Origin of the sequence: Paenibacillus sp. RU5M (genome assembly GCF_900221055.1) — a bacterium.
In the GTDB taxonomy this organism is placed as follows: domain Bacteria; phylum Bacillota; class Bacilli; order Paenibacillales; family Paenibacillaceae; genus Paenibacillus; species Paenibacillus marchantiae.
Window position 1 is genome coordinate 1 of the sequence record NZ_OBQM01000025.1, and the last position, 50068, is coordinate 50068.

The following is a 50068-nucleotide window of genomic DNA, read 5'->3' on the forward strand; positions in this document are numbered from 1 at the left end:
CCACACGTACCCATCCCGAACACGACCGTTAAGCCCTCTAGCGCCGATGGTACTTGGACCGCAGGGTCCTGGGAGAGTAGGACGCCGCCAAGCAAAGAACCACTGCCGATGTTATTCGGTGGTGGTTTTTATTTGTTTATAAGCAAAAATTAGCATTAACTATTAGTTTAGAAATAGTACACTAAATGACTTAACATAGATAAACGCCACTCATAACGAGTGGCATTTTATATATATAAAATTAACCTGTCCGTATGACAAATACAGTTGTATGCATCAGGCAATACACCTAATATAACCAGGGAGTTTCCCTTGACAGTCTAAATAACGCTTTGCTAAGATGGCAATAATAAATTTTTCAGAAAACGTATTTTCGGCATAAAATACAGCCTGAGATCTTCGGGTTTTGGACCGTAAAGCTGAGCAAACATAAGGAGGAACGCCCGCGTGTGGGAAGATAAATTTGGTAAGGAAGGTTTCACCTTCGACGATGTACTGCTGGTGCCCCGGAAATCCGAGACACTGCCTAAAGAAGTGGACGTATCTGTTCGTTTGAGTGACAGCGTTAAACTGAATATTCCTTTGATTAGTGCTGGTATGGATACTGTTACGGAAGCGACATTGGCTATTGCCATTGCCCGTGAAGGCGGTATTGGTATCATCCATAAAAATATGTCTGTTGAGCAGCAAGCGGAGGAAGTGGATCGGGTTAAGCGCTCGGAGAGTGGTGTTATTACCAACCCGTTCTCATTGACAGCGGAACATCTGGTTTCTGATGCAGAATCGGTTATGGCAAAATATCGCATTTCCGGTGTACCGATTGTTGAAGGAGATCAAAAGCTTGTTGGTATCCTGACAAACCGTGACTTGCGTTTCATCCACGACTTCTCCATTAAAATCAGCGAAGTCATGACTCGTGAGAATTTGGTTACTGCGCCTGTAGGTACTACACTGCAAGAAGCAGAAGGCATTCTCCAGAAGCATAAAATCGAGAAACTTCCATTAGTAGATGAGTCCAACACACTGAAAGGTCTCATTACTATTAAAGATATTGAAAAAGCAATTCAATTCCCTAACGCAGCTAAAGATGCACAAGGACGTTTGCTGGTTGGAGCAGCGATTGGGATTTCCAAAGATACCTTTGAACGTGCTGATGCATTGGTTCAAGCCGGTGTGGACCTGATTACGGTAGACTCGGCACATGGACATCACATTAACATCATTGATGCGGTTCGTCAGCTGCGCGAACGTTTCCCGAACCTGACCATTGTTGCAGGTAACGTTGCTACAGGCGATGCAACTCGTGAATTGATCGAAGCTGGGGCGTCGGTTGTCAAAGTGGGAATTGGTCCAGGTTCCATCTGTACAACTCGTGTAATTGCTGGTATTGGTGTTCCTCAAGTTACAGCAGTATACGATTGTGCAAATGTAGCACGTGAATATGGCGTACCAATCATTGCTGACGGTGGTATCAAGTACTCTGGTGAAATTACTAAGGCTCTTGCTGCAGGTGCTCATGCAGTTATGCTGGGAAGCTTGTTTGCAGGTACGGCAGAAAGCCCGGGAGAAACAGAAATCTTCCAAGGACGTAGCTACAAAGTTTACCGCGGTATGGGTTCAATGGCTGCGATGAAACAAGGAAGTAAAGATCGTTACTTCCAAGATGATGACAAGAAACTGGTTCCGGAAGGAATTGAGGGACGTGTTGCTTACAAAGGTCCATTATCTGATACGATTCATCAGTTGATTGGTGGTCTACGCTCAGGTATGGGATACTGTGGTACAAGCAGTTTGGAACAGCTTCGTAACAACACTCAGTTTATTCGTATTACAGGTGCGGGGCTTCGTGAAAGCCATCCGCATGATGTACAGATTACGAAAGAAGCCCCTAACTACTCGTTGTAATCTGAATTGTGTTAATCATTTCCAGGACAGGCTTGGCGATTTTCGCCGGGCCTGTCTTTTTTTGCGGATACCCCTGTGATAGAATAGAACAAGCGGTAATGATTCTTTAATGGATTAGGGCATTGCGGCGGTTTTTTGACGTGAGTCTATGAAACTGCTTCTGACAATGAATTTTGAGTGATTGAAAAAGGTTGAAGGTAGCCCAGCGAAAAAAGAAGCGCGGACGTCCTTTTACATAAGCATTTCATTTAATGCTAACTAAGTGACAATCGATTCGAACTTTAGGAGCAATGACAATGCTCTTTCGATACAGCGCATATACGACACACCTCACACATCATCTCCACTTGTTAGGGAATAAGAAAATATTGCAGCTCAAGCTGTACTGAAGCACACAATAAAAAGCTTCGGACCGAAGGGAGTATTCATCATTGAAAACCAAACAAATGAATAAGAAAAAACGTCAAATGCTCAAAAAAAGCGTAGCCTCGGTTATGCTGATTAATATGCTCTGCATGTCTGCGGTAATGCCTGTTATGGCTGCTGCAAACGATTCAGGGCAGGTATTGACCGCGGCAGCTACAACAACGAAGACTGAAAAAGCTGTGGACATTCCTTCGGCAGACTCACTGGGACTCGATGTTAAATCAGCCATACTGATGGAGGCTTCAACGGGCCAAATTCTGCTCAATGTGAATGCTGATAAAGCTATGCCGCCAGCCAGCATGACCAAAATGATGACCGAGTACATTGTGGCTGAACAGGTTAAACAGGGAAAGTTTAGTTGGGATGATGTTGTTACAATCAAAAAGAACGCTGCAGAAAGTACTGGCTCACGCATTTTCCTCGCAGAAGGTGATCAGCATACTATTAAGGAACTATATATTGCCATGGCTGTGGGATCAGCCAACGATGCTACAGTGGCTTTGGCTGAACACATCGCTGGTTCCGAGCAAGCTTTTGTGAAAATGATGAATGATGAAGCGAAGCGTATGGGAATGAAAGATAGCTATTTCATCAACTCCACAGGACTGGATCGTGCAGATATGCCTGCGGACTTCCGCCCGACTGAGGATAAAGAAATCGTCATGTCGGCACGGGATGCGGCAATTCTGTGCAGATACATCATCATGGATCACCCGGACTACAAAGATTTTACAACCATTCAATCTTATAAATTCCGTCCTAATGACAAAGATCCAATTGTTAACTATAACTGGATGCTGGAAGCGAATAAAAATATAACCAACTTCAAAAGCTATGCCTATGAGGGTCTGGACGGGATGAAAACGGGCCATACCACGAACGCCGGGAATAACTTTACGGGTACGGCTGAGCGTAATGGCATGCGTCTGATCAGTGTGGTTATGGGTACCGATTCGGAGCCAGCGCGTTTCAGAGAAACAAAGAAAGTATTGGACTTCGGATTTAACAATTTTGAAGTGAAACAGGCGGTTGCTGCCAAAACTAAAGTCACAGGCTGGGAAGCTGTACCTTTGAAAAAAGGGAAGGAAACAACAGTACCTGTTGTGACGGATAATGCAGTAAGTTTCGTTGTACCTAAAGGTACTCAAAACCTGGACGTGACATTTAAAGCGAATGTAACTGAAGCTGATAAGCTGGTTGCTCCAATTAAGGCCGGAACCAAGGTTGGGACGGTTACTTATACGTACAAAGCTGAAGGAATTGAGCCACAAGAGAAGACAGTGAACCTCATCACCGCAGAAGAAGCCGAAAAAGGCGGTTGGTTCCGTCTCTTCTTCCGTGCAGTGAAAGATTTCTTCGTTGATCTGTTTGATGGCATCAAAAACCTGTTCTAATAGATAAGGTGAAAGAAGACGGGATAATATGACATTTTCAATATAGTGTCGTTAGACCATTGACAAAATACAAGTAATTCCGACCGGATGGATTGTATATTTACAATTTTTCCGGTAAAATATCAAGTTAGAATTCTACGTATAAATCAGTTTAAAAGTCTATTGTTCTTCTAACTGACAATGCATATTTCACATCCTGTTTATGGTGAAGAACGACACATCCATTACGGTAGATTGGGGTATGGAAACGGGAATAGCACGCGTTAAATGAGGGGCCAAATCGCGGATCGGACATTATGTGGCGCCAAGGACTTGGGTGAAGCGTTAAGCCGGATTGGCGAAGGTGCTTCCATGATCGGTACCAATTTCAAACTTGCACCTTCCGAGCCTATGCAGGATCGCGGCTGGTAAGAGAAAGGTGGATTTTAAATGAAGATCGGCGTTTTAGCACTTCAAGGGGCAGTCACCGAGCATATTCGTAGTATTGAACGGGCCGGAGCAGAAGGATTGGCTATCAAACAGGTTCAGCAACTCGATGAGCTGGATGGGTTGATTCTTCCTGGCGGTGAGAGTACCACGATTGGCAAACTGATGCGCAAATATGGTTTCATGGAGGCCATCCGGGCATTCGCTGCTGAGGGTAAACCGGTATTCGGCACCTGTGCTGGTTTGATTGTTATGGCCAAACATATTGAAGGACAAGAGGAAGCTCATCTGGAGCTAATGGATATGACCGTCTCCAGAAATGCATTTGGACGGCAGAGGGAAAGCTTCGAAACGGATCTTTCAGTAAAAGGCATTGAGGAGACGGTAAGGGCAGTGTTTATACGGGCACCCCTGATTGAGAGTGTAGGAGAAGAGGTAGAGGTTCTTTCCACTTACAAGGATGAGATTGTCACTGCTCGCCAGGGGCATCTGCTGGCTTGTTCCTATCACCCTGAACTGACAGATGATTATCGACTGCATGCTTACTTTGTGGACATGGCTAGGTCGTATAAACAGCCTTTACAGAACCAATAGTGATTGATATACAACCTATGATCTGCCGGTGAACCGGATCAGCCCTCCAGAGGCTCCCAAAGCTTGCTGGCTTGGTGCTGTCTGGTCAGATACCTGATGTTGCCTGTATCTGCTTCCAAAGCGGGAATCGCAGCGTAGGGTAGTACCGGATGTCATAGGTTGTTTTACCATTGAGGAATGATGAAGTTATAAGGCTGCAAAGTTTTAACAGGAGTTAATAAGTAAGGTTTCTACTTTGTTGTGTTATTTAGGAGGGGTATATAGTGCTTGATGTGAAAATATTGCGGAATGAGTACGCACGTGTTGAAGAAGCATTGACGAAACGTGGCAAATCGCTGGATCTAATCGCTGGGTTCACGGACATGGATGCTAAGCGTCGCGAGTTGCTGCAAGAGAGTGAAAACCTGAAAAGTCGCCGGAATACAGTATCCGGAGAAGTTGCCAAGCTTAAAAAGAGTGGTGAAAATGCGGATGAGTTGATCCTTGAGATGCGCGAAGTCTCCGATCGAATCAAAGCAATGGATGAAGAAGTGCGTGAGTTGGAAGTGAAGATCAACGATCTGACTATGGCGATTCCGAACATCCCTAACGAGAGTGTGCCTGTTGGTGCGTCCGAAGATGATAATGTGGAAATTCGTCGTTGGGAAGAGCCGAAGTCATTTTCATTTACACCAAAAGCACACTGGGAAATCGCACAGGACCTTGACATCCTTGATTTTGAAGCAGCTGCCAAAGTAACAGGCTCCCGTTTTACCTTTTATAAAGGGCTGGGTGCACGTTTGGAACGCGCTTTGATCAACTTTATGATGGATCTGCACAGCGATCAGCATGGGTATGAAGAGATTCTGCCTCCATACATCGTTAACCGTGACAGCTTGTTTGGGACAGGTCAACTGCCAAAATTCGAGGAAGATTTGTTCAAGCTGAAAGATACCGAGTATTATTTGATCCCTACCGCTGAAGTTCCGGTAACGAACTATCATCGCGAAGAGATTTTGAATGCAGACCAACTGCCTAAACACTTTGTGGCATACAGCTCATGTTTCCGATCCGAAGCAGGTTCTGCTGGACGGGATACACGTGGCTTGATTCGTCAGCATCAGTTTAATAAAGTTGAGTTGTTGAAACTGTCTTCTCCTGAGACCTCTTATGAGGAATTGGAGAACATGACTCAAAATGCGGAACGTGTGCTTCAATTATTGGGGCTGCCTTACCGTGTTCTGACGTTGTGTACAGCAGATATGGGCTTCACGTCTGCCAAAACATATGACATTGAGGTTTGGTTGCCGGAAGGCAATACGTATCGTGAAATCTCGTCTTGCTCCAACTGTGAAGACTTCCAAGCACGTCGAGCTAATATCCGTTTCCGTAGAGAGCCAAAAGCGAAACCGGAATTTGTTCATACGTTAAATGGATCAGGACTGGCAGTGGGGCGTACTGTAGCTGCTATTCTGGAGAACTACCAACAAGAAGATGGAACAGTGGTTATTCCTGAAGCACTGCGTCCTTACATGGGCGGAGTCAGCGTGATTACCCGTCGTTCTTAGGATGTTCAACTAAATGAATGAAATAAAAAACCGTCTCCTGACAAATGGAAGTTTAGAACGATCCATTTACACAGGGAGACGGTTTTTTTAGTATACAGAAAAGGCTGAAAAGATTCTGAACAACAACCATTTCAATCGTCAGGTAGTGCTGGTTACCGTTACTTAACAGGTGTTAACTCCCTATTTTGATGTATTGAATATAAATAATATAAAAAGGTTGCTTTCTGTCATGCAATTATGGTATGATCTATTTCGTGGCAAGTTTATAAAAGTTAATGTCCTGGAGAGGTACCGAAGCGGTCATAACGGGGCGGTCTTGAAAACCGTTAGGGGGCAACTCCACGTGGGTTCGAATCCCACCCTCTCCGCCATACTACAATAATGATAAGGATTCGAGCGATAAGCTCGGGTCCTTTTTTGCATTTATTTATCCATTTGGCGCAGCGGCATACACGTTGTACTTACAGAGCATGTTTACGCCAGAAAATCAGTTGGTTTCAATATCTGTGAGATGCATAAAAACATCCGAATCGCCGCACTTTATATAAGAGTGGAGGTGGTAAGATGAACCGCGAATTAAACATAGATCAGACAGAGCTTGTTGGTGCTTGGCAGGAAAGATTGCCTGAAGTTCTTAATGTCGGAGATCGGGCTCAGGTTATGGCTGACGAGGCTGATCAACAGGCTATTCGAATTCACATCGCAACAGCGGGACACCAGATGTACTCATTTGATTTCAAGTGTGCCTATGTGGATTCTCGTGAAGTCAGTGTGCAGCTGATTGATGTGGAGCGTGATGGAAGGACGACGGATGAGCGTACAGAGCCCATTCAGGAATTGGCTCAGGATTACACGCGTCATATTCATGAATGTGCCCAGTCGTTGCAAACCAAAACCAGACATTAGGTAGACGTCAAAGGAGTGGTAATACGTGAGCAAAGCCAAAGCTGGAACAGATAAAAACCTGCAAAATGTAGTCGCAGATCTGGATCAGACACCTGTGAATAGTCACCATGCCCAGCAAATTCAACAGGACTCGAATGACCGTCGGCATCAGGATTCCATAAATCATGATAAAACGGAAGATATGGACCCATCCCATTCCTAATCCAATGAAGAGGGGGGAACAACATGAGTAAACCCAAAACAACACCTGTGCCTGAAGCTCAGGCTAATGTGCAGCACCGAAAACCTGAAAAGCATTCTTCCATGCAGGAACCGTTGTCCGGCTCCAAAAAAGTGAAAAACCAGAATCATGTAGATCATCACAATCCTCAAGGCTAAGTTAAAGGAAGATGCATTCCTTTCTTTAGCACATATTAATGCATAACTATAACCTATAACTCCGGTTAACAAACCGGGGTTTTTGCGTGTTCATACATGATTTAGAGGAGCACACCATTGATATCTAAAGCTTACATAGGTCTTTGTAGCCAATTTAGAGAGTAAAGCTCACAAATTTCCCAAATCGTGTTTCCGTTTCAGAATAAATGGTATATCATTGATATTGAATTATTTTTTTTGGGGTTATCACGAGAGGAGAGAAACAAATGACTAAACGTATTGGGGCGCTTCTTCTTACGTTGCTGTTAACCGTATCCATGGCACTGACAGCATGTAGCAGCAAGCAAGAACCAAAAGAGGCATTGAAGACGGCGGCAGCCAATGCTTCCAAACTGACTTCGTATGAGATGAGTTCTAACTTCACTATTAATGAATTGAGCTATAAAGCTGCAGACGAGTCACAACAGGATCCAACGATGTCTCAGTTTATGAGCATGCTGAAGGATGCTCAGTTGAATGTAACTGGCGTATACCAAAGCGAGCCAATGCAGACCGAAATGACGGTAGGTATTGAGCTTAAAGGCGATATGGGTATGACATTTACGATTCCGATGGTTATGACCGCTGAGAAGTTATATGTTAAGGTACCAAGTATTCCGTTCTTCCCGATTCCGGAAACGGTTGTTGGTAAATTCCTGGAGCTGGATTTGAAAGAACTGGCTGAGCAAGAAGGAACGGAATGGAATCCGGATGCTATGGATGCAGCGAAAACACAAAAGCTGAGCAATGAAGTTATGGATGCGGTCCTGAGCGAGTACGATCAGGATAAATTCTTTAAAAACCTGGACGTGAAGGATGCGCAGCTTCCTGAAGGTTTGGATGCCAAGCAAGTTGTTCAATTTTCGGTCAACAATGACAATGTGAAAGAAGCTGTTACTGTCCTGGTAACCAAAGCATTGCCAAAAGTACTGGATATCATCTCTAAAGAAGAGTATCGTGACATGTTGCAAATGAGTCAGGAAGATATCGACAAAGCTAAAGAGGATCTGAAAATTACTGAAGCAGATCAAGCTGAAATGGCTAAAGATCTGGACCAGTTGAAAGATACACTGACCATTAACCAGTTCCACATTGATTTTGCTTTGGACAAAAAAGATTTCCCGGTATATCAAAAGTTGGTTGCTGATCTGTTGATTAAACAACCTGATACCAAGGATGAAGTTAAACTTGCTTTCACTGGTTCGAACACGTACACCAAAATTAACGAGAAGCCAGCATTCAAAATCAATATTCCTACTGGCGAAGACGTCATTACAATGGATCAGTTTGAAGAATTAATGAACGCATCTTACGGATACTAAGTTCTCAGTTTCATGTTAAAGCAAAGAGCCGCTCGACCTTAGGGTTGAGCGGCTCTTTGTATGTTGTTACATGGTATATTCAATTACTGTAAAGATTCACCCAAGTCCTCGGCCAGCACAGCGTAGATCTGATGATCCTGATACTCTCCGTTAATCTTGAGATATTTACGAGCAATGCCCTCAGCCTGAAAGCCGTTCTTCTCGAGAACACGTTTGGAACCCGTATTGGACAACAGAATGGCTGCCTGAACACGATTTAACTTCAGGGCACGGAAGGCGTAGGATACAGCGAGTTTCACTGCTGCGGTCATTCGTCCGCCGCCTTGGTAATCTGGATGGATGAAGTATCCCATGTCTGCATAATTGGCAACGCCCTGAACGACATTGTTCAAGCTAACCTGACCGATCAGAATACCATCGTCGATTGTAAAAATTCCGAATTGATAACCTGTTCCTTCTTCGGCCGCCTGTATTCTATCCTGAATGCGTCTGGTTTGCGCCTGCAGCGTATAGAATTCATCATCCCGGATCGGCTCTACAGCTTGGTAGGGATGACGTGTAATTTGAATAAGAGCAAGATACGCCTCTGTATCTTGTGGAGTAAGTAAACGGAGACTTATTCCTTTTGGTGTGTCGTATAGTGTAAGCGGCATGGAATGCACTTCCTTTCCAGATGGGTGTAAGATTCTATTTTTTGCGTAAACGCCGGAAAAATTGAGTAAGCATGGTGGAGCACTCTGGTTGCAGAATGTCAGCAACCAATTCGGTTCGATGATTAAAACGAGGTTCCTGCAGCAGATTCATCAGCGTTCCTGCACATCCGGCCTTGGGGTCAGCGGTACCATATATGACTCGAGGCACTCTGGATTGCACAATGGCACCTGCACACATGGGACATGGTTCCAGTGTGACGTACAGACTGCAATCCAGCAGTCGCCATGCACCGATGGCTTCACTGGCCTGCCGGATGGCTACCATCTCCGCATGTGCTGTGGAATCAAGTGTCGTCTCACGCAGGTTATATCCACGACCAATAATACGGTTATGTTGAACAATTACAGCCCCGATCGGCACTTCCCCGAGTGCTTCAGCTTTGTACGCTTCAGCAATGGCTTCACGCATCCAGTGCTCGTGCTGAGCCTCCTCGGAGAGATGCGTAAGATCAGGTTGGAGAACGTCATCCTTCATTAAAATGTAAAACTCCTTCCAAAGAGCATTTTGTGCGGCGAACAAACATTCGTTTGTTAACATGTTGTGTATAAGTCTGTGGATAACCAACGAGTTGCTCACATAGTTATTAACATACTATCCACATGCCTGTGGATTTGTGTATAAGTTTTAGTGGTTATTCCCATTGTAGGCATGAAAAAGACAAAATACAATTGATTTCGCGTTTTTCAGCCAAGCGGTAACTTTTGGACAAGGGTCAATTATCCTTTTCAAATAGACATACAACAGTTATGATGGATATAGGTTTTGCCATATATCGCCAGAGGGTACAAGCCGAGAGGTGAACGAAAAAGTTGTCTATTAAAACGAAATTATCCATGATTATGTCGTGCTCAGTGCTCGTCATTTTAGTTTTAAATATAGCACTGAGTTATTATACTACAGAAGAGAATTTAAGGCAGGACAGCGAAACCAAGATGGTGCTTACGGCCAAACAGATTGCAATCGCTGTCGAACAGAGTCAGTCCAGTTCAGAATATGTAAAACGACAAATTGGGAACAATCTATGGCTGGCCTCAGTAATGGCAGCGGAAGAACTGGACCCGAATATTAATAATATCACAAATGAAGACCTGGTTCGCATGAGCGAAAAAGTCGGTGTCTCCCACATTTCATTGATGGAGCAAACGGCTGATGATATTGTGGTTACCCGGTCTTCCGATCCAAAGGAGATTGGATTGTCTACCAAATCCATGACGTACTGGTATCAGGCATTTAAACAGCTGTTCGAAAACCATCAGGTTACGATTTCACAGGGACAAAAATTGGACCATTTTTGGTCGGATGGATTCGAATACTCTACATCCAATCCGTCAGATGTTGATATCTGGGGTTACTATCATGATGGGAAGAGGAATTACATAATCAATCCCTTCTATAATAATGCCGCTGTTGACGACTATGTGAAGATCTCTGGTCCAGACGAGATTTTGAATAAGATTCGTGAAGTGAATTCATCGATTCTGGAGATTACAGGTATCAATCCATTGACCTTCGGTAACTCAAGCATGAGCAATGACGGAAGGGATACGAACCACAACAAGTTGAATAACAGGCCTATTCGTTTCGGTACATATCAATATGGTGCCGCAGAAGAGGATCACAAGGCGGTTGTACGGGCAATTCGTACTGGGCAGAATGTATCTTTTGTGAGTGAAACTCATGAACAGAAGGTGCTCAAAAGTTTCATTCCGATATTCACCCCCAATGAATCATCTTATGTGATTAGTATTGTCATGGACTATAAGCAAATATCCTCCATGGTATCGGAACAACTGGTTAGCCATGCCTCGATTTCGCTTGTGTTACTGGAGATTGTGATCTTTGGAAGCTATTTGCTTGCGGGATACATTACGCGTCCAATTCAATCTATTCTGGGCAAAGTGAATGATGTGGCTGATGGCCATTTTGATTTCCGTCTAAAAGTGAGAAGGAAAGACGAACTGGGCCAATTAGCGAATCGCATTAATGCGATGATTCGTAATTTGGGCCATTATACGAATCGTCTGAAACAGATGTATGAAGAAAATCGTGCGGTAAAAGAGCATTTGGAATCGATCATTAACCAAACGGCAGATGCCATTCATATTACGGATCTGGATGGAAATGTACTGCGGGTAAACCGTGCCTTTGAGCAGTTGTATGGCTGGCGCAGTCGTGAAGTTGAAGGACGCAAATTGAAAATTATCCCTCCTGGTACTGAAGAGGAGATGGAAGAGCAGCATGCCCAGTTGATTGAGGGCATGTCAATTACGTCCAATGAAACGACATGGATGAAGAAGGATGGTAGCCGTGTTGAAGTCAGCGTGAGTACAGCACCAGTCCGGGATGAAGCAGGAGAGATTACAGCACTGATCAGCGTATCAAGAGATATTACCAGCCGTAATCGTATGGAGGAACTGCTCAGACGTTCCGAGAAACTGACGACGGTTGGTCAGCTGGCAGCCGGGGTTGCGCATGAGATTCGTAATCCGCTTACGACCTTGCGTGGGTTTCTTCAGCTCCAACAAGAGACGAACAAGCTCAATCATCGTCACCTGGATTTGATGCTGTCAGAGTTGGATCGAATTAATCTCATTGTGGGTGAGTTTCTGATACTGGCCAAACCACAAGCGGTTCATTTTCAAGAACGGGATATTCGCTTCATTCTGGGAGATGTTATATCATTGCTGGATAGTCAGGCGCATCTGCATGGTGTGGAATTTGTATTGAATGCTTCATCGGATTCAGCTATGGTACACTGTGAAGAGAACCAGTTGAAGCAGGTCTTCATTAACTTGCTGAAGAACGGCATGGAGGCCATGCCAGACGGAGGTAATATTCGAATTAAACTCAATCATGACGAAGAGAATAGTCGGGTTCGGATTGAAATTAAGGATGAAGGCACTGGAATTCCAGAAGAACTGATGCCTAAGCTGGGGGAACCATTCTTCACAAGCAAGGAATCGGGAACAGGGCTTGGCCTGATGGTCAGCCAGCGCATTATTCAATCACATAAGGGCATGATGGATATCAAAAGCATCATGAACAAGGGAACGACCGTCATTATCGATCTGCCTGCCTCCCAACAGCAAACGGAGAGTATAGAGGAAGAGCATAAGACGGACAATGAACCTACAGACGAAGAGAACTAGATGAGGTGAGATTACCTTTTGCGTATTAATAAATTTATCAGTGAAACAGGTTTTTGTTCCCGTCGGGAAGCCGACAGATTGGTTGAAAGCGGGAAAGTAACGATTAATGGAGTGACGGCAGAGCTGGGCAGTCAAGCAGAAGATGGCGATGATGTACGAATTAATGGTCAACCTATTAAGGAAAAACGGAAACACGTATATATTGCGCTTAATAAACCTATCGGAATAACGAGTACAACCGAACAGCACATTCAAGGGAATATCGTTGATTTTGTAGGACACAAAGAGCGCATCTTCCCCATTGGTCGCCTGGATAAGGATTCGGAAGGTTTGATTCTGATGACCAATGACGGTGATATCGTCAATCGAATTCTAAGGGCAGAAGGACGCCATGAGAAAGAATATATTGTCACCGTCGATCGTGCGGTAACGCCGAGTTTCTTGAGAGGCATGAGCACAGGAGTCAAGATCCTTGGCGAAATGACGCTGCCTTGTACGGTGACTCGTATATCAGAGCGGGTGTTCCGCATTATTCTGACAGAGGGAAAAAACCGTCAAATTCGCCGGATGTGCAGTGCATTTGGCTATGAGGTTCGGAAGTTGAAGCGGATTCGTATTATGAATATTCATCTCGGGGAACAGGCCACAGGAACCTGGAGAGAACTGACAGCCGCAGAAAAATCAGAATTAAGTACTCTGCTAGATTATAATATGGAATAAATGATGATTGTCCAAGGCGCTGCTTCCCTTCAAGGGAAGCGGCGCTTTTTCATATCAGTGGATAGAAAAAGTCACTCCCCTGGTATAAAGGAGAGTGACATAAGCTTAAGCATTAGTTTGCTATAACGAACGATTCTTTAGTTACCTTGTCCGACTGCTTTCACGGCCGTGTTGTTACTCTGATATTTCCTTATAATGGAAACTTCTACCCGGCGGTTTTGAGCTCGTCCAGCATCCGTTTGGTTGCTAGCGACTGGGTGATACTCTCCATAACCGCTAGGTGTGAACTTCGAAGGGTCCAGCGCCTCATTCAATAACAGAATTTTGAGGAAATTCAGTGCTCGATCGGCACTCAAATCCCAGTTATCCTTATATTGGCTGTTCGAAATGGGAACATTATCAGTATGGCCAGACACAACGACTTCATATTCCGGGAACTCCTGCAGCATGCTCGAGATGGCTTTGGCCAGCGAGCGTGACTCGGGTTTAACGTCAGCGCGGCCTGAGGAGAACAGGGCGTTATCACTGATCGTGATTTTGAGCTCAGATTGATTCAGCTTCGTATTCAGCTGATCGGAAAGCCCATTTTTCTGAATATATTGATCAAGCTGTTTCTTGAGTTTCTCCAGATCTTCCTGTTCTTTCTGGGCCATCTGCGCATCCGTAATCTGAGCCGCTGTCTTCTTGGTGATTTCTTCAGGCTGCTGTTTGTTCTTGCCCAAATCTGTAGTAGATTCTGTAGGGTTCATGGAGGTATGATCCAGTACACCCGAACCACCATTCAATGCGCTGCTCAGTGCGGAAGCCATCTGTTCAAACTTCGTTGCATCTATAGAGCTCATAGAGAATAATGTGATAAACAGAGCGAGCAGCAACGTCATTAAGTCGGAGTAGGGAAGCAACCAACTCTCGTCTATATGTTCTTCATGCGGTTCGTGTTTTTTAGCCTTTTTCACCTGATGAACCCTCCTTCTCTTCCAACTGTCTACGTTCGGAAGGTGTCAGGAATACAGATAATTTTTGATTAATGGCAATGGTGGATACACCAGATTGTATGGATAACAAGCCTTCAACCATCATCAGCTTGATTTCCATCTCTTTTTTGGACATCCGCTTCAGTTTATTGGACATCGGATGCCACAACACGTAACCACTAAAGATACCGAGAAGTGTCGCGATAAACGCAGCTGCAATCGCATGTGAGAGCTTTTCCATATCACTGAGATCGGCAAGCGCTGCGATGAGACCTACAACGGCCCCGAGTACCCCGAGTGTTGGTGCATACATCCCCGCTTGGGCGAAGATCAAGGCACCGCCACGATGGCGCTCTTCTGTAGCATGAATATCTTCCATGAGTACATCACTTACAAATTCCTGATCATTGCCGTCAATAATCATACGCATACCGCCGCGCAGGAACTGATCATCAATATCTTCGACTTTCGATTCAAGTGCAAGCAAACCTTCACGACGGGTGGTGGAAGCCCAGTCCATAAATGTGCCGATTAGAGAAACACGGTCAATCAGTTGTTGCTTTTTGAACAGTACCCCGAATAGCTTGGGGATTTTTTTAACTTCAGACATGGGAAATGCCATGAAAATAGTTGCTGCCGTACCAACAAAAATAATAACGTAGGCTGCTGGGTTGTTAACCAGGTTAATAAGGGGCGCACCCTTCAGGAACATACCCACTACAAGTGAAACCAGCCCTAAAACTAGTCCGATAATCGTTGAAATTTCCATCATACACCTCATCCATGAGATAAAATTGAATCCTTTCAAGCGGCTTTATTCGGGCTTCCGGACGAACGTTACACCGCAATCCGTTTAATGTTAGGCATCCTTTAGGGTTGCAGAAACAGTTAAAACGGTCATGTATAGTATTTATCGACCAGATGGCCTTTTTTTTTAAGGGTTATTTTCAGGTATAATAAGATCAAATCTGCTCCTTAGGGGCTAAATAGGAGTGAAAAGCCAATGGGCGTAAAGCATGGACGAGATTATGAAGGAATATTGACAGATTTGACAGAGGCTATAGGCCGAATACCGGACCGCTATGTTTTCTTTGAAATGGATGAGGAAGAATGGTCACGCCTTGGTGTAACAGAGCAACTCGAAGTGGATGAGGCATTGGCGGAAGATCTGTTCTATGCACTGGGTGAGGAGTCGGTCATTCCGGTAGGAAGTGGAGTGGTCATTCATGACAAGGATCAGCACCGAATTCATATCTTAATTGGGGAAGAAGAACTGACTTTTGTACCGCTCATTTAGTATGCTCGCATAAGATATTTGGCATGGAAAACCGAGTTGGAGAATCTCCCTAAAGCCTTATGGTTAGTGGATCTAGCGCCATTTGTACTATTGGAATTTGAGGCTTGTCCGTGGTAAGATGATAGTCATGAAACGGGCGAACCGCAGGGCGGTGGACCTAAGCGTTTGGGTTGCTATGGGTAGCACCAAAGGTTTCGGTGGCAGCATGGACAGTTGTCTGTGATAAGCCATCATATGGGGAGGAAGATAACGTATGGTTTTTTCGCAAGAGGAAGTCGAAGCTCATCTGGGAAGGCTGGAAGGCTGGGAACTGGAAGAGGGACGATGGATTGTCCGCAAGTTCGTATTTTCCAACTACATGAAAGGGATTGCATTTGTGGACGAGGTCGCAGCGATTTCGGAAGCGTTCAATCATCACCCTTTCATTACGATTGACTATACAACAGTCACACTGCGTCTCACATCATGGGATGAAGGTGGCATCACATCTGTAGATATTAAAGAAGCAGAGCAATATAATGAGGCTTTTGAGAAAATGAGGTCGGAATAACCTGGATCGGTTATATCGCACTACCGGAAATGAGTGAAGCATACATGTCAGACGATAATCAGAACAAACCTCTTATTGCTGTCGTAGGCAGCCTTAATATGGATCTGGTGGTGAAGACGAACATCATTCCTGAGGAAGGCGAGACGGTGAGCGGGGAGGAACTGCACTATTTGGCCGGGGGCAAAGGCGCCAATCAGGCGGTTGCTGCTGCACGACTGGGTGGACAGACTACGATGATTGGTGCCGTAGGTTCGGATGGTTTTGGTGAACGCCTGCTGCACAGTCTAACGGAAAGCGGGGCGGATGCCTCGCAAGTTCGCATTCTGGATGATACCGTTACAGGTACGGCCTCCATCTGGCTCTCCAAAGGAGATAACCGGATTATTGTTATTCCTGGAGCGAATGGGCAGGTTGTGCCTGCGATGCTGGAAGAGGCGGATACGGTAAAAAGCCTGACTGCAGCCGCAGCGGTGCTACTGCAGCTGGAGATCCCGCTGCCTGCGGTCACCCGCGCCGCCCAACTGGCGGCTGAAGGCAGCGCATTGGTGGTGCTCAACCCGGCGCCTGCGGTGCCGGGTCTGCCCCAGGAGCTCCTGCGGTGCGTCGACGTCGTCACGCCGAACCGCAGCGAGCTCGCCGTGCTCACCGGCCGGGATGATCTCCGGCCGGAAGACGTGGATGCGGCGGTCGCAGAGCTCGCCGCATCCCTCGGGGCCGCTGTCGTCACGACGCTCGGCCCCGAGGGGGCTGTGTACGCGGCAGCGCCTAGCGGCCGCGTTCAGGCAGAGCGTGCCGGCGCGTGCCGTGCGCCCGGCTACGCCGTAAGCGCCGTCGACACGACCGGTGCTGGCGATTGCTTCAACGGCGCGCTGGCAGTAGCCCTCGCGCGCGGAGAGACGCTGGACGCGGCGGTAAGCTTCGCCATGGGCGCAGCCGCGTTGTCGGTGACGAAGCTCGGCGCCCAGTCCGGGATGCCGTCCGCACGTGAAGTGCAGGCTTTCCTTGCCGAGCAGAAGGCAAAGACCCAGTAATATATGCATACTTTAGGTGAATCAGAGGCAGGCTGGAAGGATACGCTAATGCATCTATTTAGCCATAGCATGGTGGATGTTTTCATCGGAGCATCCCTGAAATGACCAAGAGGCTCTTACTTCCCAGTACGGGAGAGTAAGAGCCTCTTGTCTGTATGACCATTGATAAAACGAGTAACCCTGTATTACCAATAAGGGTTGACTACGTTGCGCGTCTAGCGCCAGCGTGGTTTAGAGCATGAGTAAAGAGCAGAGGATGATTGAAGCCATCACACTCTCTATACATGCCCCCTGCCACAAACTGATCGCCTTGAACATCTTGGATTACTTCTTCTCCGCCAGCCACATCGCAATATTCGCGATTTCTTCATCCTTCAGCTTGTCTTTGAACGAAGGCATACCGCCGCTTTTACCTTTGACGATGGTCGTATAAATCTTCTCCACATCGTCCTGGCTGCCAATCTTCTGCAGACTAGGGCCCATGCCCCCTTGAAGCTGATCACCGTGGCAGGTAATACAGTTTGCTTTGACCAGTGCCTCAGCCTGTCCTGCATCCATTGTAACTTGCGGCATCGTCGGTTTCGCTTCTTCTGCAACTTCCTCTTTCCCTGGAAGCGTAAACATTAGTACAATAGCTAAAGCGCACGCTGCAAAAAATACCCCGCTCATGATCCATTTGTGCATCCCTTATGTCCCCTCCAGAATGAAAGATCATCTAACTTGAAACTATCCATACCATTATAACGGAACCTGTAGTGACATCATAGCATTTTGTGGTAATTTTTTGAACTAATCACATAACCGGGAACTTTTTAGGGTGATTTCAAGCCCTATTTATTCGCGTGGACCTTCATAGACCATACAGTAAAAAGGTTTCAAACCGCTCGGTGTCTGTCGTTCGTATGTATCCTGCGTAACAAATCCGACTTTTAGATAGACGCGAATGGCCCGGTCATTCCAGGTCAGAACTTCCAGATCAATTTCGTTTGTAGGGTTCCGGCGAATGGCTTCCTGCACAATGGCCGAGACAAAAGCCGTCCCTTGTCCATGACCACATCGATCGGGGTGCATGCCAAGCCCAATGCGGGTGACACCTTCAAGCGGGAAGTATTGAGCAAAACCGCAAATCTGCTGATCCTCTCCCAGCACCACCGCATATTGTTCTTTCCGTAGCTTGGGATCGCCGAATTCCACTTCAAGTGCTTTCATCTGCTCCCAGGGCAGCCAGCTATAAATATTATAAGGCGGGTCATACTGCCAATCGCAGATTAGTTCCGCGTGTTCTTCTTGCATGGGCACAACGTGAAACGTCACAGGGGCTTCATCCATACAACTGCACGCTCCTCTCATTGTGAACAAGCTATAATGATTTTGATTTGTCCATATACATATACATATGTCATTCCATATCTAAGCTTGTTTTCACTCTACAAAAGAGGCGTTCATTTGGCAAGTCCTCGTTTTTGAAAAAAAGTGAAACAAAAGTTCCGGTAATTTCGTTTATATTATAGTGGGATGGGTAAAAACATTATAAGAGCACGGGCGAAGCAATGAAAAATAGCTTTAAAAAAAGTTAAAATTAGGTTTGATAGCTATCCCGAATATGTTAAGGAAACGAAGCACAAAAAAACCGCCGGATAACATTCCTGCGGAGAATGTACCAGACGGTTCTATTATGCTTCGTTACAGTAAAGTTATTGTTACAGCATGACGTTGCTCGGCTTGTCCCTATTCAATGGCCAATGTCTCATATGCGTCCGTGCTCATAATACGTTTAGCGCCAACATAGCGGTTGGCCCAATAGCTTTCGCTTAATTCGCTAATTGTAACTCCTTTGGAAGAAGAGGAGTGTGCAAACTTCCCATTCCCTACAAAGATCCCTACGTGCGAGACACCTTTGCCCGTTGTATTGAAGAATACCAGATCACCTGGTCTCATTTCCATCCGGGATACCGAATCACCCATGTCGAATTGTGAACTCGATTGGCGAGCCAGATCAATGCCCAGCTTGTCGAATACATAACTTGTGAATCCAGAGCAGTCAAAGCCGTTAAGCGTTGTTCCTCCGCTTTTGTATGTAGTCCCCATTGCTGAATCAATAACTTGGTCCATTTTCGAATCTGCGAATGCGCTGCCTGCTCCAAGCGATAATGCGAATGTGAGGCTGAGTACAGCTGCGGTTAATTTCTTCTTAAACAAGAGATATACCCCTTCCAATGCCTGCGAGGTTAGCTTAAGGATTCGGTTGAAGGTCCCCTATGATCCCTCTGTTGCAAGATCAATTCACCCATAACTGGTTCCCCCGCTTCCCAGGTGCTAGGAATTTGGCTATGCTAGTTATGCACCTGCGAAATCAAGAAATGACGATTAAATTTTAAGTAGTTACAAATATGAAGGTAAAGATTACAAAGTTGTTACTAAAAACTCACTGCGATTATTGTAACAGAGGTATATCACTTTGGCAACGTTTAACAACAAAATTAACAAAAAAAACCTCGACCTTTGACGGGGAAAGGTCGAGGTTTGCTTGTTTAACGGCATTTGAAGAATACAACTTTACATAGAGATGGTAACCGTTTAATTTAATCTTTGACCGAGTTGGACTGCCATAGGCGGAAATGGGCACATATTTTCCACAGGCTCAGCAAGCACCGGGCAAGTGGATACGTTTGTTGTAGTATAAGACCAGTTAAGCCGGTTAGTAACCATGAAGCTGAAGTAAAGGCACCAAAGACCAGCAGATGAAGGCCGCCCAGCAGGACAGCAATGCCGATTAGAGTGATGACTTGGCGTAGTGCAATCCATATAGCTTGAAACGTACCACGTGCTCCGCCTTCCCCATCGGGAGCTGAGATACCAAACTGCATGTACAGTAGGACATGATGGATAACCCACCCGTATACAATCCAACCAGCAACATAGGGAATACCAGGCAAGAGCAGATGGAGGGAATGAAAACCTTCCATAAAGATGGAATAGAGCTTTGGCGCGAGCCAATAAGCGGGTAGCAGCAGTAATATAGTCCGAATGGTGTGGAGCAACAGCATCGGTTTCCATAAATTTTTGATACCGCGAATGAATGGAATGCGCTCTTCCGAATGGTTATAATGCTGGAGCGAGTAGAGCAGCCCTGCCTGAATGAGTGGGCTAATCAGAATCCGTATCAGCAGCATAGTCCCTAAAATCCATAAATAGCGGTGAACCTCCGGATTCGTTGTCAGACCGAGTTGGCTCTCCATTTTAAATAAAATCGTACTGAGTTCCCCTGTATCAGGGTCAGGATAACGCAGGAGCAGCGGAACCACAGCTGACTGCACCATCCGATAAAGAAAGTATCCCCATACTAATTGATAGAGAAATAAGAGTGCCGCAATGAACATATGCTGACGGACGAGAAACCAGCCTTCACGTATTTTCGATTTCACTGTATCCACCTCACCATGACAGACTTCCGAATATGGCTTCTATAATTTTGGTTGCGCTCATGCTCCAGCGGGATTTAGTTGGCTCGTCCAGTCCGGCTTTCAGAAAATTGTTCATATGATGGTTCTCCAGCACAATCGTGTACAGCGGATCAGTCATAGCCCAGGAAACAGGGGAAGTATAGGTCAGTTTGTAGGTAATGCGCTCCTCGCTGCCATCCCATTCTTTCGTCATGGTTTTCCCGTCTTCGAACATAATTCGAACAGGAACCTTCTTATATTCACTCCCTTTTTTCTGCAATGTAACCGATGACTCGTACAACGTTTGACCGCCTTTCAGGATAGGATTGATTGCGATCTTTTCCACTGCAAAGTCAGCCATGCCATCCCCGTATACATACTGATTAAAATAATCGGTCCAGGATGTACGCGTCACTTGTTCCACGACCTTTTGAAAATCAGACGAAGTAGGGTGTTTGAAGCGGTATTTATTCACATAGGTCGAGAGAATACGCTCCATCGTTTTAGCACCAACCTGTTGTTCTATTCCAAGTAATACAAGCTTGCCTCGTGTGTATACGTTTGCTGCATATTGATTCTGGGAATCAAACTTCCAGGAGTCCTGTGTCAGTGAAGCTGGAGAAGTAATGAGACCAGCTTGTACGGGTAGATTCGGGATAAGTCCGTATTCCTGTTCCATTACTTTGTCTTCTGCATAGGAGGTGAATCCTTCGTCCAGCCAAGCCTCTTCAAATTCATTACTCGCGACCATGCCGTAAAAATACTGATGCCCAATCTCATGCACAACCGTGCGTTCCAGATCGTATCCAGGAGCAGAATCATCTGCACCGAAGGCGGTGACCAAGGTAGGGTATTCCATTCCCCCTGCGCCATTCCCTGATTTGGGCGGGACAACGATGGACAGTGTGGAATACGGATAAGGGCCAAACCACTTGCTATAATTGGATAGCGCTGCTTTGGCGGCGTAGAAATAACGATCCTTCAGATCCTCATGAGCAGGGTCGAGATACAGCTTGATTCGTACGCCTGGCACATTGGGAGCAGAGAAGGGTTCTTCTGCATAAACAAAATCAGGAGAGGCTGACCAGGCAAAATCATGCACATCATCGGCATAGAACTGATATACTTTTTCGCCGTTCTTCACAACCGCTTGCTGGGTTGGGAATCCAGTAGCAGCTACTTTGTATGTTTCCGGTACCCGAATACGCACACTATAGATACCGAAATCGGCGTAAAACTCTGAATTACCGTGATACTGATGCAGATTCCAGCCTTCGGTCGTTTGACCTCGTGTGCCTACTGGCTCATATACGCTAAGTTTAGGGAACCACTGACCTGCCATAACGAAATTATCTGCTGTTCCCATGCGGGCAAAAATTTTCGGTAGCTTGACCTCAAATCGGGTGTGAAGCGTGATGCTTTCACCGCCTTTAACGGGTTTGGGCAGCCGTACCTTAATGAGGCTAGTATCTTTCATGTTTCCGTCATCCGGTTGCACATACTGCATCCGATGTAAGAGAGAAAGCCCATCCTCTGTTTTCATTTCTGTAATATGCATGGAACCGTAACCGTTCGTGGGCATGACATCACCTCGAAGTTTCCCACCGGATTCTTTCATAAAAGTGGTGTCGGCAGAAGAGAAGGCATTGGGATACATGTGAAAATAAAGCTCGCTGACGGTTTTCTTACCTGGATGTGTCCAGGTGATCGTCTGAGTCCCTTGCAGTACATTCCCGTCTACCAGCTTCACATCCATGTGATATTCCACTACGCGGTTGCTGAACACTTCAGCGGTAGGTGTCTGTATACTTTCCGGAGATGTTTGGGTTTTGACGGGTGCCGTAGGCTTGCCCGATTCCGGGGCGAGCGCAGGCAAGTCAGATTGAATGGAGCGTGTGGAGCCCAGACCAAGCCATATCCCCCCGGCAACTACACACAGGGCTATAATTGCGGTGAGCCAGCTCTTGGCGCGTCGTGGAATCATCGTTAAATACCTCCCGTTGACAAGCATCTACAGCATGTATATGTTTGCATTGGGGCGATTATTAGTTAAAATATTTGTATCAACCCTTGGAGGCTATAAAACATGGACCAAAACGAGCAGAACGGCAAAAAACAGATTGCCTTGAATATCGTTAGTGCAAAGAGCAAACACAAAGGTTTCGGTGCAGGCTCCATTGATCTGAATAACCTTTCCCCCGTTATTATTGATAACGGTGAAGCAAAGATTGATGTGGGCGCGATGCATGCGAAGAGCAAAGTGGAGCGCAATATCAAGTTCTCGACTAATCGTGAGGATGTGCCCAATGGACGCCAAGTATGGCTGGTATGGGTAGCTGTGGACCGTAACGAACAGGGGCAGTTCTATGGTGGAGCAACTGCGTGTGAGATGTGGATTGATACAGAAGCGCGTCGTGGATGGAAACTGCTGGCCGATCATGTGAATCGCATGGATTATGCCATGAAGCGCCGGTTCATGCTGGATGATCTTGGACCTGAGGATCGCGCGGCACTCAAGACGTTGCTGACTACGCATAACGAAGAATGGTGGAACGCTTCTCCGGATGAATTGAAAGAAGCGCTTGCCTAATTAATGAATGTTTCAAGCTGTTCAAAAAGAAGAAGCAAAAGCCCCGTGACCGAGATGATCGGTTCGGGGCTTTTGCTTTTATGCTAAATTGAATTTTACGGGTGATGACGCAATTACGTCATTACGTATTTACGTCACTTTGGTTATTCCACCCACCAGCGTTTGAAATCCTTCCACCATGAATGCTTCTCTTCCTGTATTCCCTGCTGGCTTTGCACTTCTCGAGTGTCTTTATCTTTCTCTGAACCCGAATCGTCTGAAGCGCTGCGGCAGACCTCGGTCGGTTCCGTGCCATCAATAAAAACTTCCAGCCGTTTCTCGGCGCAGCCATTGCCAGCCAGTTTGCCGGATTCGGGATCGATATATACACTGACGACGTTATCCGGTACAGTAAAAATCTTCGGTGGAACACTGGCGAGGGCCTGTTCCGTAAACTGGGCGAACATGGGTGCCGCACGACGCCCGTCGGATGTGGAAATGGCTTTGCCTTGATCGTAACCGACCCAGACAGCCGTTGAGAGCTCTGGAGTGAAGCCGACTAGCCAAGCATCCGTATTGGTCGTCCCCGTTTTGCCGGCGACAGGCCGTTTAATCGTTGCAGATACCCGATTACCCGTACCTCCATTTTCGAACACACTTTCCATCAAGCGTGTTAATACATAAGCGGCAGCGGGTTCAACGACCTTCTCGGCCTTGGTCTGAGGTGCTTCATAGATGACTCGTCCTGCGGCATCCGTCACTTGCAGAATGGCTACAGGAGGTGTCCGCTGTCCACTTGCGGCAATAGCGGAAAATGCTGAAGCCATCTCCAGTGGACTAACAGGCGAGGTGCCGAGTGCAAGGGAGGGTACCGGGCTCATGTTGCTCGTAATCCCTAGATTCTTGGCCATCTTCACCACTTGTTCAGGTCCAATCTGCATAATCGTATTTACCGCGTAGATGTTGTCCGAAGCGGCGATCGCCTGTCTCAGATCAATCTCACCTAAATACTTATCCCCGAAGTTGCCGGGTTTATAGGTTTTGCGATCATTGTCATAATGAAACAGGGTCGGCTCGCTTTTAAACATGGACGCACTGGTGAGCTGTTTCGATTCCAGGGCAGCCAGATACATAATCGGTTTAAAAGCAGATCCCGGCTGGCGTGTAGTCGCCAGTACATGGTTAATCTGATTGGTGCGGTAATTTTTGCCGCCCACCATCGCTTTGATATATCCGGTACGCGGATCGATCGATACCAGAGCCGTTTCGAGCTCACTTTTGGCGTCCATGCCCTTGGCTACGGCATCTTCCGCCGCTTTTTGTACACGCAGATCCAGCGTGGTGTATATATTCAATCCCCCATGATCCAGCATCGCTTCGCTGATTCCCAGCTCCTTGATGGCTAGATTCCGGATATAATCGCGGAAATAGGGTGCACTTTCTACGGTTTTGCGTTCACTTTCCGGCTTGAACGAGAGCATTTCTTCATAAGCCTTGTCTGCTTCCGCTTGCGTAATTTTGCCGATGTCAGCCATGGCATTCAATACAACCTTCTGCCGGTCCTTGGCGTTCTTCATATGATTATATGGAGAATAGTAGGTCGGACCCTTTGGAATCCCTGCAAGCATGGCACTTTCGGCAAGCGTCAACTGTTTGGCGGATTTGCCAAAATACATCCGTGAGGCTGCTTCGATCCCGTAGGCGCCGTGACCGTAATAAATTTCATTCAGGTACATCTGCAGGATTTCATCCTTGCTATATTTCATCTCCAATTGTGCCGTGTACATCGCTTCCTTGGCTTTGCGGGTCCATGTCTTTTCATGAGACAAATACAAGTTGCGCGCGAGCTGTTGCGTCAGTGTACTTGCGCCCTGAGACATCTGCATATGTTCCAGGTTGACGAGTACAGCCCGTCCCATTCCCCGGATGTCGAAGCCGACATGATCATAGAACTTGCGGTCCTCTACAGCAAGTGTAGCGCTAACCAAATCAGGTGAGATATCTCCCAACTGCACGGGTACCGAGTCTTTGCCGCCTGCCGAGAAAGTGGCAATGACTGCGCCCTGACTGTCCAGCAGCCTGGAATTGCGATCGGAGTCGGCTAGTGGCAGGCTGGTGGCGTATAGATAGACCAATGCTGCTGCTGTGGAGATTAGGCCGAGAATAGCGAGCAGAGTCAGGCTTTTGATGACTTTCCATATTCGGAACCCGCGTTTGCGGGTCTTTTGGCTTGATTGGGTCATGGAACGGGCTCCTTTCTTTTCTTTCCAGTATGGGAATTCAATGACACGGATATTCAATCCGGCCGTTTAACGGTTTAAAATATAGCTTTTTTGCAGAAAAAAACCGTTTTGCAGTATAAACGTCAATCGCGTATAATGCAAAAGGGTAATGAAAAGGTACAGTTCGGCACAACATACAATAGGCAAGGAAGGTCGAACAGAACCCGTTGTCAGTGATTGGATTCTTTGATTAGTCAGACGCTATGTACGCTCTGGTCAATTTAATCTATATAAACTTTACGGAAAGAAGGTAGAGATTATGGAATTGTGGTTTACGGAGAAACAGACCCCCGCATTCGGAATCACCGCGAAGATTAAACAGACCTATGTAAGCGAAAAGACGGATTTTCAAGATCTGGCTATGGTAGAGACCGAAGAATTCGGCAATATGTTGTTGCTTGACGGCATGGTGATGACAACGGTGAAAGACGAGTTCGTTTATCACGAAATGGCGGCTCACCCTGCGCTGAATACACATCCGAACCCGAAAAAGGTGCTGGTTGTCGGTGGCGGTGACGGCGGAGTTATCCGTGAAGTCATTAAGCATGCTGCTGTAGAAAAAGCAGTTCTCGTCGAAATCGACGGGAAAGTGATTGAATATTCCAAAAAGTATTTGCCTGAAATCGCCGGTAAATTGGACGAGCCTAACGTTGAAGTGCTGGTGAACGACGGCTACATGCATATTATAGAGCATAAAAATGAATACGATGTAATCATCGTTGACTCCACAGAGCCTGTAGGTCCGGCTGCTCCGCTGTTTGAGCGCGGTTTCTACCAAGGTATCTATGAAGCGCTGAGAGAAGACGGGATCTTCGTTGCTCAAACGGACAACCCGTGGTTCAAAGCGGATCTGATCCAAAAGGTAAACAAAGACGTTAAAGAAATCTTCCCGATCGTACATGTGTACGGCTGTAATATCCCTACGTACCCAAGTGGTCTGTGGACTTTTACAATGGGTAGCAAAAAACATAATCCGCTTGAGGTGGACGAGACGCAGATTCCAGAGATGGATACGAAATATTACTCTCCACGTCTGCACAAAGCGGCGTTCGTTCTTCCTAAATTCGTGGAAGACCTTACGAAATAAGGAGGAATAATTAGATGAAATTGGATCAAGCTTATTCAGGTAACGTATTTATTTGCAGTTCAGAGGATTACGAGAACTCCAAAGCAGTCATTTATGGTATGCCGATGGATTACACCGTCAGCTTCCGTCCAGGGTCCCGTTTTGGTCCTTCCCATATCCGTCAGGCGTCGGTTGGACTTGAAGAGTACAGCCCTTACCTAGATAAAAGTATTGTGGATATGACTTACTTTGACGCTGGGGATCTGCTTTTGCCTTTCGGTAACGCAGGACGCAGTCTCGAAATCATCGGAGAATATATCGGTGGCCTACTGGCTGACGACAAATTCCCGATTGGTCTCGGCGGGGAACACCTCGTTACTTGGCCTGTCATTCAGCAAATGTACAAAAAATATCCCGACCTTATCCTGATCCATATTGATGCACATGCCGACCTTCGTGAAAACTATGAAGGCGAGCCATTGTCCCACTCAACGCCAGTGCGTAAAGCAGCTGAACTGATGGGTGGCAAAAATATTTATCAGTTCGGAATTCGTTCCGGTTCCCGTGAAGAGTTCCAATTCGGACGGGAGAACATCAACTTCTATCCGTTTGAAGTGGTAGCTCCGATGAAGGAAGCTCTTCCGAAAATGGGTAACCGTCCAGTGTACGTTACAATCGATATCGATGTGCTTGATCCGTCTGCGGCTCCGGGTACAGGAACAGCAGAAGCGGGCGGTATTACGTCCAAGGAATTGCTTGAAGCCATTCACATGATTGCAGGATCAGATGTAAATGTGGTCGGTTGTGACCTGGTTGAAGTGGCTCCTATTTACGATCATACAGAACAGACACAAATTGTGGCTGCGAAGATGATCCGTGAAATGCTGCTTGGATTCGTGAAGTAATCGCAAAATAACAGCGTCCTCTGTCTGCGTCAGGTTGAAGCCTGCGTAGGAGAGGGCGTTTTTTTATGATCTGCTCCTGAACTTAATTGAACCTCATTTCTGTATTGTGTTATACTGACAACAACAGTAATCAGTAGTATATTAATTGATATATTACATTCGTGAAGTATACGGTGGTTGGGTTCGACCATATACTAAAAAAGAGTCTTCACCGCGCAACGGTAAAGACTCTTAGGACCCGGAAAGGCTGTGGACTGCCGCGCCGTGCAAGAATTAAATATTGCTATTCAAGCGAAACCCACCGTCAGGCTGTCAACCTTATGAGGTGGGTTTTCGCTTGCTACGAAACTTTTTGCGCAACCAGCGGTAAAGCTTTTTGATACTCAGCACTAAACTGAGGATCGCAGCAATCCATCGGATTAATTCAAGCAACGCCACAAGATTGACCATCGACGTCACCCCCTTTCGGGAAGCTGCGCCGTGATCAAGAAAACATCCACCGTTATTCAGAATCCATAACATTGATTATAGCACGTACGTTCCCGTCTCTCTACCATTTGTTGTATATATGATTCCGCCCGCGCGTTAAGCGAAAACACGTATTTGGGATGACTCTATCTTAATATTTATGTATAATATGGAAATAGTGGAAAGGGGTTTTTGTTATGCATGCAATCCGGGCTCAATTAAGTATGTATCCCAAATGGTTCATAGCGGTACTTATGATATTTACCATCAATCTTATAATAACAATGACTTTGTTCATCAATTTAACGCTAATACTGGCTAATCTCGCCATGTTATATGTTGCCTTTAGCATCAGAACACTCAAATACAATAAATTGCATTTTGGCCTTTGCCTTGTTTTAAGTATCACTTTTGTGATCATTGCTTTTAAGACATATCCCATTTAAATCAGCTCTTAGTAGAGATTAATGATCAACCACTTATGCCCATGAGATAAAAAAATGTGGGCATGAGTGGTTTTTAATTGCAATAATGTTACGCGCGATAAACAAATTGTTACGTTAAATCCTGCAAAATAGGGTAAAAACATAGAAGGAGGTGTCACAATGACAACAAAGAGCAGAATGACATGGAAACGGATTGGCGCACTCGCACTATCAGTAACATTGGCTTGGGGACTGGGACCGGTACATACTCTACCCGGCGCTAACGCTGCATCCTCCGCAACATGTGGAAGTGGAGATCACGGATTAACGGCTACGTTGAAAAAAGGCAGTGGTGTGGAAGACCAACGACTGCAATTTACGGATATTGATTTTCTGAACACTACAACCGGACGGGCTGGTGGTGAAGGCTTCCTTATTGGTACATCGAATTCTGGCTGCACTTGGCAGTCCATCTATACAGGCCAATGGCAGTTCACACAACTTGATTTCCCGAATAATGTGAATGGATTTGCTTTGGCACAGGTAAAGGATTCTCCAACGACATATCTCATCCGCTCAACGGATGGCGGTGCGCACTGGACACGGATGGATACTAAAGGTATACAGTTTAAACGAATTGATTTCCTCAATAAAAACGAAGGCTTTGGATATACCTATAATGGAGCTTATTTGACGAAGGATGCCGGTGCAACATGGAGCCCGATCTCCACACCAGCCAATACACGCGGAGCTGTGTTCACGACACAGAAGCAAGGTTATGCCATTGTAGTGGCTCCTGGTTCAGGATACCGTATCATGCAGACAAGTAACGGCGGCAAGAACTGGACGCAATCGCTGAAGGTAGCCTCAGCAACTTGGAGCGGTGGAGATTTATACGCAAGTGGTAACCAGGTATGGGCCCTTCTATATGGCGACGCAGGAATGTCTCAGCAGTCGTATTCTCTCTACGCGAGTGGAAATGAGGGCAAGAATTGGAGACAGGTCTTTGCTCAATCCACAGCAGGTGGTGGCCCGGCTCCAGGTGCAAACAGCACAGGGAATGGAAAAGGCCCCGCAGACCCAGGGGGTCACCCAGGGAACATGGCGTTGATCGGTAATCAGACGGCCTATCTCTCCGCAGGATCACCTGCAGCGGGCAAAGTGGGGATTGGACGTTCATATGATGCAGGTTCCACGTGGAAAAATATCGACCTGAAAGATCCAGGTTATAGCTCCCGCATTTCGTTTCCTTCTGCCAAAACAGGTTGGCTCGTCGTAACAAGCGACAATTCTCCTGCGATTTATGAGACGACAGATGGTGGAACAACATGGAAGCAAAAAATGTTATTGCCTGCTGTAAACGAGTAAATGGCGTTATGCCATGGAATAATTTTAAGGCGATTTCAATCTAAAATGGTATAAATCTCAACTAATTTGGCCTGATGAGGCCAGCCCAAACAAACAAGTCTTTTCCGGACAAATGAAGCCGGAAAGGGCTTGTTTTTGCTTGAATAAAAACGGTTGAATCCTGTTCGGAAACACGTTATTGTAAGCGGTAACAACACTTTTGAGGAGGTTGAAATTATGGTTGATGTTATTCTAAAGGCAGAATCAGAACAAGGATTAATAAATCGCAATATTTATGGTCATTTCTCAGAACATCTGGGACGCTGTATCTATGAAGGCATCTGGGTGGGGGAGGACTCCCCTATTCCCAATACGGAAGGTATCCGAAATGATGTGCTTACTGCACTGCAAAAACTGCGTATTCCCGTACTTCGCTGGCCTGGCGGTTGTTTTGCCGATGAGTATCACTGGAAAGATGGCGTAGGTCCCAAAAGTGAGCGCGCCCGGATGATTAATACGCACTGGGGCGGGGTGGAAGAGAACAATCATTTTGGCACGCATGAATTCCTGAGATTATGTGAGCTGCTTGATACGCAGCCATATATCAGTGGCAATTTGGGCAGCGGTACGGTGCAGGAGATGCAGGAATGGGTGGAGTACATCACGTTTGATGGGGAATCACCGATGGCGAACTGGCGGAAGAGCAACGGCCGTGAAGAGCCATGGAAGCTGAAATACTTTGGTGTGGGGAACGAGAACTGGGGTTGCGGCGGTAATATGCGTCCGGAATACTATGCAGATGAATACCGTCGTTATGCTACATATGTACGCAATTATTCCGGGAATGAAATTTATAAAATTGCCTGCGGCCCCAATGACAACAACTATGACTGGATGGAGGTGTTAATGCGGGAGGCCGGTCGTTTTATGGATGGAATCAGCCTGCATTATTACACCATTCCAACAGGTGAGTGGGCAGATAAAGGTCAGGCTACTGGTTTCGGAGAAGCTGAATGGTTCACCACATTGAAAAAGACGCTATATATGGAAGAGTTACTTGTGAAGCACTCCGAAATCATGGACAAATATGATCCTGAGGGCAGAGTCGGTATTATCGTGGATGAGTGGGGAACGTGGTATAACGTTGAGCCAGGTACGAATCCAGGGTTCCTGTATCAACAAAATACGATGCGTGATGCTGTACTTGCCGGGATCAATCTGAATATTTTTAACCAACACAATAAACGAGTGCATATGGCCAATCTTGCGCAGATCGTCAATGTTCTCCAGGCGTTGGTTTTGACAGAAGGAGAGAAGATGCTGCTTACGCCTACATATCATGTGTTTGATATGTATCAGGTGCACATGGACGCGCAGAGGTTGGAACTGAATTACGAGAGCCCTGGATACACTTTCGGAGAAGAGACCATTCCTCAGCTGAGTTTGTCGGCTTCTCGCAACAATGAAGGCGTTATTCATGTGACGGCGTGTAACCTTAGTCATACGGATGAGCTTGAAGTGGTTTGTCAGATTGAATCAACGGACGCTTCTGCTGTATCGGGACGAATTCTGCATCACGCAGATTATAGTGCATTCAACACATTTGAACAGCCGGATCAGGTTCAACCTGCGGAATGGAAGGATATTACACTCGAAAACAACAAACTGCGTTTTGTACTGCCTCCGGCCTCGGTTGGTGTGGTCGCTATAAAGGGATAATCAGATGGATTCATCTGTGCAGAGTAGAAGTGCTGGGAAACGGGAACCATGCAAGGGTTGTAATGATCAGTATGATGTGAAGATTAGTGAAGCCAAGATAGCCCTGCTCGTGGAGATGGCCTCACGCTCACGTCCGGCCGTCGAGGATGCTGAATATGAGAGGCGTTTATCCATCTGCGCAGATTGTCCAGGGTTACAATACGGTAAAACCTGCCGTTATTGTGGTTGTCTCGTACAGGTGCGCGCCAAGCTGGTAGAGTCGACCTGTCCGTTTCCATATGAGCCGCGATGGACCTGATCCAGAACGTATTTCTTTATTAATGAAGCAAGGCAGAGCTGCACTTTACGAGTGTGGCTCTGCTTTTTTTGGCGTTGATGGGCAAAAACTCTGAATTTGGATTTGAATTGAGCGGGTGAACTGGATATAGTTATACAGTAGAGTGTAGGATAGCGAGCTATCCGGGAATATGAGCGCTTATAGCGGCACAACAATACAGGAAGGGCTGTTCTCACCGGCCGTGCCTAATTTTGCGTCGCCTCGAATATAATGGAGGTTAACATTCATGTCGAACATGCGACCGGTTCAGATCCGGCTGCACAGCCGTTATGAAGGTGAAGATGTACTGCAGGAAATGCAGGGTGAAGCCGTGTTGAAGGGATCTGTGCTCTATGTTCGTTATGAAGAGCCACAGGCTGGACCCGAGGGCGGTATTACCCGAACAACATTGAAGCTGGGCGGACAATCCATCAAGATTATACGTCACGGCGAGGTGGAATCGGAGCAAACATTTGAGTTAAACCGCAAGCTTCCTGGTTTTTACCGTTCGCCGTATATGTCGTTTGCCTTGTCCACGCATACACAGGAGCTGGAACTTTCCATTCAGGGATTGAGCGCACGCGCAGCGTGGAGCTACGACTTTTACCGCTTTGACGAAGAATCCGGACATTTCGCGATTAGTTTGCATATACAGGAGGAACCAATTTCATGACACGTAATCCATTAGATACGATTAACGAACGGGTAAGTACAGCCATTGGCAATGCCATTGTTGCTGCTGGCATTGTTACGCAGGAGGATTTGCCGACCATCACCCTTGAAGTACCACGCGAGAAAACACACGGCGATTTGGCAACCAATGCCGCTATGCAGCTGACCAAGATTGCCAAGCGTAATCCACGCCAGATCGCAGAAGAGATTATTGCCAATCTCAACCTGGCTGAAGCTGGAATTGAGAAGGCTGAGATTGCCGGACCGGGATTCATTAACTTTAAGTTGGACAAGAGTTATCTCTACCCAGTGCTGGGGCTTGTACATGAGCAGGGTGAGAATTATGGAAGAATCAATGTTGGTGAAGGGCGCAAGGTTGAGATGGAGTTTGTCAGTGCCAACCCGACAGGCAGTCTGCATCTGGGCCATGCGCGTGGAGCGGCTGTGGGTGATGCGCTTTGCAACATCCTCGACTATGCCGGATATGATGTAACACGTGAATACTACATTAATGACGCGGGTAATCAGGTATTTAATCTGTCTCGTTCCATTGAAGCTCGCTATTTGCAGGAACTGGGCCAAGACGCAGAGATGCCGGAAGACGGTTATCACGGTGAGGATATCAAAGGGTTTGCCAAGGAGCTAGTGGCTGAGAAAGGCGATTCTTTGCTGTCCATGCATCCAGGTGACCGTGCAGCTTATTTCCGCGACTTCGGTTTGGAAAAAGAATTGGACAAGATCAAACGCGACTTGAATCGCTTCCGTGTCAATTTCGACATCTGGTTCAGCGAAACTTCGCTGTATGATAACGGAGAAGTGTTGCGTGTACTTGACGAATTGCGTGATCGTAATGAAATTTATGAGCAAGACGGAGCAACTTGGTTGAAAACGATGCAGTATGGTGACGATAAAGAGCGTGTTTTGATCAAAAATGACGGCACGTACACGTACCTTACGCCGGACATTGCTTATCACCGTGATAAATATGCACGTGGATACGACACGATGATTAACATCTGGGGAGCAGACCACCATGGTTACATTCCACGGATGAAAGCGGCCATGCAGGCACTGGGCAACGATCCTGAGAAATTGGTCGTGCTGATTGCACAAATGGTGAGCTTGTTCCAGAATGGCGAGAAAGTGAAGATGTCCAAGCGTACAGGCAAGGCGGTAACGATGGAAGATCTGATGGACGAAGTAGGCATTGATGCCATTCGTTACTTCTTTACTATGCGCAGCATGGATTCTCATCTGGACTTCGACATGGACCTTGCGATTTCGACGTCCAATGAAAACCCTGTATTCTATGTACAATACGCTCACGCTCGGGTATGCAGCGTATACCGTCAGGCAGAAGAACAAGGCATTGAGCTGTTGCCATTGGCACAGATCGACCTTTCGAAGCTGACCACGGAACATGAATATGACCTTCTTCGCAAAATGGGTGAACTGCCTGAAGAAATCGCAACTGCTGCTACAGGATATGCGCCTCATCGTATTGTTCGTTATGTATATGAACTGGCATCCCTGTTCCACAGTTACTATCGTGCAGAGCGCGTCATTACGGAAGACGCGGGACAAACCCAGGCGCGTCTGGCGCTGATCGGTGCTGTACGCACCGTCATCGCAACAGCGCTTCGTCTGGTGGGCGTATCCGCACCGGACAAAATGTAATTCAAGCCATGGCGGTGCCACAACCGCCTGTGGCTTTGGCAAAAAGTCTCCATGCACCACGCCTGCAATGCAGCGTGGACATGGAGACTTTTTGCTGTGCCCGCGGCCGAGTTCATACGGCCCCGAGGCACCCAGAGCCAGCGCTGCCTGCCGCCGTGGGCAATCACCTTGAAGCATCACACCGCGCAGCAGTGCTGCGCTTAGCGAATGCTTCACGGAACGGCTCCCTCCGGCAGGCAGCGCTGTTTACCCTCCGCCCTCCTGCATCAGCTTGAGGGCGTCAATCTCGCCACCGCGTATTTTGCTCTTCGCGGTGGTTGTCTTGCGTGCGCGCAGCGGAACGGTCGCGCGCTTCACGAGCGTTTTGATCTCGGCTGGCGACAGGCCTGGATGCTTCGCAAGCAAGAGCGCTATGGCGCCACTGACGTGCGATGTCGCCATGGAGGTACCGCTCATCTCATGGTGCTTGCCTTGCACCCAGGATGAAACAATTTTGTCCCCTGGCGCATATACATCAACGTATGCACCTCGGTTACTAAACGAGGCGATCCGCCGGTTTTTGTCGGTTGCCCCAACCGATATCGTTTGCGGATAACGTGCCGGATAATCAATGCTGCGGCGTTTGCCATCATTTCCTGACGAAGCAACAATGACAATCCCGGCTTGATGGGCACGGTTCACGACATCAAGCAATGCTTTGCTACGCGTTTTCATGCCAAAGCTCATATTGATAATATCGACCCGATTGCGTACACACCAATCGATGCCAAGCACAATGTCTGACACGAAGGCCGAACCATTATGGTCGAATGCCTTCACCGGATAGATCAGGGAGCGAGGGGCTACGCCAATCATACCTGCCGTACTGTTAGCTGCGGCAATGGTTCCGGCAATATGGGTGCCATGGCCGTTATCATCATGAGGAAGCAGACTGCGGTTTAACAGATTGATTCCGCGTGCCAGTGAATAGCGAAGATCCGGGTGTTGATAATCGGCACCTGTGTCGATCACGCCGATTTTGATTCGATGTCCCGTGGATACGGACCATACTTTGGGAGCGTGAATCTGTTTGACGCCCCAAGGTATGCCCTGAGCACTGCTCGGTTTACTGTGAAGCGCGGTGGCATGTAGTGAGATGGATACATCTTCTTCTACCGTAATCTCATTGCTGTAGCGAGATAATTCTTCTAGGTCATGCACCGGGGCGATAATGGAGCGGGCCAGCCGGGAGGAGCGTACCATACCAAGATCCGTAAATTCATTCCTCATCCGCGACAGTTCCACGAGGCAGGCTTCATATTGCTTCGGTTTGGCGAACCGGATCAGGTATCGCCGCCCCTGTTCTGGTTCGGGACGTTGCATTCCTTCAACCAATTGATGTAGAAAACCAGTATAGTCCATAATGGGCAGCCCCCTTCGGGATGAACATGCTGAGGTATTCTATGAATGCATTGATCCCGCCGCATGGGGAACCTGCCCTTTTTTTACAAAAACACATTCTCTTCGTGTCAAAACGGGCGCAGGGACATATGATGGATGGAGGGCTAGAGGGCTCTCGCGGGGACCCTGGTGAGGAGCGATCCTTCAAGGGTATACAGTCAGAAGGCGGAGGGGACTCCGTCTTTTTTATATGATCATGCTTTTTTTGCAAAAAGGACGATATGCCCGCGAGTTAGCGGTCTCTTACGGGTCTGTACATTGCTCGTTTGAAGTCGCTTCTTGGATTTATGAGACATCCATACATAAAAACTTGCTTTTTGAGGCTAAATAGGTTTTACTTAGGTTTGTTAATGGATATGTTATATGTAACATTCCAGTTCGTAGGGATATAAAGTGAATTTTGTGTGAGAGGAAGTGTCTGTCAGTGAGTACCTCGCTCAATTTGAAAATTGATAAAGAAAAGGTCAGAGAGATTCCTTTGGTGGACCTCGCCTTTATGGTGCTGAAAGCGGCCAATACGCCGTATTACTACCGTGATTTGATGAATGAGGTAGCTAAACAGCGCGGAATGACTGATGAAGAAATCAACGAGTTTATCGCCCAGTTATATACCGAGATTAATATCGATGGCCGTTTTGCTTGCGTCGGTACAAGTCTGTGGGGCTTGAAGCGCTGGTATCCGGTAGCTGGATCGGAAGATACCATGACGGGTGCGAAGCGTCCGCGCATCATCAACGATGAAGACGATGATCTGGAAGATGAGGACTTCGGGGAAGAGGAAGACAGCTACAACAGCGACGAAGACTTTGACAATTCTGATGATGATCAGGACGAAGATGATGATGACGAAGATGAAGAAGAAGAAGACATCTTTGACGAAGAAGATGGCGAAGAAGAAGTTCTAGTTGAAGATGACGATTTGGAAGAGGAAGACCTCGATGAAGACGATGAAGAAGAGTCCGAAAACGAGGGTGAATTTGACGACGATTCCGATAAGTAGCAGTCATTTTTGACATCGATAGTTTACCCGTTTTCCCCGCATAGTCAGCCTTGACAGCAGACGGGGTAACGGGTAAACTATTGCATGGGCTTATGAATGAGCGACAAAATATTTATGTTTTTTATAAAAAGTGCCCCGTCCTGCGGGAGTACTTTTTTTGTATTTTTAGAGGCAGAATTTTGCAAAATGATTTGAATTCCGCATGCTCCCGGCCAACAATCCGTGGTCTATTTTTGTATATCCAAAACACCAAATGGATCGATGCAATGATATCTATTTAGGGACAGGCTCGGTAGTTGGCTCCCGGAAGGTTTGCACCATTCTACGCTGTAGAACAACGTTGTTTACACACGGTCTTCGCATGAAAGAGCAGTTCGCAGATGCAGGGAATTTCTGCCATTGCTCTTTTTAACGATGATTACCTGGGAAACGGGTTACGATAATACCATATATCGCCTGAATTTCTGTACTTATATTAGGAGGGTAATAACAGTGACAAAGTATATTTTCGTGACGGGCGGAGTTGTGTCCTCCCTGGGCAAAGGGATAACGGCTGCCTCGCTGGGCAGATTGCTGAAAAACAGAGGGTTGAAGGTAACTATTCAAAAATTTGATCCATACATCAATATCGACCCGGGAACAATGAGTCCTTATCAGCATGGTGAGGTTTTTGTAACGGATGATGGTGCGGAAACGGATCTTGACCTTGGCCACTACGAACGTTTTATTGACATCAACCTCTCCAAAAACAGCAACGTCACGACTGGTAAAGTATACTCCTCCGTCATCAGCAAAGAGCGGCGCGGGGAATATCTGGGCGGAACGGTACAAGTCATTCCACACATTACGAACGAGATCAAAGAGCGCGTATTCCGCGCAGGACGGGAAGCGGGTTCGGATGTTGTCATTACGGAGATCGGCGGTACGGTAGGTGACATCGAGAGCTTGCCTTTCCTGGAAGCTATTCGTCAAATCAAGAGTGATGTAGGTCGTGACAACGTCATGTACATCCATGTAACACTTATTCCTTACATCAAGGCTGCCGGCGAAGTGAAAACCAAACCAACGCAGCACAGCGTGAAGGAATTGCGCAGCATCGGTATTCAGCCGAATGTCATTGTATGCCGTACAGAGTATGAGCTGTCCAAAGACATGAAAGCCAAAATCGCTCTCTTCTGTGACATTGATGAAAATGCCGTGGTGGAATGCCGTGATGCAGACACATTGTACCAAGTACCTTTGAACCTGCGTGAAGAAGGTTTGGATGAGATCGTGGTAAACCACCTGAAGCTGACTACTCCTGCACCGGATATGAGCGAGTGGGAAGGGCTGGTTGACCGTATCAATAAGCTGAAGCATACAGTGGAGATTGCCATTGTAGGTAAATATGTGGCATTGCATGATGCTTATTTGAGTGTTGTTGAATCCTTGTCTCATGCAGGATTTGCATCCAATGCAGATGTGAAGATCCGCTGGATTCACTCCGAAGATATCACCGATGAGAATGTGGGCGATCTGCTGCACGGCGTAGGCGGAATCCTCGTTCCAGGCGGATTTGGTGATCGGGGTATTGAAGGTAAAGTATCTGCGATTCGTTATGCCCGTGAGAAACAAATTCCGTTCTTCGGTATTTGCCTGGGTATGCAGGTTTCTGTTATTGAATATGCACGTTCCATCGTTGGTTTGAATGGAGCAAACAGCTCCGAGATCAATCCAGCTACAGAGTTCCCGGTGATCGACCTGTTGCCTGAACAAAAAGATATCGAAAACCTGGGTGGTACAATGCGTCTGGGTCTGTATCCTTGTAAGCTTCAGGAAGGTTCCCTGGCAATGTCTTGTTATGATGATGAACTGGTCTATGAGAGACACCGTCACCGGTACGAGTTCAACAATGAATACCGTGAAGCAATCGAAAAAGCCGGTCTGGTTATCTCGGGTACATCCCCGGATGGACGTCTTGTTGAGATCGTGGAGCTTCCAGGACACCCGTGGTTCCTGGCAGTACAATTCCACCCGGAATTCACTTCCCGTCCGAACCGTCCGCAGCCATTGTTCCGTGAGTTTGTAAAAGCTTCTCTGGAGAGCGCTGGAAAATAAGTGTTGATCATTAAGCTATAAATAAATGGATGTTCTTGGCAGCCGATAAGGGTGCTGGGGACATCCTTTTTTAGTGCATCGAGATGAGCGAAAATGGTTTTTGGCATTTTGGGATGTAAGCAGGATTTCAATGGGTAAGGTAGAATACTTATCATGACGACTATGGGATTGTTATCCAGATTCAGACGTACATGCTTTCCTAATTCTAGGAGGTTACTTAGTGGAAAATAAAAAAGTGTTGATTGTTGATGACCAAAACGGTATTCGAATCCTGTTAATGGAAGTGTTCAGCAGCGAAGGATATAATACGTTCCAAGCGCCTAATGGGAAGATCGCCCTGGAGATAGTAAATAATGACAAACCTGATCTTGTGCTGCTTGATATGAAGATTCCTGGCATGGATGGCCTAGAAATTCTAAAACATATTAAGGAAATTGATCCGGATATCAAAGTCATCATGATGACGGCCTATGGTGAACTGGACATGATCAAAGAAGCTACCGATCTTGGAGCGCTCATGCACTTTACGAAACCGTTTGATATCGATGAGATGCGAGTAGCAGTCAATATGCAGCTTCGAAATGATACTGCAAATAAGTGCAGCTGAATCCTGTAGATACAGGATTTTTTTGCGTGTGAAGCTGTGAGAGTTTACTAGTGGGCATACAGGGTATTTCAGTCAGGTGTCCGGGGAATATTGGAAATAGGGACGTCGTCATGCTGTGTCTATGAAAACTGTGCTGCAAAGCACAGCATTTTTGCAAATGCTTGTTTAGTATTTGACATGGGATGTGGTATAATAAGCCCGTATGTGATTTCGGCTAAAAACCATAGACACAACCCAACACCCCTAGGAGGATTGAAACCATGCCATTAGTATCTATGACAGACATGTTGAACAAAGCACTCGAAGGAAAATATGCAGTTGGTCAATACAACATCAATAACCTTGAGTGGACTCAAGCGATTCTTGCTGCAGCAGAAGAAGAGAAATCCCCAGTAATCTTGGGCGTATCCGAAGGCGCAGCACGTCACATGAGCGGTTTTTACACAGTAGTTAAAATAGTAGAAGGACTCATTCACGACATGAAAATCACCGTTCCAGTTGCTATTCACTTGGATCACGGTTCCAGCTTTGATAAGTGTAAAGAAGCGATCGATGCTGGATTTACATCCGTAATGATCGACGGTTCCCACCACTCCATCGATGAAAACATCGAAATGACTAAAAAAGTTGTTGAATATGCACACGCTAAAGGCGTTTCTGTAGAAGCCGAAGTAGGTACTGTTGGTGGACAAGAAGACGACGTTATCGGTGGTATCATGTACGCTGACCTGAACGAGTGTGTACGTATCGTTAAAGAAACAGGTATCGACACATTGGCTCCAGCTCTTGGTTCCGTACACGGTCCTTACCATGGCGAGCCTAACTTGGGCTTCAAAGAAATGGAAGAAGTTCGCGATGCAGTTAACGTTCCACTGGTACTGCATGGTGGTACAGGTATCCCTAAACATGATATCGACAAAGCCATTTCCCTGGGAACTTCCAAAATCAACGTGAACACTGAGAACCAAATTTCGTTCTCCAAAGTGGTTCGCGAAGTGCTTGCAGCTAAACCAGATGCTTACGATCCACGTACATTCATCGTACCAGGCCGTGATGCAATCAAAGAAACCGTTAAAGGTAAAATTCGCGAGTTTGGTTCCAACAACAAAGCGTAATTTGTCTTTACCAGTTCCATACTGTGTAAGTGGAAAGAACACCGCCTAGCCGGTGTCTTTCCATTTTCACGCCTTATTTCTACATCAAAAGCCAACAGCACGTATTGCCGTTAACCGGCTGCAAAACACGTAGGGGGACATTAAGCTTTATGGAAAAATTGATGATTAGTGGCGGACGTCCGTTACAGGGAACTGTAACTATAAGCGGCGCCAAGAACAGCGCCATCGCGCTTATTCCTGCAGCATTGCTTGCCGAGTCAGAAGTCGTGCTGGACAATCTGCCGCTTTTGAGTGACGTGGCGGTTTATGCAGAAATTTTGGAGGAACTCGGGGCTCGTGTACATTGGGAAGGCAGTCAGATGAAGATCGATCCTTCCGACATTAAATCCATTCCTATGCCGAATGGTCCCGTGAAGAAGCTCCGTGCTTCGTATTATATGATGGGAGCATTGCTTGGGCGTTTTAAAGAAGCAACCATTGGTTTACCCGGGGGCTGCAACTTTGAGCCTCGTCCGATTGATCAACATATCAAAGGGTTTGAAGCGCTTGGCGCAACGGTAACAAACGAACACGGCTCCATTCATTTGCATGCCAAAGAGCTACGCGGAGCAAAGATTTATCTTGATGTAAGCAGTGTAGGTGCAACCATTAACATCATGCTGGCGGCTACTCGTGCCAAAGGCTCTACAATTATCGAAAACGCGGCTAAAGAGCCTGAGATTATAGATGTAGCAACACTTTTGAATTCAATGGGTGCCAGCATCAAGGGTGCCGGTACCGAAACGATCCGTATTGAAGGTGTGTCGGAGCTTAAGGGTTGCCGTCATTCCATCATTCCAGACCGTATACAAGCAGGCACGTATATGATCGCTGCGGCTGCAACGCGTGGCGACGTCCTGATTGATAATGTTATTCCCAAACATCTGGAGGCTTTGACGGCAAAGTTGCTGGAAATGGGCGTTGGCATTGAAGAACTGGACGAAAGTATTCGTGTCATTGGCAAACCGAGCTACAATCATGTAGACGTTAAGGCGCTCGTATATCCCGGTTTTCCGACGGATTTGCAGTCCCCGATGACCAGTGTGTTGACACAGGCAACGGGTGTGAGTGTCCTGAGTGACTTTGTATATAGCAATCGATTCAAGCACGTTCCTGAGTTGGTACGCATGGGTGCAAAAATCCGTGTGGAAGGGCGGTCAGCTATTATTGAAGGCAGTGCATTGAATGCGGCCAAGGTAAAAGCATCCGATCTTCGCGCTGGTGCCGCGCTGGTGATCGCAGGTCTCACCGTCAGTGAAGGTGTGACCGAAGTTACAGGCGTGGAGTTTATCGATCGCGGGTACGATCATCTAGTAACCAATCTACGTCTGCTAGGTGCAGATGTGTGGCGAGAAACCGATTAATTCTGTATTGTATGACGAGTTTTACGGTATTAAAGTGATTATTTTTACAGAACTGCATATCCTTTCAGTAATTGGGTAAACCTGTTTTAATAGAGTTCTCAGTCTCTCCGGGATAAGACGAAATGTTCCTGTTTCCTTTACCGGAGGGTCTTTTTTTGAGTCAGACTTCATATGGCTTTAAGAACATCATTTCCTTTTCCCCAAACCCCGGTTTTGTTTGAACTGCGCTCCATAGCCGGTCTGCCCGGATCGAACGCCTCATGTATTCGTGTTCACTCACTAGCGGATCTTGCCGAAAGCTGGCCATCCCGCCCGGAAACTTACACTCAAAGACAAGTATTTGCATTATAACGGTTACATTCCGTACAATGGACAGAAGAGAAATGCAGAACGATGCTGCTCTTATAGCCGGAACATCAAGCGAAACTATCCATTTCACGGACTTATTAATTGAATAGGTGGTTATTATATGGATCTACAAATTTCCGATTTGGAAGAAATGAAACTAACGGACCTCTACAAACTGGCCAAAAAATATCAAATTCCCTACTACGGCACTTTAAAAAAGAAAGAATTGATCTTCGCTATATTACGTGCACAAGCTGAACAGAGTGGATTGATGTTCATGCAGGGTGTGCTCGAAATTCTACCTGAAGGCTACGGATTCCTTCGTCCGATCAATTACCTGCCAAGTACGGAAGACATCTACATCTCAGCCTCACAGATTCGCAAGTTTGACCTAAGAACAGGTGACCTCGTATCAGGTAAGTGTAGAACACCTAAAGAAAACGAGCGATACTTCGGTTTGCTGCAAGTCAACGCTGTAAATGGTGAGAATCCATCAGCGGCTGCGGAAAGACTTCACTTCCCGGCATTAACCCCATTGTACCCGCAGAAGAAACTGGTTCTCGAAACATCCCCCAGCCATTTGTCCACACGCATTATGGATGTACTCGCCCCGGTAGGACTGGGACAGCGCGGATTGATCGTAGCACCTCCCAAAGCGGGTAAAACACTTCTCCTCAAAGAAATCGCCAACAGCATCTCAACCAACAACCCAGAAATTGAACTATTTGTCCTGTTGATTGATGAACGTCCGGAAGAAGTTACGGATATGTCGCGTTCGGTTAAAGGGGAAGTTGTAGCTTCTACGTTCGATGAGCTGCCAGAAAACCATATCAAAGTTGCGGAATTGGTGCTGGAACGTGCGCTCCGTCTGGTTGAAGCAAAAAAAGATGTCGTTATTTTGCTGGATAGCATTACGCGTCTTGCTCGTGCATACAACCTGGTCATCCCACCGTCCGGACGGACACTTAGTGGCGGTATTGACCCGGCAGCATTCCATCGTCCGAAACGTTTCTTCGGTTCTGCTCGGAATGTAGAAGAGGGTGGAAGTCTGACGATCCTGGCTACAGCTTTGATTGATACGGGCTCACGTATGGATGATATCATTTATGAAGAATTTAAAGGTACGGGCAATATGGAGCTTCATCTGGATCGCAAGCTGGCAGAGCGTCGTATCTTCCCGGCTATCGACATTCGTCGTTCCGGTACACGTCGCGAAGAAGTGTTGCTGAGCAAGGAAGAACTTGATACAATCTGGGCGATTCGTAAAAACATGAACGATTCCCACGACTTTGTCGAAGGTTTCTTGAAGAAACTTCGTAATAGCAAAACGAATGCTGAGTTCCTAGCGGCATTTGATACAGCTGGCAGCAGTCAGACCAGCAACTCCGGAACGACTACGACTCGACGTTCGCCAAGACAGACTGCGGCGTCCGGTACAACTACCTAGCATTACGTCGTTGATTTAACTCAATTTTTGCAGCGCTGCTGTTGATTAACAATATACTCGTCGTTTGGCTTTAACCCATTAGATGTGAGGAGAACATCATGTATTTAGTATACGCAGATGAAAAAGGTAATGTATTTGATCACCCTTCCCTGTACGGGCTGGCCCGCAGTGGAGATATGATCGTCGAAATTATGGAGGATGAGCTGATTCCTTTGCCGGAAGGTGCAACGCTGGTTGGACTGCCGAGTACACGTCCGATTGGTATGGACCCGGATACTGGCGAAATGCTGCCAATGCCTAGTGATACACAGGCGGTTGGGGCTTTGCTTCCGCAAGGATTCACTCGGTTGTGTCTGCCGGGGTATGTAAAAACGGATAAGGAGTACAAACTGCCTTTGTTCGGTTACTCGGCTGTTGTTTGGAAAGATGGTCAGTTTTACGTCACTGCCCGGATGTCGGATCATCCGGATAAATGGAACCCACTGAACTGTGATCGGGATGACGTACGTGCGGGTGTTAAACGTTTAACGAAGCAATATCCCGAAAATCGTCTCTATACCCATTTGTCCAATTGTGCGCTCGGGTATGAATGTCTGACTTCTTCCAATACCTTCCTGAATCGTTGGGAAGGCGGAGTTCCAGTATCCTATTCCTGCAACGCAGGCTGTTTCGGATGTATTTCCGAGCAACCGGATGACAGTGGCTTCGTTTCCCCGCAGACCCGGATGAATTTCCGTCCGCGTGTAGACGAAATCGTTGAAGTAATGCTGGAGCACTTGAAAACGCCGGAATCGATTATCAGCTTTGGTCAAGGTTGTGAAGGGGAGCCTTCCACACAGGCTAAATTGATTATTGAAGCCATCCGCGAAGTGCGTTCCATTACTGACATGGGATATATCAACATTAACACCAATGCCGGTTTGAATGATCACATGAGAGGTATTGTTGATGCTGGGCTTGATCTAATGCGTGTAAGTACAATCAGCGCACTGGATGACCACTATAATGCATACTACAAACCTCGTGGATATACACTGGCCAATGTAGAAAAATCGATGAAATACGCTGCTTCCCAGGGTGTATATACGTCGATCAACTATTTGATCTTCCCGGGAGTAACGGATCGTGAGGAAGAGATTGAAGCGATGATTGAGTTTGCTCGCAGAACCGATTTGCGTCTTATTCAAATGCGTAATCTTAATATAGACCCTGAGAGCTATCTGGAATTGATTCCTCCAGCTCAAGGTGATATTTTGGGTATGAAGCAAATGATGGAGATCTTTGAGGAAGAGCTGCCTGATGTCGTTATCGGCTCATACACGCACGTTCCCCCAGCTGGAATGGCGCGTCCGAAACGTCTGATCACCTCATGACAATAATGGATTGCAACCGGCATTAGGCCGTGTTATAATCTTCGATGTTGTGCCATTTACTCTGGGTCCGCTTGAGGCTCAGGGCGGAAAGAGGTGAAAGGTAATGAAAGCAGCAATTCATCCTAAATACACGATTGGTCAAGTATCTTGCGCTTGCGGGAATACTTTTGAGACTGGTTCGGTTAAAGACGGACTTCGTGTAGAGATTTGCTCCGCGTGCCACCCGTTCTTCACAGGTAAACAGAAGTTTATCGATGCTGGCGGCCGTGTTGATCGTTTCAAGAAAAAATACGGAATCTAATTCAGCAATTCCCTGGGAATTGTCTGACTATTACATCCAAATCACCTCTGCCGTTCCGGCAGGGGTTTTTATATGTTTTTATGTGATTGTATTGCTGCTCTTTTCGCTCTGGTTGCAATTTAGACAACCTTAAGTTATACTATTTCTTACCGTGCTAGATGGGGAGGTAGCGGTGCCCTGTAACTCGCAATCCGCTACAGCGAGGTTGAATTCCTGCTAGAGGTTTTGTCGATGTGAGGTTTGGTCCCTTAACGTGGTGTTGACGGTTGGGTCCTCCGCAATGAGTACTCATGAACCTGGTCAGGTCCGGAAGGAAGCAGCCATAAGTGAGATCACTCTTGTGCCGGAGGGTCGCCTAGCCCGAGCTGTTGTTAAGGGGTGCCGCTTGGATCGCAAATATCGATAGCAGGTGCACGGCTTACCATTTAAATGTAGAGACCTTTGCAGTTGTATGTATGCAGAGGTCTTTTTGATATGTCTAAAAAAACCATGCATGATGAGTCAGATAAAGTTTGGATTCACCCCGGAATATAGTATAATGGGGGAACGACAAAGGACTCGAATGCGAAGTGGAAGGAAGGTAACGCATCATGGAGCATATCGCGTTATACCGGGCTTGGCGTCCCCAGTCGTTTCAAGATATGGTGGGACAACAGCATATTATTCAGACCTTGCAGAACGCGATTCGTGAACAGCGGACTTCCCATGCCTACTTGTTTAGCGGGCCCAGAGGAACAGGGAAGACGAGTGCCGCCAAGATTTTGGCCAAAGCTGTAAACTGCGAGCGCGGGCCTGCGCCTGAGCCTTGTAACGAATGTGAAGCTTGCCGCAGGATTACGACTGGCGCTGTGATGGATGTGCAGGAAATTGATGCCGCATCCAACCGTGGCGTTGAAGAAATCCGCGATCTTCGGGAAAAGGTGAAATACGCCCCGACTGAAGTCCGGCAGAAAGTGTATATTATTGACGAAGTGCACATGCTGACGACAGAGGCATTCAATGCGCTACTCAAAACATTGGAAGAGCCTCCGCCACATGTGATGTTTATTTTGGCAACAACAGAACCCCATCGTCTTCCGGCAACGATTATTTCTCGCTGTCAGCGATTTGATTTTCGCCGGGTGTCCCTGGAAGAACAGACAGCACGACTTACGCTGATCTGTGAACAGGAAGGCATGGAAGCTGATCAGGACGCACTCCAGTATATTGCTCGTCTGTCTGACGGAGGGATGAGGGACGCACTCAGTGTCCTGGATCAGATCTCCTCCTATACAGATGGAAGGGTAACCTATCAGCAAGTTATGGATATGACCGGAGGCATTCCTTCCGAACAGTTTGCAAAGTTGGCTGCTTCTCTGCTCAAAGGCGATGTAGGTCATATTTTGCAAATGATCGAAGGGTTCATGCATGAAGGTAAGAGTGCGGACAAGTGCATGGAAAATTTGCTTTATTATTTCCGTGATTTGCTTATGATTAAGATGGTGCCGGATGCAGATAAACTGACGGATCGGGTGCTTAATCCCGAGTCGTTCCGTGATATGGCGGAATCATTCACCAAGGAACAGCTGTTCCAGATGATTGATACTCTTAACCGGTACCAGAGTGAGATGAAATATGCAGTTCAGCCGCAGACGCTGTTTGAAGTAGCTCTCCTTAAACTGTGCAGTATTCCTACTCAAGGGGCGTCATCGGGTCAGGTGGCGGGTTCGGTCGGTGCGGCTCCTGCTGTAACCACACCAGCGGATGGTGGGGAGATCAACCGACTGAAGCAACAGCTTGCTGAACTGGAGAAAAAGCTGGATCGCGCGCTTAAGAGCGGTTTGTCTGGTGGGGAGGCTGCATCAAGTGCTCCTTCACGCCCGGCAACACGAGCTCCAGTGTCGAGAGGCAATTCGCCAGCGAAGCTGCCTGCACAGCTTGATCAGTACGTTGCACGTAAGGGATCTCCTGAGTTTGCGGAGGTTAGCAAGAAGTGGGGGCAGATCCTGCAGCGCGTAAAAGAAGAGAAAGTAACCGTTCACGCCTGGTTTATGGATGGTGAACCGGTATCGCTGCTGGAAGACAATGTTCTGGTGGCGTTTAAGAACAACATCCACCGTGAAACTACGGAGAAGCAGGCTAATCGTGAAGTGATTGAACGGGTATTGTCTGAACAGCTTGGACGTTCAGCGCGTCTTGTGACGATGATGCTCAAAGATTGGACTGGAGCGATGGAAGGGGCTACTGAAACGCCAAAGGAGGACTTTAAGCTTGAACCTGAGCATGAAGACGGCGGTTCAGGCAACAAGCAGCCTTGGATTGATGAAGCTATCCAGCTCTTTGGTGAGGACCTTGTAGTGATCAAAGAATAGATATACATGCGCCTGGCGCGATAACTATAACAAAGGAGATGAATATCATGAACAACATGAACCAAATGATGAAACAAGTGAAGAAAATGCAGGAGCAAATGCTGAAGGCACAGGAGGAACTGGCGGACAAAACAGTCCAAGGTACTTCTGGTGGCGGTGTTGTAACTGCTGAAGTTAACGGACATAAGAAATTGCTGGCTATCACTATCAAGCCAGAAGCGGTTGATCCAGAGGATGTAGAAATGCTGCAGGATCTGGTTATGACAGCAGTCAATGACGCAATGACTAAAGCTGATGAAATTGCGAACCAGGATATGGGTAAATTCACAGGCGGTATGAAAATTCCGGGATTATTTTAATTTAAATTGATCCTATCAAAGGAGACGCAATCGATTGTATTATCCCGAACCGATAGCGAAGCTGATTGACGCCTTCACCCGTTTGCCGGGTGTTGGCCCCAAGACTGCGGCGCGACTAGCTTTTCATGTGCTTAAAATGAAGGAAGATGACGTTATTGACTTTGCCAAAGCACTCGTCAGTGTGAAGCGGAATCTTCATTACTGTTCGGTGTGCTGTAATATTACGGATACTGACCCGTGTCGGATCTGTCAGGACAAATCCAGGGATGTCTCGGTAATCTGTGTAGTTCAGGATTCCAAGGATTTGGTGGCTATGGAGCGTACCAAGGAATTTGACGGATACTATCATGTGCTGCAAGGCGCAATCTCTCCTATGGAGGGAATAGGTCCGGATGATATCCGTCTGAAGGAACTTTTGACCCGTTTAAGCGATGAGCGAGTTAAAGAACTGATTCTGGCTACAAATCCGAATATCGAAGGTGAGGCCACGGCGATGTATATTTCCCGTCTGGTCCGTCCGTTTGAGATCTCGGTGACTCGGATTGCCCATGGATTGCCTGTTGGGGGCGACCTGGAGTATGCGGATGAAGTGACTCTTTCCAAGGCGCTGGAAGGGCGCAGGGAGATGAAATAGCAGTGCGTGTTTCTTAATGAGAGCATGCGCCTGTAATGATTGATTTCCTAAAAGAAAAGAATAGATAAGTTTGGATTACTTAGAGAGCCCTTTAGGCTCTCTTTTTTTGTTTTAATACTCTTTTTAACGTTGCCTAAATGTGAAGTCTCTCATTTCTACTGATGTATGGTTATTAATCCATAGAATGTCGTTGAGATTAAAATAACGATTCATTAATTTATTTAGCTCAGTTCTAAGTTTGTCCTTTCCCTGATATGTATGAGAATATGCTGTGCTGATCAGGAAGGGGATGGCTTATGTTTACATGGCGAAATGTAGGGAGATCGGTGGAGAAGCGCGAAAGAATGCTAAAGGAGATGGAAGAGGACCAGATTTATTCAGATATACAGAAAGCTAAGGCAGAGTGGGAACGGGCTGTTAGACAGTTTGAAGAGGCACAGGGGCAGGATGAGATCGATTATGCGATCTATGTGCTGGAGGCCGCGGAGCGTAAATATCAGATTCATTTGAAGCGCGCTAAACGTGTAGGGATTAATAAGGCAGTTATAGGTGATCGAGGAGTGAGCATGTAGGCGGAGGTGTGACATTCAATTATGGAGGTGTTGAGAGTATGAAGAGTCTTATATTAGGCAGTGTGCTTGTTGTGTCGTTACTAGGGTTGATAATCATCTTGTTTAGAAAACGGATTGGGTTATCATTTTTTACATCATTCGGTATTCATCTGGTGCTGGCTGCGGTAGGGATATATGTAGTTAACTATTCAGGGTGGATCACCGGAACTTACATTCCACTGAACCCTGCTACAATAGGTACTGTGAGCATTTTAGGGTTGCCGGGTGTTGGTTTATTATTGGGTTTGAAAATTTCTTTGTTTGGGTAGTTGACTCCTTCGATATTTATATGGTACATTATATCTCGTTGCTTTGCTTGCTTGGTTAAATGCTTTTGACGAAATGACTGAGTTCAATAAGAACTCGAAAAAAGAATTTCAAAAAAAGCTTGACTGAAACAAACGAAGTGTGATATATTATAAAAGTCGCCGCTGAGAGAAAATGGTGACGAAAAAGCAAGAAAATTATCAAGTTTGATCTTTGAAAACTGAACAACGAGTGAGTAAACATTCTGCTTGCAGAATGAACGCGAAAGTTCGAGACAAGCCTTGGCTTGAATCGACTGGAGCATAAATGAGATTTTTAATCTCGTCAGTTTCAAAATGAGCTTATCGCTCTTTTCAATACTTTATTGGAGAGTTTGATCCTGGCTCAGGACGAACGCTGGCGGCATGCCTAATACATGCAAGTCGAGCGGACTTGAAGAGAAGCTTGCTTCTCT

General features: G+C 46.6%; 46 protein-coding genes, 1 tRNA gene, 2 rRNA genes, 1 other RNA gene, 1 pseudogene and 1 riboswitch. Of the genes and pseudogenes, 39 read left to right on the forward strand and 12 right to left on the reverse strand.

Annotated elements, in window-relative coordinates; genetic code table 11:
• From rrf to CRO25_RS32465, 11 genes and pseudogenes are all read left to right on the forward strand, one after another.
• Positions 1-93: ribosomal RNA gene (rrf, locus tag CRO25_RS32420) — 5S ribosomal RNA — on the forward strand; the annotation flags it as partial.
• A gap of 354 nt (positions 94-447) precedes the next feature.
• Entirely contained in the window at positions 448-1905 is a 1458-nt protein-coding gene (gene guaB / locus CRO25_RS32425; protein ID WP_024628817.1) for an IMP dehydrogenase, read from the forward strand.
• 446 nt (positions 1906-2351) lie between these two features.
• On the forward strand, positions 2352-3725 hold the full coding sequence (locus CRO25_RS32430; RefSeq protein ID WP_063567660.1) for a D-alanyl-D-alanine carboxypeptidase family protein: 1374 nt from the start codon (positions 2352-2354) through the stop codon (positions 3723-3725).
• Between the two features lie 294 nt (positions 3726-4019).
• Positions 4020-4088 (forward strand): annotated as a pseudogene (locus CRO25_RS32960) (hypothetical protein); the annotation flags it as partial.
• A gap of 66 nt (positions 4089-4154) precedes the next feature.
• On the forward strand, positions 4155-4745 hold the full coding sequence (gene pdxT, locus CRO25_RS32440; protein ID WP_079697721.1) for a pyridoxal 5'-phosphate synthase glutaminase subunit PdxT: 591 nt from the start codon (positions 4155-4157) through the stop codon (positions 4743-4745).
• A 263-nt stretch (positions 4746-5008) separates the two neighbouring features.
• The gene (gene serS / locus CRO25_RS32445) at positions 5009-6292 is read left to right on the forward strand and encodes a serine--tRNA ligase (RefSeq protein WP_079697722.1); all 1284 of its coding nucleotides are present in this window, start codon (positions 5009-5011) and stop codon (positions 6290-6292) included.
• 282 nt (positions 6293-6574) lie between these two features.
• Positions 6575-6663 (forward strand) — tRNA-Ser (locus CRO25_RS32450).
• A gap of 193 nt (positions 6664-6856) precedes the next feature.
• A complete protein-coding gene (locus CRO25_RS32455; protein ID WP_079697723.1) occupies positions 6857-7198 on the forward strand; it encodes a hypothetical protein in 342 nt (113 codons plus the stop codon).
• A 25-nt stretch (positions 7199-7223) separates the two neighbouring features.
• Complete coding sequence (locus CRO25_RS33645; RefSeq protein ID WP_162842467.1) at positions 7224-7400, forward strand: hypothetical protein; 177 nt, start codon at positions 7224-7226, stop codon at positions 7398-7400.
• 23 nt (positions 7401-7423) lie between these two features.
• Positions 7424-7576: a small acid-soluble spore protein P gene (locus CRO25_RS32460; protein WP_063567623.1), complete on the forward strand. Its 153-nt coding sequence runs from the start codon at positions 7424-7426 to the stop codon at positions 7574-7576.
• Positions 7577-7842: 266 nt separating this feature from the next.
• The gene (locus tag CRO25_RS32465; RefSeq protein WP_079697724.1) at positions 7843-8937 is read left to right on the forward strand and encodes a hypothetical protein; all 1095 of its coding nucleotides are present in this window, start codon (positions 7843-7845) and stop codon (positions 8935-8937) included.
• Between the two features lie 83 nt (positions 8938-9020).
• Here the strand turns inward: CRO25_RS32465 and CRO25_RS32470 are convergent, their stop codons facing one another.
• Both CRO25_RS32470 and tadA read right to left on the reverse strand, forming a co-directional pair.
• The gene (locus tag CRO25_RS32470) at positions 9021-9590 is read right to left on the reverse strand and encodes a GNAT family N-acetyltransferase (protein WP_063567625.1); all 570 of its coding nucleotides are present in this window, start codon (positions 9588-9590) and stop codon (positions 9021-9023) included.
• Positions 9591-9624: 34 nt separating this feature from the next.
• Positions 9625-10125 (reverse strand): tRNA adenosine(34) deaminase TadA, encoded by a 501-nt coding sequence (tadA, locus tag CRO25_RS32475; protein ID WP_079697725.1) that lies wholly within the window; start codon positions 10123-10125, stop codon positions 9625-9627.
• A 335-nt stretch (positions 10126-10460) separates the two neighbouring features.
• Between tadA and CRO25_RS32480 the strand changes: the two genes are divergently transcribed.
• Complete coding sequence (locus CRO25_RS32480; RefSeq protein ID WP_079697726.1) at positions 10461-12800, forward strand: PAS domain S-box protein; 2340 nt, start codon at positions 10461-10463, stop codon at positions 12798-12800.
• Between the two features lie 18 nt (positions 12801-12818).
• Entirely contained in the window at positions 12819-13520 is a 702-nt protein-coding gene (gene rluF, locus CRO25_RS32485) for a 23S rRNA pseudouridine(2604) synthase RluF (protein ID WP_079697727.1), read from the forward strand.
• 137 nt (positions 13521-13657) lie between these two features.
• Here rluF and motB read toward each other — a convergent pair whose 3' ends face one another.
• Together motB and motA are read right to left on the reverse strand one after the other, a co-directional pair.
• Entirely contained in the window at positions 13658-14476 is an 819-nt protein-coding gene (gene motB, locus CRO25_RS32490) for a flagellar motor protein MotB (protein ID WP_063567629.1), read from the reverse strand.
• On the reverse strand, positions 14463-15263 hold the full coding sequence (gene motA / locus CRO25_RS32495; RefSeq protein ID WP_024628803.1) for a flagellar motor stator protein MotA: 801 nt from the start codon (positions 15261-15263) through the stop codon (positions 14463-14465). Before motA ends, motB begins: the two co-directional genes overlap by 14 nt.
• 234 nt (positions 15264-15497) lie before the next feature.
• On the opposite strand from motA, the gene CRO25_RS32500 reads away from it, so the two are divergent.
• The 3 genes from CRO25_RS32500 to rbsK all read left to right on the forward strand — a co-directional run bounded on the left by CRO25_RS32500 (position 15498) and on the right by rbsK (position 17372).
• The gene (locus tag CRO25_RS32500) at positions 15498-15791 is read left to right on the forward strand and encodes a hypothetical protein (RefSeq protein ID WP_063567630.1); all 294 of its coding nucleotides are present in this window, start codon (positions 15498-15500) and stop codon (positions 15789-15791) included.
• A gap of 253 nt (positions 15792-16044) precedes the next feature.
• Positions 16045-16341, forward strand: a complete 297-nt coding sequence (locus CRO25_RS32505) for a 4a-hydroxytetrahydrobiopterin dehydratase (RefSeq protein ID WP_063567631.1) — start codon at positions 16045-16047, stop codon at positions 16339-16341.
• 44 nt (positions 16342-16385) lie between these two features.
• Entirely contained in the window at positions 16386-17372 is a 987-nt protein-coding gene (gene rbsK / locus CRO25_RS32510; RefSeq protein WP_079697728.1) for a ribokinase, read from the forward strand.
• A gap of 324 nt (positions 17373-17696) precedes the next feature.
• Here the strand turns inward: rbsK and CRO25_RS32515 are convergent, their stop codons facing one another.
• The 5 genes from CRO25_RS32515 to CRO25_RS32535 all read right to left on the reverse strand — a co-directional run bounded on the left by CRO25_RS32515 (position 17697) and on the right by CRO25_RS32535 (position 22799).
• A complete protein-coding gene (locus tag CRO25_RS32515) occupies positions 17697-18056 on the reverse strand; it encodes a cytochrome c (protein WP_063567633.1) in 360 nt (119 codons plus the stop codon).
• A 150-nt stretch (positions 18057-18206) separates the two neighbouring features.
• A complete protein-coding gene (locus CRO25_RS32520; protein WP_079697729.1) occupies positions 18207-18701 on the reverse strand; it encodes a GNAT family N-acetyltransferase in 495 nt (164 codons plus the stop codon).
• A 399-nt stretch (positions 18702-19100) separates the two neighbouring features.
• Positions 19101-19571, reverse strand: coding sequence for a C40 family peptidase (locus CRO25_RS32525; RefSeq protein WP_063567635.1), 471 nt, complete (start codon positions 19569-19571; stop codon positions 19101-19103).
• A gap of 3 nt (positions 19572-19574) precedes the next feature.
• A riboswitch (cyclic di-AMP (ydaO/yuaA leader) is annotated at positions 19575-19712 on the reverse strand.
• Positions 19713-19954: 242 nt separating this feature from the next.
• On the reverse strand, positions 19955-20797 hold the full coding sequence (locus tag CRO25_RS32530; protein ID WP_079697730.1) for a hypothetical protein: 843 nt from the start codon (positions 20795-20797) through the stop codon (positions 19955-19957).
• 10 nt (positions 20798-20807) lie between these two features.
• On the reverse strand, positions 20808-22799 hold the full coding sequence (locus tag CRO25_RS32535) for a M1 family metallopeptidase (protein WP_079697731.1): 1992 nt from the start codon (positions 22797-22799) through the stop codon (positions 20808-20810).
• Between the two features lie 102 nt (positions 22800-22901).
• Between CRO25_RS32535 and CRO25_RS32540 the strand changes: the two genes are divergently transcribed.
• Positions 22902-23405 (forward strand): YwhD family protein, encoded by a 504-nt coding sequence (locus CRO25_RS32540; RefSeq protein ID WP_063567638.1) that lies wholly within the window; start codon positions 22902-22904, stop codon positions 23403-23405.
• Positions 23406-23548: 143 nt separating this feature from the next.
• Here CRO25_RS32540 and CRO25_RS32545 read toward each other — a convergent pair whose 3' ends face one another.
• Positions 23549-25627 (reverse strand): transglycosylase domain-containing protein, encoded by a 2079-nt coding sequence (locus CRO25_RS32545; RefSeq protein ID WP_079697732.1) that lies wholly within the window; start codon positions 25625-25627, stop codon positions 23549-23551.
• Positions 25628-25925: 298 nt separating this feature from the next.
• Between CRO25_RS32545 and speE the strand changes: the two genes are divergently transcribed.
• Together speE and speB are read left to right on the forward strand one after the other, a co-directional pair.
• Complete coding sequence (gene speE / locus CRO25_RS32550) at positions 25926-26753, forward strand: polyamine aminopropyltransferase (RefSeq protein ID WP_064641349.1); 828 nt, start codon at positions 25926-25928, stop codon at positions 26751-26753.
• 14 nt (positions 26754-26767) lie between these two features.
• Positions 26768-27637, forward strand: coding sequence for an agmatinase (gene speB / locus CRO25_RS32555; protein WP_079697733.1), 870 nt, complete (start codon positions 26768-26770; stop codon positions 27635-27637).
• Positions 27638-27955: 318 nt separating this feature from the next.
• Here speB and CRO25_RS34115 read toward each other — a convergent pair whose 3' ends face one another.
• Entirely contained in the window at positions 27956-28087 is a 132-nt protein-coding gene (locus CRO25_RS34115; RefSeq protein WP_256863808.1) for a hypothetical protein, read from the reverse strand.
• Between the two features lie 623 nt (positions 28088-28710).
• On the opposite strand from CRO25_RS34115, the gene CRO25_RS32565 reads away from it, so the two are divergent.
• From CRO25_RS32565 to argS, 5 genes are all read left to right on the forward strand, one after another.
• Positions 28711-29898 carry a hypothetical protein gene (locus CRO25_RS32565; RefSeq protein WP_079697735.1) on the forward strand — a complete coding sequence of 396 codons (1188 nt, stop codon included), beginning with the start codon at positions 28711-28713 and terminating at the stop codon, positions 29896-29898.
• 216 nt (positions 29899-30114) lie between these two features.
• Positions 30115-31596 carry an alpha-N-arabinofuranosidase gene (locus CRO25_RS32570; protein WP_079697736.1) on the forward strand — a complete coding sequence of 494 codons (1482 nt, stop codon included), beginning with the start codon at positions 30115-30117 and terminating at the stop codon, positions 31594-31596.
• 4 nt (positions 31597-31600) lie between these two features.
• Positions 31601-31894, forward strand: a complete 294-nt coding sequence (locus CRO25_RS32575; RefSeq protein WP_079697737.1) for a DUF6171 family protein — start codon at positions 31601-31603, stop codon at positions 31892-31894.
• A gap of 265 nt (positions 31895-32159) precedes the next feature.
• Positions 32160-32585 (forward strand): DUF1934 domain-containing protein, encoded by a 426-nt coding sequence (locus tag CRO25_RS32580; RefSeq protein WP_063567645.1) that lies wholly within the window; start codon positions 32160-32162, stop codon positions 32583-32585.
• Complete coding sequence (gene argS, locus CRO25_RS32585) at positions 32582-34261, forward strand: arginine--tRNA ligase (protein WP_063567646.1); 1680 nt, start codon at positions 32582-32584, stop codon at positions 34259-34261. Before CRO25_RS32580 ends, argS begins: the two co-directional genes overlap by 4 nt.
• 246 nt (positions 34262-34507) lie before the next feature.
• On the opposite strand, the gene CRO25_RS32590 is transcribed toward argS, so the two are convergent.
• Positions 34508-35662 (reverse strand): S8 family peptidase, encoded by a 1155-nt coding sequence (locus CRO25_RS32590; protein ID WP_079697738.1) that lies wholly within the window; start codon positions 35660-35662, stop codon positions 34508-34510.
• Between the two features lie 463 nt (positions 35663-36125).
• Between CRO25_RS32590 and rpoE the strand changes: the two genes are divergently transcribed.
• From rpoE to CRO25_RS32670, 15 genes are all read left to right on the forward strand, one after another.
• Entirely contained in the window at positions 36126-36701 is a 576-nt protein-coding gene (gene rpoE, locus CRO25_RS32600) for a DNA-directed RNA polymerase subunit delta (RefSeq protein WP_079697739.1), read from the forward strand.
• A 492-nt stretch (positions 36702-37193) separates the two neighbouring features.
• Positions 37194-38798, forward strand: coding sequence for a CTP synthase (locus tag CRO25_RS32605; RefSeq protein ID WP_063567651.1), 1605 nt, complete (start codon positions 37194-37196; stop codon positions 38796-38798).
• A 220-nt stretch (positions 38799-39018) separates the two neighbouring features.
• The gene (locus CRO25_RS32610; RefSeq protein WP_024628781.1) at positions 39019-39405 is read left to right on the forward strand and encodes a response regulator; all 387 of its coding nucleotides are present in this window, start codon (positions 39019-39021) and stop codon (positions 39403-39405) included.
• A gap of 260 nt (positions 39406-39665) precedes the next feature.
• The gene (fba, locus tag CRO25_RS32615; RefSeq protein WP_063567652.1) at positions 39666-40520 is read left to right on the forward strand and encodes a class II fructose-1,6-bisphosphate aldolase; all 855 of its coding nucleotides are present in this window, start codon (positions 39666-39668) and stop codon (positions 40518-40520) included.
• Positions 40521-40669: 149 nt separating this feature from the next.
• The gene (locus CRO25_RS32620; protein ID WP_063567653.1) at positions 40670-41923 is read left to right on the forward strand and encodes a UDP-N-acetylglucosamine 1-carboxyvinyltransferase; all 1254 of its coding nucleotides are present in this window, start codon (positions 40670-40672) and stop codon (positions 41921-41923) included.
• 469 nt (positions 41924-42392) lie between these two features.
• Positions 42393-43718 carry a transcription termination factor Rho gene (gene rho / locus CRO25_RS32625; protein ID WP_063567654.1) on the forward strand — a complete coding sequence of 442 codons (1326 nt, stop codon included), beginning with the start codon at positions 42393-42395 and terminating at the stop codon, positions 43716-43718.
• 98 nt (positions 43719-43816) lie between these two features.
• Positions 43817-45091 carry a radical SAM protein gene (locus CRO25_RS32630; RefSeq protein ID WP_063567655.1) on the forward strand — a complete coding sequence of 425 codons (1275 nt, stop codon included), beginning with the start codon at positions 43817-43819 and terminating at the stop codon, positions 45089-45091.
• Positions 45092-45194: 103 nt separating this feature from the next.
• A complete protein-coding gene (rpmE, locus tag CRO25_RS32635; RefSeq protein ID WP_024628775.1) occupies positions 45195-45392 on the forward strand; it encodes a 50S ribosomal protein L31 in 198 nt (65 codons plus the stop codon).
• 149 nt (positions 45393-45541) lie between these two features.
• Positions 45542-45809, forward strand: an RNA gene (gene ffs / locus CRO25_RS32640) — signal recognition particle sRNA large type.
• Positions 45810-45982: 173 nt separating this feature from the next.
• Positions 45983-47743 carry a DNA polymerase III subunit gamma/tau gene (dnaX, locus tag CRO25_RS32645; protein ID WP_079697740.1) on the forward strand — a complete coding sequence of 587 codons (1761 nt, stop codon included), beginning with the start codon at positions 45983-45985 and terminating at the stop codon, positions 47741-47743.
• Between the two features lie 47 nt (positions 47744-47790).
• Positions 47791-48102 (forward strand): YbaB/EbfC family nucleoid-associated protein, encoded by a 312-nt coding sequence (locus tag CRO25_RS32650; RefSeq protein ID WP_024628773.1) that lies wholly within the window; start codon positions 47791-47793, stop codon positions 48100-48102.
• 34 nt (positions 48103-48136) lie between these two features.
• Entirely contained in the window at positions 48137-48736 is a 600-nt protein-coding gene (recR, locus tag CRO25_RS32655; protein WP_063567657.1) for a recombination mediator RecR, read from the forward strand.
• 344 nt (positions 48737-49080) lie between these two features.
• The gene (locus tag CRO25_RS32660; protein WP_079697741.1) at positions 49081-49308 is read left to right on the forward strand and encodes a DUF2508 family protein; all 228 of its coding nucleotides are present in this window, start codon (positions 49081-49083) and stop codon (positions 49306-49308) included.
• 38 nt (positions 49309-49346) lie between these two features.
• Complete coding sequence (locus CRO25_RS32665) at positions 49347-49616, forward strand: pro-sigmaK processing inhibitor BofA family protein (RefSeq protein ID WP_063567659.1); 270 nt, start codon at positions 49347-49349, stop codon at positions 49614-49616.
• Positions 49617-49975: 359 nt separating this feature from the next.
• Positions 49976-50068: ribosomal RNA gene (locus CRO25_RS32670) — 16S ribosomal RNA — on the forward strand; the annotation flags it as partial.

Coding starts and splice junctions, on each gene's coding strand:
- CRO25_RS32430 (WP_063567660.1), top strand. CDS start 2,352: ATGAATAAGAAAAAACGTCAAATGCTCAAAAAAAGCGTAGCCTCGGTT.
- CRO25_RS32620 (WP_063567653.1), top strand. CDS start 40,670: ATGGAAAAATTGATGATTAGTGGCGGACGTCCGTTACAGGGAACTGTA.
- CRO25_RS32650 (WP_024628773.1), top strand. CDS start 47,791: ATGAACAACATGAACCAAATGATGAAACAAGTGAAGAAAATGCAGGAG.
- argS (WP_063567646.1), top strand. CDS start 32,582: ATGACACGTAATCCATTAGATACGATTAACGAACGGGTAAGTACAGCC.
- CRO25_RS32545 (WP_079697732.1), bottom strand. CDS start 25,627: ATGACCCAATCAAGCCAAAAGACCCGCAAACGCGGGTTCCGAATATGG.
- CRO25_RS32460 (WP_063567623.1), top strand. CDS start 7,424: ATGAGTAAACCCAAAACAACACCTGTGCCTGAAGCTCAGGCTAATGTG.
- CRO25_RS32515 (WP_063567633.1), bottom strand. CDS start 18,056: ATGCACAAATGGATCATGAGCGGGGTATTTTTTGCAGCGTGCGCTTTA.
- fba (WP_063567652.1), top strand. CDS start 39,666: ATGCCATTAGTATCTATGACAGACATGTTGAACAAAGCACTCGAAGGA.
- CRO25_RS32580 (WP_063567645.1), top strand. CDS start 32,160: ATGTCGAACATGCGACCGGTTCAGATCCGGCTGCACAGCCGTTATGAA.
- CRO25_RS32505 (WP_063567631.1), top strand. CDS start 16,045: ATGGTTTTTTCGCAAGAGGAAGTCGAAGCTCATCTGGGAAGGCTGGAA.
- CRO25_RS32465 (WP_079697724.1), top strand. CDS start 7,843: ATGACTAAACGTATTGGGGCGCTTCTTCTTACGTTGCTGTTAACCGTA.
- CRO25_RS32540 (WP_063567638.1), top strand. CDS start 22,902: ATGGACCAAAACGAGCAGAACGGCAAAAAACAGATTGCCTTGAATATC.
- CRO25_RS32500 (WP_063567630.1), top strand. CDS start 15,498: ATGGGCGTAAAGCATGGACGAGATTATGAAGGAATATTGACAGATTTG.
- CRO25_RS34115 (WP_256863808.1), bottom strand. CDS start 28,087: ATGGTCAATCTTGTGGCGTTGCTTGAATTAATCCGATGGATTGCTGCG.
- CRO25_RS32660 (WP_079697741.1), top strand. CDS start 49,081: ATGCTAAAGGAGATGGAAGAGGACCAGATTTATTCAGATATACAGAAA.
- speB (WP_079697733.1), top strand. CDS start 26,768: ATGAAATTGGATCAAGCTTATTCAGGTAACGTATTTATTTGCAGTTCA.
- rbsK (WP_079697728.1), top strand. CDS start 16,386: ATGTCAGACGATAATCAGAACAAACCTCTTATTGCTGTCGTAGGCAGC.
- tadA (WP_079697725.1), bottom strand. CDS start 10,125: ATGAAGGATGACGTTCTCCAACCTGATCTTACGCATCTCTCCGAGGAG.
- CRO25_RS32590 (WP_079697738.1), bottom strand. CDS start 35,662: ATGGACTATACTGGTTTTCTACATCAATTGGTTGAAGGAATGCAACGT.
- CRO25_RS32570 (WP_079697736.1), top strand. CDS start 30,115: ATGGTTGATGTTATTCTAAAGGCAGAATCAGAACAAGGATTAATAAAT.
- CRO25_RS32455 (WP_079697723.1), top strand. CDS start 6,857: ATGAACCGCGAATTAAACATAGATCAGACAGAGCTTGTTGGTGCTTGG.
- CRO25_RS32630 (WP_063567655.1), top strand. CDS start 43,817: ATGTATTTAGTATACGCAGATGAAAAAGGTAATGTATTTGATCACCCT.
- speE (WP_064641349.1), top strand. CDS start 25,926: ATGGAATTGTGGTTTACGGAGAAACAGACCCCCGCATTCGGAATCACC.
- CRO25_RS32470 (WP_063567625.1), bottom strand. CDS start 9,590: ATGCCGCTTACACTATACGACACACCAAAAGGAATAAGTCTCCGTTTA.
- CRO25_RS32535 (WP_079697731.1), bottom strand. CDS start 22,799: ATGATTCCACGACGCGCCAAGAGCTGGCTCACCGCAATTATAGCCCTG.
- dnaX (WP_079697740.1), top strand. CDS start 45,983: ATGGAGCATATCGCGTTATACCGGGCTTGGCGTCCCCAGTCGTTTCAA.
- rpmE (WP_024628775.1), top strand. CDS start 45,195: ATGAAAGCAGCAATTCATCCTAAATACACGATTGGTCAAGTATCTTGC.
- CRO25_RS32520 (WP_079697729.1), bottom strand. CDS start 18,701: ATGGATGAAGCCCCTGTGACGTTTCACGTTGTGCCCATGCAAGAAGAA.
- motA (WP_024628803.1), bottom strand. CDS start 15,263: ATGGAAATTTCAACGATTATCGGACTAGTTTTAGGGCTGGTTTCACTT.
- rho (WP_063567654.1), top strand. CDS start 42,393: ATGGATCTACAAATTTCCGATTTGGAAGAAATGAAACTAACGGACCTC.
- CRO25_RS32565 (WP_079697735.1), top strand. CDS start 28,711: ATGACAACAAAGAGCAGAATGACATGGAAACGGATTGGCGCACTCGCA.
- CRO25_RS32665 (WP_063567659.1), top strand. CDS start 49,347: ATGAAGAGTCTTATATTAGGCAGTGTGCTTGTTGTGTCGTTACTAGGG.
- CRO25_RS32575 (WP_079697737.1), top strand. CDS start 31,601: ATGGATTCATCTGTGCAGAGTAGAAGTGCTGGGAAACGGGAACCATGC.
- pdxT (WP_079697721.1), top strand. CDS start 4,155: ATGAAGATCGGCGTTTTAGCACTTCAAGGGGCAGTCACCGAGCATATT.